At 41.1% G+C, this 44,153-nt stretch carries 41 protein-coding genes (1 of these 41 running past the window's edge); 36 read left to right on the top strand and 5 right to left on the bottom strand.

What is annotated here, in order from left to right:
• From icmB to B5D20_RS01650, 30 genes are all read left to right on the top strand, one after another.
• Positions 1–267, top strand: the 3' portion of a protein-coding gene (gene icmB / locus B5D20_RS01505; protein ID WP_078664460.1) for a coenzyme B12-dependent isobutyryl CoA mutase small subunit. Its footprint begins 138 nt before the window's first position; only the last 267 of its 405 coding nucleotides appear in the window; its start codon lies beyond the left edge, outside the window; the stop codon is at positions 265–267.
• Positions 268–306: 39 nt separating this feature from the next.
• A complete protein-coding gene (locus B5D20_RS01510) occupies positions 307–1,599 on the top strand; it encodes an acetyl-CoA hydrolase/transferase family protein (protein WP_078664461.1) in 1,293 nt (430 codons plus the stop codon).
• A gap of 32 nt (positions 1,600–1,631) precedes the next feature.
• On the top strand, positions 1,632–2,171 hold the full coding sequence (locus tag B5D20_RS01515) for a nitroreductase family protein (protein WP_078664462.1): 540 nt from the start codon (positions 1,632–1,634) through the stop codon (positions 2,169–2,171).
• A complete protein-coding gene (locus tag B5D20_RS01520) occupies positions 2,161–3,309 on the top strand; it encodes a M24 family metallopeptidase (protein ID WP_200803452.1) in 1,149 nt (382 codons plus the stop codon). The genes B5D20_RS01515 and B5D20_RS01520 overlap by 11 nt, the downstream gene beginning before the upstream one ends.
• Positions 3,310–3,326: 17 nt before the next feature.
• Entirely contained in the window at positions 3,327–3,887 is a 561-nt protein-coding gene (locus B5D20_RS01525) for a DUF1405 domain-containing protein (protein WP_078664464.1), read from the top strand.
• Positions 3,888–4,004: 117 nt separating this feature from the next.
• A complete protein-coding gene (locus B5D20_RS01530; protein ID WP_078664465.1) occupies positions 4,005–5,021 on the top strand; it encodes a sigma-54 interaction domain-containing protein in 1,017 nt (338 codons plus the stop codon).
• A 204-nt stretch (positions 5,022–5,225) separates the two neighbouring features.
• Complete coding sequence (locus tag B5D20_RS01535) at positions 5,226–6,365, top strand: acyl-CoA dehydrogenase (RefSeq protein WP_078664466.1); 1,140 nt, start codon at positions 5,226–5,228, stop codon at positions 6,363–6,365.
• A gap of 21 nt (positions 6,366–6,386) precedes the next feature.
• Positions 6,387–8,051, top strand: a complete 1,665-nt coding sequence (locus tag B5D20_RS01540) for an AMP-binding protein (protein ID WP_078664467.1) — start codon at positions 6,387–6,389, stop codon at positions 8,049–8,051.
• A 48-nt stretch (positions 8,052–8,099) separates the two neighbouring features.
• On the top strand, positions 8,100–10,058 hold the full coding sequence (locus tag B5D20_RS01545; protein WP_078664468.1) for an acetoacetate--CoA ligase: 1,959 nt from the start codon (positions 8,100–8,102) through the stop codon (positions 10,056–10,058).
• A 19-nt stretch (positions 10,059–10,077) separates the two neighbouring features.
• The gene (locus B5D20_RS01550) at positions 10,078–11,412 is read left to right on the top strand and encodes an acetyl-CoA carboxylase biotin carboxylase subunit (RefSeq protein ID WP_078664469.1); all 1,335 of its coding nucleotides are present in this window, start codon (positions 10,078–10,080) and stop codon (positions 11,410–11,412) included.
• A 15-nt stretch (positions 11,413–11,427) separates the two neighbouring features.
• Positions 11,428–11,640: a biotin/lipoyl-containing protein gene (locus tag B5D20_RS01555; RefSeq protein ID WP_078664470.1), complete on the top strand. Its 213-nt coding sequence runs from the start codon at positions 11,428–11,430 to the stop codon at positions 11,638–11,640.
• Positions 11,641–11,671: 31 nt separating this feature from the next.
• Complete coding sequence (locus tag B5D20_RS01560; protein ID WP_200803453.1) at positions 11,672–12,586, top strand: hydroxymethylglutaryl-CoA lyase; 915 nt, start codon at positions 11,672–11,674, stop codon at positions 12,584–12,586.
• A 1-nt stretch (position 12,587) separates the two neighbouring features.
• Positions 12,588–13,367, top strand: coding sequence for an enoyl-CoA hydratase-related protein (locus tag B5D20_RS01565; RefSeq protein WP_078664472.1), 780 nt, complete (start codon positions 12,588–12,590; stop codon positions 13,365–13,367).
• Between the two features lie 12 nt (positions 13,368–13,379).
• On the top strand, positions 13,380–14,906 hold the full coding sequence (locus tag B5D20_RS01570; RefSeq protein ID WP_078664473.1) for an acyl-CoA carboxylase subunit beta: 1,527 nt from the start codon (positions 13,380–13,382) through the stop codon (positions 14,904–14,906).
• 249 nt (positions 14,907–15,155) lie between these two features.
• Positions 15,156–15,476 carry a hypothetical protein gene (locus B5D20_RS01575; protein WP_078664474.1) on the top strand — a complete coding sequence of 107 codons (321 nt, stop codon included), beginning with the start codon at positions 15,156–15,158 and terminating at the stop codon, positions 15,474–15,476.
• The gene (locus tag B5D20_RS01580) at positions 15,476–17,050 is read left to right on the top strand and encodes a sodium/solute symporter (protein WP_078664475.1); all 1,575 of its coding nucleotides are present in this window, start codon (positions 15,476–15,478) and stop codon (positions 17,048–17,050) included. Before B5D20_RS01575 ends, B5D20_RS01580 begins: the two co-directional genes overlap by 1 nt.
• Before the next feature lie 91 nt (positions 17,051–17,141).
• Entirely contained in the window at positions 17,142–18,869 is a 1,728-nt protein-coding gene (gene ptsP / locus B5D20_RS01585; protein ID WP_078664476.1) for a phosphoenolpyruvate--protein phosphotransferase, read from the top strand.
• Positions 18,870–18,932: 63 nt separating this feature from the next.
• On the top strand, positions 18,933–20,264 hold the full coding sequence (gene miaB, locus B5D20_RS01590; protein WP_078664477.1) for a tRNA (N6-isopentenyl adenosine(37)-C2)-methylthiotransferase MiaB: 1,332 nt from the start codon (positions 18,933–18,935) through the stop codon (positions 20,262–20,264).
• A 26-nt stretch (positions 20,265–20,290) separates the two neighbouring features.
• Positions 20,291–20,671 carry a YlbF/YmcA family competence regulator gene (locus B5D20_RS01595; RefSeq protein WP_078664478.1) on the top strand — a complete coding sequence of 127 codons (381 nt, stop codon included), beginning with the start codon at positions 20,291–20,293 and terminating at the stop codon, positions 20,669–20,671.
• A 155-nt stretch (positions 20,672–20,826) separates the two neighbouring features.
• Positions 20,827–21,165 carry a hypothetical protein gene (locus B5D20_RS01600; RefSeq protein ID WP_078664479.1) on the top strand — a complete coding sequence of 113 codons (339 nt, stop codon included), beginning with the start codon at positions 20,827–20,829 and terminating at the stop codon, positions 21,163–21,165.
• Positions 21,166–21,229: 64 nt separating this feature from the next.
• Complete coding sequence (gene mutS, locus B5D20_RS01605) at positions 21,230–23,836, top strand: DNA mismatch repair protein MutS (RefSeq protein ID WP_078664480.1); 2,607 nt, start codon at positions 21,230–21,232, stop codon at positions 23,834–23,836.
• Between the two features lie 13 nt (positions 23,837–23,849).
• On the top strand, positions 23,850–25,589 hold the full coding sequence (mutL, locus tag B5D20_RS01610) for a DNA mismatch repair endonuclease MutL (protein ID WP_078664481.1): 1,740 nt from the start codon (positions 23,850–23,852) through the stop codon (positions 25,587–25,589).
• A 10-nt stretch (positions 25,590–25,599) separates the two neighbouring features.
• On the top strand, positions 25,600–26,367 hold the full coding sequence (locus tag B5D20_RS01615; RefSeq protein ID WP_079906915.1) for a class I SAM-dependent methyltransferase: 768 nt from the start codon (positions 25,600–25,602) through the stop codon (positions 26,365–26,367).
• A gap of 2 nt (positions 26,368–26,369) precedes the next feature.
• Positions 26,370–27,311 (top strand): tRNA (adenosine(37)-N6)-dimethylallyltransferase MiaA, encoded by a 942-nt coding sequence (miaA, locus tag B5D20_RS01620; RefSeq protein ID WP_078664483.1) that lies wholly within the window; start codon positions 26,370–26,372, stop codon positions 27,309–27,311.
• A 60-nt stretch (positions 27,312–27,371) separates the two neighbouring features.
• Positions 27,372–27,632, top strand: a complete 261-nt coding sequence (gene hfq, locus B5D20_RS01625) for an RNA chaperone Hfq (protein ID WP_078664484.1) — start codon at positions 27,372–27,374, stop codon at positions 27,630–27,632.
• A 103-nt stretch (positions 27,633–27,735) separates the two neighbouring features.
• Complete coding sequence (locus B5D20_RS01630; protein ID WP_078664485.1) at positions 27,736–28,659, top strand: AAA family ATPase; 924 nt, start codon at positions 27,736–27,738, stop codon at positions 28,657–28,659.
• 61 nt (positions 28,660–28,720) lie between these two features.
• Complete coding sequence (gene hflX, locus B5D20_RS01635; RefSeq protein WP_078664486.1) at positions 28,721–30,427, top strand: GTPase HflX; 1,707 nt, start codon at positions 28,721–28,723, stop codon at positions 30,425–30,427.
• 21 nt (positions 30,428–30,448) lie between these two features.
• Entirely contained in the window at positions 30,449–31,687 is a 1,239-nt protein-coding gene (locus B5D20_RS01640; RefSeq protein WP_078664487.1) for a methionine gamma-lyase family protein, read from the top strand.
• A gap of 68 nt (positions 31,688–31,755) precedes the next feature.
• Positions 31,756–32,709, top strand: a complete 954-nt coding sequence (locus tag B5D20_RS01645) for a GGDEF domain-containing response regulator (protein ID WP_242946671.1) — start codon at positions 31,756–31,758, stop codon at positions 32,707–32,709.
• Between the two features lie 12 nt (positions 32,710–32,721).
• The gene (locus tag B5D20_RS01650) at positions 32,722–33,192 is read left to right on the top strand and encodes a DUF456 domain-containing protein (protein WP_078664488.1); all 471 of its coding nucleotides are present in this window, start codon (positions 32,722–32,724) and stop codon (positions 33,190–33,192) included.
• Between the two features lie 31 nt (positions 33,193–33,223).
• Here the strand turns inward: B5D20_RS01650 and lexA are convergent, their stop codons facing one another.
• Positions 33,224–33,841: a transcriptional repressor LexA gene (gene lexA / locus B5D20_RS01655; protein ID WP_078664489.1), complete on the bottom strand. Its 618-nt coding sequence runs from the start codon at positions 33,839–33,841 to the stop codon at positions 33,224–33,226.
• A 143-nt stretch (positions 33,842–33,984) separates the two neighbouring features.
• On the opposite strand from lexA, the gene B5D20_RS01660 reads away from it, so the two are divergent.
• The 4 genes from B5D20_RS01660 to B5D20_RS01675 all read left to right on the top strand — a co-directional run bounded on the left by B5D20_RS01660 (position 33,985) and on the right by B5D20_RS01675 (position 38,539).
• The gene (locus B5D20_RS01660) at positions 33,985–35,703 is read left to right on the top strand and encodes a sigma 54-interacting transcriptional regulator (protein WP_078664490.1); all 1,719 of its coding nucleotides are present in this window, start codon (positions 33,985–33,987) and stop codon (positions 35,701–35,703) included.
• A gap of 165 nt (positions 35,704–35,868) precedes the next feature.
• Complete coding sequence (locus tag B5D20_RS01665; RefSeq protein WP_078664491.1) at positions 35,869–36,717, top strand: fumarate hydratase; 849 nt, start codon at positions 35,869–35,871, stop codon at positions 36,715–36,717.
• 11 nt (positions 36,718–36,728) lie between these two features.
• On the top strand, positions 36,729–37,283 hold the full coding sequence (locus B5D20_RS01670) for a Fe-S-containing hydro-lyase (protein WP_078664492.1): 555 nt from the start codon (positions 36,729–36,731) through the stop codon (positions 37,281–37,283).
• A 14-nt stretch (positions 37,284–37,297) separates the two neighbouring features.
• Positions 37,298–38,539: an NAD(P)-dependent malic enzyme gene (locus B5D20_RS01675; protein WP_078664493.1), complete on the top strand. Its 1,242-nt coding sequence runs from the start codon at positions 37,298–37,300 to the stop codon at positions 38,537–38,539.
• Positions 38,540–38,565: 26 nt separating this feature from the next.
• On the opposite strand, the gene B5D20_RS01680 is transcribed toward B5D20_RS01675, so the two are convergent.
• Entirely contained in the window at positions 38,566–39,375 is an 810-nt protein-coding gene (locus B5D20_RS01680; protein WP_078664494.1) for a LysM peptidoglycan-binding domain-containing protein, read from the bottom strand.
• A 28-nt stretch (positions 39,376–39,403) separates the two neighbouring features.
• Here B5D20_RS01680 and B5D20_RS01685 point away from each other — a divergent pair, with 28 nt between their 5' ends.
• Together B5D20_RS01685 and B5D20_RS01690 are read left to right on the top strand one after the other, a co-directional pair.
• On the top strand, positions 39,404–40,618 hold the full coding sequence (locus tag B5D20_RS01685) for a HEPN domain-containing protein (RefSeq protein ID WP_078664495.1): 1,215 nt from the start codon (positions 39,404–39,406) through the stop codon (positions 40,616–40,618).
• Positions 40,618–41,070 (top strand): hypothetical protein, encoded by a 453-nt coding sequence (locus tag B5D20_RS01690; protein ID WP_078664496.1) that lies wholly within the window; start codon positions 40,618–40,620, stop codon positions 41,068–41,070. The genes B5D20_RS01685 and B5D20_RS01690 overlap by 1 nt, the downstream gene beginning before the upstream one ends.
• Here B5D20_RS01690 and B5D20_RS01695 read toward each other — a convergent pair.
• The 3 genes from B5D20_RS01695 to B5D20_RS01705 form a co-directional block, all read right to left on the bottom strand.
• Positions 41,054–42,004 (bottom strand): tyrosine-type recombinase/integrase, encoded by a 951-nt coding sequence (locus tag B5D20_RS01695; RefSeq protein ID WP_159071875.1) that lies wholly within the window; start codon positions 42,002–42,004, stop codon positions 41,054–41,056. The two genes, B5D20_RS01690 and B5D20_RS01695, sit on opposite strands and share 17 nt — an antisense overlap.
• 70 nt (positions 42,005–42,074) lie before the next feature.
• Positions 42,075–42,875, bottom strand: a complete 801-nt coding sequence (locus tag B5D20_RS01700) for an AlbA family DNA-binding domain-containing protein (protein ID WP_078664498.1) — start codon at positions 42,873–42,875, stop codon at positions 42,075–42,077.
• Positions 42,872–43,858, bottom strand: a complete 987-nt coding sequence (locus B5D20_RS01705) for a potassium channel family protein (RefSeq protein ID WP_242952030.1) — start codon at positions 43,856–43,858, stop codon at positions 42,872–42,874. The genes B5D20_RS01700 and B5D20_RS01705 overlap by 4 nt, the downstream gene beginning before the upstream one ends.
• Positions 43,859–44,153: the final 295 nt, after the last annotated feature.

The following is a 44,153-nucleotide window of genomic DNA, read 5'->3' on the forward strand; positions in this document are numbered from 1 at the left end:
GAACAGATCGTACATGCTGCCATCCAGGAAGATGTTGATGTAATTGGCTTGAGTATACTATCCGGTGCCCATATGACCCTTTTCCCGCGGGTCAAAGAATTGTTGAAAGAACAAGGAGCAGATGATATAGTCTTAATAGGTGGAGGAACTATCCCTGAAGATGATGTTCAACAATTAAAAGAAATGAATGCAGCTGAAGAGATCTTTACACCCGGCACCCCGCTTGAGGACATAGTTGCATGGATTAACAATCGTATCGGGAATTAAAACTACAAACCTTATATTTGGCAGTAGGGGGAGTAAGAGATGTCGCAGCATCAGGAACAGTATCGAAGAAAGTTAATTAGCGCAGAGGAAGTAGTTTCTCTGGTAAAAAACGGCGACCAAATCTGGGCCCCTGTGGGCGCGGGCGAACCCCAGACTATTTTTGCAACAATTGCCAGTAATTATAAATCCCTTTTCAATGTAACAGTCAATCAAATTCTGCCCTTAAAACCCTTTTTTGCCAAAAAAGAAATGGCACCTCACATTCGCTATAACTCATGGTTTACCAGTGACATTAATCGTACAGCCGTCAATGAAGGCTGGGCCGATTTCACCGCCAACAATTTCCACGAGGTTCCTAAACTACTACGCCTTTACTGGCCAGTAGATATAGTGATGGCAAGCGTATCTCCCATGGATAAACATGGATACTTCAGTTTAAGCTTAAGTGTAGATTACACGTTTGAAGCAATTAAAAAAGCCAAAATGATTATCCTTGAAGTTAACCCCAATTATCCTCGTACCCTTGGTAATTGTTTTGTTCACATATCTCAGGTGGACTATATTGTTGAGAGCAATGCTCCAGTACCTATCCTGAATATCCCGCCAATAACAGAGGTTGAACAGAAAATTGGAGAATACATTGCAGATTTAATCGAAGATGGCTCCACTCTACAAATAGGTTTTGGTGGTATCCCCAATGCAGTTACTGCCGCCTTAAAAAATAAAAAGAATTTAGGCATTCATACTGAAATGATTACCGATGGTATGGTCAACCTTGTTGAGTGGGGTGTGGTAGATAATAGCCGTAAAACATTACATCCTGGCAAAGTCATCGGCACTTTTGCTATAGGTACTCAGCGGCTTTATGACTTCCTGGATAATAACCCGATGGTCGAAATGCATCCAGTGGACTATACCAATGACCCATATATCATCGGTCGAAACAATCAACTGGTAGCAATCAATGCCTCGATTGAAGTTGACCTTTTGGGACAATGTTGCTCTGAATCCATGGGCCATTATCAATGGAGTGCTACAGGCGGTCAGGCGGATTTCTTCAGAGGTGCCAACATTTCCCCTGGTGGCAAGGGGTTCGTTACTCTAGCTTCTACTGCCAAAAATGGTACAGTAAGTCGAATCGTCCCCGAGCTTAAACCCGGAGCTGTTGTAACCACCAGTAAAAATGATGTGGATTACGTTGTAACCGAATACGGCGTTGCCAAATTAAGAGGCAAAACAGCTCGGGAAAGAGCATTAGAGCTGATTAATATAGCTCATCCTGATTTTCGGGCTGAATTGAGAGAAGCTGCCCGGAAATATAACCTGATTTAAAAAGTATTGACAAGGTTATGGGAGGGATTAAAATGGATCTGTTTCAGGCAATTAGAGAAAGGAGAAGTATCAGAAAATATGAAGAACGTCCGGTTGAAAAAGAAAAAATAGATCTGATTTTGGAGATGGCTCGCCTTGCACCTTCCTGGAAAAATATGCAATGCTGGCGCTTCCTGGTGATTGATAAAGCTGAAAATAAGCAACTGATGTTATCCGCTTTTCCTGATGACAATCCAGGTAAGAAGGCTTTAGCTCAAGCTCCTGTAGTGATTGTTGTCTGTGCCAATCCCAGGGAATCTGGTATTGAAGAGGGAAAGGAATACTACCTGGCCGATGCAGCCATTGCTTTTGAGCATATCTGCCTCAGCGCTACAGCTCTGGGGCTGGGAACTTGCTGGATGGGCTGGTTTGATGAAAAAACTTTAAAGCAATCTTTAAATATTCCAGATGAATATAAAATTGTCGGGGTTACTCCTTTAGGTTATCCCGCCCAAGCTCCTAACCCCCGTCCCCGCAAATCTCTGCAGGAAATCGCATATTATAATGAATGGGGTTCTGGATATGATGGATAGAATCCAAATACTACAACAAAATTTACAGTCTAATGAAATTGATGGTGCCCTCATAGTCTCTGCTATCGATGTATATTATTACAGTGGTACCCGTCAGAATGCTTTACTCTGGGTACCTGCCAGCGGGGATCCTTATCTTTTGGTTAAAAAAAGCTTTAGTCGTGCTTTTCAAGAGTCCTTTTTAGCTAATGTCGAACCTCTAAAATCTCTGAAAGAGCTACAAAAGTATATAGGTCAGGCTAAAAAAATCGGTTTAACCCTGGACGTATTACCAGCCCAAACCTACTTCTATTATCAAAAACTTCTGCCTGAGTGTATTTTTCAAGATATCTCCACCCTGGTTCGGGAACAGCGTTCAATAAAGTCATCCGCTGAATTGGAAATAATGCGAAAAAGCGCCAGCATTCTTTGTCAGATTTTTAAAGAAGTGCCTGATTTCCTGCGACCGGGAGTCAGGGAAATTGATCTCGCCGCAGAGTTTGAATATCGTGCCCGCAAAGCTGGACACGAGGGTTTAATCCGTCTAAGAGCATTTAACCAGGAATTGCATTCCGGACATGTACTTGCCGGGAAGAATGCAGCCTTCCCATCGTTTTTTGATGGACCAGTAGGCGGAAAAGGCCTTTCCGCTCCCTACCCCCAGGGCCCTTCCCGTGATGTCGTTCAACTAAATGTGCCGATTGTTTTTGATTTCGTCTGTGTTTATGAAGGATATATGGTAGACATGACCAGGATTTTTTGTCTAGGTGATCTTGATAACAAGTTAAAACAAGCTTTCAATGCAGCTTTGGAAATCCAGAATACTCTGGTCCAAAATTTAAAACCAGGGGCAGTAAGCGGTCAATTGTTTGATCAGGCCTGCTCTATTGCTGAAAAATACGGACTGCAGGATAATTTCATGGGCTATAAAGAAGAACAGGCCCGTTTTGTCGGTCATGGGGTAGGATTAGAATTAGATGAACTGCCGGTAATCGCCCTGGGAGTCAAAAACGCTTTGCTGGCAAATCAAACCATCGCCTTAGAGCCCAAATTTATTTTCCCGGAACTGGGAGTAGTAGGTATTGAAAATACTTATCTCGTAACAGAACAGGGTGGCGAAAAACTGACAGCACTGGATGATGTAATATTTTATCTCTAGTCGGAGGCTCAAAAATAATGATCAGTTTCTTATGGCGCAAGGAAGTACTACTTATACTGGCGCTTGCCAATGGCCTGGGGTCAATTTATGGTTACTACTGGTATCATCATCAACTGGCAGTTTCTCCCTGGTACTTATGGCCAGTTATACCTGATAGCCCTTTGTCAGCCAGTTTGTTTACCTTATTTCTTATTTTTCTAATCTGGAAAATTAATCTGCCCTGGTTATTTTTGCTAGCTAATTTAATGATGATAAAATATGGGCTCTGGGCTGTGATAATTAATTTAGATGTCTACTGGAGCGGACATTCCTTTGCCTGGGAAAATCTGCATTTAACCCTTTCCCATGCTGTCATGGCCCTTCAGGGTATACTTTTTCTAAGAAAAATTCGATTTGCATTCAGCGATTACTTCATAGCGTCCGGGTGGCTAATTCTCAACGACTTTATCGATTATTTCTGGCAAACCCATCCTTATTTGTTTTATGCTGAGCAAATCACAATTGCCCAGACAACCGCAAGTTTACTAACAGGTATAGTGATAATATATGCCGCCAAACGCTTGATAGCCGTTCAGTAGCTTTATTAGCCGCTAAGACGGCTTTTTTTGTTACTTGGCTGAAAAAAATAGATTATTAGCAAGATAAAAGTTTACAATATATATTAGGATAGTAGGCAGAAAGGCAGGGATCTGTTAATGTATTGTTTTTTAGATCCCTCCCGGGAAAATCATAGCCAGAACCTGGGGCATTTTTCTTTATCCGACCTGGTAGGCATCAGTCCTCAAATGGTCGATATAAAAGAAACTATTATCAAAATTGCCCCACGGAAAGCTAATGTATTAATCCTTGGAGAATCCGGCACAGGAAAAGAGCTGGTAGCCCAGGCTATTCATTATCTAAGCAATCGGCGATTTGGGCCATTAATTAAAGTAAACTGTGCTGCCATTCCAGAAAGCCTCTTTGAGGCAGAACTTTTTGGCTATGAAGAAGGAGCCTTTACTGGTGCTAAAAAGAATGGCTATCCAGGCAAGTTCCTATTATCCCATCAGGGAACATTTTTTTTAGACGAAATCGGTGAGCTGCCTTTGCCCTTGCAGGCCAAATTACTACGAGTATTGCAGGAAAAAACCATTGAACCTTTAGGAAGTACTAAATCAATCTCCATAGATACCCGAATTATTGCTGCTACTAATGCTAACCTTTCCGATCTGGTCAAATATGGCAAATTTCGTGCTGATCTATATTACCGTTTAAATGTTGTTGCTATTCATCTTCCTGCTTTACGAGAACGTAAAGAGGATTTACCTCTCTTAATAAATTATTTTATTAAAAAATTTAACCGAGAATATGGCATGCAAATAAAGGGTATTACCAAAGAAGTCTTAGATATTTTTATGCATTATACCTGGCCAGGTAATATTAGAGAGCTAGCCAACGTAATTGAAACAGCCTTTAATTTTGCCGATGGAGAGCTAATTACTGTAAATGACCTACCTCAGTCCCTCCAGTGGCCTTCCTCTCAAAATCCTGGCAGCCTTCGTACTCTGTTCGGTACCGCATCACTCAATGATATCCTGGATAATATTGAAAAAAACTATATAGTGTACGCTTTACAGATTTGTCAGGGAAATAAAGTAAAAACTGCGGAACTACTGGGTATTTCCCGACCCTGTCTCTATAAAAAACTGATTAAATACGGTTTGGAAAAGTAACCCGCTTTTACACAGTGGGTTATTTCTTTAAATAGCAGATGTAAAGAAAAGTAACAGTAGAGAAGATTAAGTCCAAAGCCTGATTACCATTCGAGGAGAAAATCATGCCATTAACCACCTTTACCTAACCTTTAGCTACAAATCCCTGTTTCCGGTATGTTATTTGCATCAGAATATAATGAACAACTGCCGGGAGGGATTGGGATGAATTTTGATTTGTCTTCTGAACAGGCCTTGTTACAAAAAACTGTCCGCGAATTTGCCCAGGAAGTTATTAAACCCCAAGCTAAGAACATTGATGAAAATGGAAAAATTCCTGAAGCCATTTTAAAACAACTGGCTGAGCTGGAACTAATGGGATTGCCATTTCCTGAAAAATATGGTGGTGCTGGCGGAGACTATATTATGTATGCTATTGCAGTCGAGGAGATCTCTCGCGCTTGTGCCAGCACTGGAATAACTTATGCTGCTCATATTTCCCTGGGTTCAGCCCCTTTTTATCTTTTTGGTACAGAAGAGCAAAAAGTAAAGTTTTTAACTCCTCTGGCCCAGGGCCACTATCTGGGAGCGTTTGGATTAACTGAGCCCAATGCTGGTTCCGATGCTGGCGGTACAGAAACCAATGCCTTGAAAAAAGATGGACGCTGGGTTATTAATGGCAGTAAAATTTTTATCACTAATGCTGGTTATGCCGGGACTGTTGTTATTACTGCAGTTACCGATCGCAGTAAAGGTAAAAAAGGCATTTCTTCCTTTATCATCCCCAGAGGAACAAAAGGTTTTTCCATTGGGAAGGAATTTGACAAACTCGGGTTACGGGGGTCCAACACTGTCCCTCTTTATTTCGATAATGTAGAGGTTCCGGAAGACTATCTGCTAGGTAAAGAAGGCGAAGGTTTTAAACAGTTTCTGCAAGTACTAGATGGAGGACGGATCAGCATTGCTGCTATGGCTGTTGGAATCGCCCAGGCCTGTCTCGATGCCTCTCTGGAATATGCTAAAACTCGAAAACAATTCGGGCAAACCATAAGTAAATTCCAGGCAATTCAGTTTAAGCTTGCTGATATGGCGGCCCAGATCGAACTGGCACGTACCATGGTTTATCGAGCTGCCTGGCTTAAGGACCAGGGTAAACCTTTTTCCTATGAAGCCGCTATCGCCAAACTTTTTGCTTCTGAAATGGCTACACAGGCAGCCTCTCAAGCCATCCAGATTCATGGTGGTTATGGCTATATGAAAGAATACCCGGTTGAGAGATATTATCGAGATGTAAAACTTTTGGAAATCGGGGAGGGAACTTCAGAAATCCAGAGGTTAGTAATAGCCCGTCATCTGGGCTGTTAAAAACAAGGGGGGTTTTATTGAATGAGCGAACTGCTAAATGTAACCATTGGCGATTTGTTTGACCAGACGGTGGAAAAATTCCCGGACAAAGATGCACTCGTATATGTAGACCGTGACTTGCGCTTAAGCTATCGTCAATTACAGGAAAAGGTAAACGAAGTAGCAAAAGCCCTTATGGGTCTTGGAATCCAGAAAGGTGAACACATTGCCATCTGGGCCACCAATTATCCGGAATGGATTTATACTCAGTTCGCTACCGGCAAAATGGGAGCTGTTCTGGTAACAGTTAATACCAACTATCGTGCTTTTGAATTGGAGTATCTCCTCAAGCAATCTGATGTTACTACTTTAATCATGATTGAAAATTACCGGAACAATAATTACATTGAAATGATAAACACTGTACTTCCCGAACTGGCAAACAGTCAACCAGGTCAAATCAACTCATCCAACTTGCCTTTATTAAAAAACATTATTGTAATCTCTGACCGCAAATACCCTGGAACCTATTCCTGGTCAGAATTTCTCCAGTTCGCCAGTCGGGTTAGTGATGCCGACTTAGCTGCTCGCCAGGCTTCCCTTAAGCCCGATGAAGTCATAAATATGCAGTATACCTCAGGTACAACCGGTTTCCCAAAAGGTGTAATGCTGACCCATTATAGCATCTTAAATAATGCTAAGTTTGTAGGTGAATGCCAAAAATTCTCTTCTGAAGATAAACTCTGCTTCCCAGTACCGCTCTTCCATTGTTTTGGCTGTGTGATGAGCACCTTAACCTGCATAGTCTATGGTGCTACCATGGTTCCCATTGAATATTTTGATCCTGTTAAAGTCCTGGAAGCTGTAGAAAAGGAAAGATGCACAGCCCTTTATGGTGTGCCAACAATGTTTATAGCTGAACTGGAAGTTCTGAATCAGCGTTCCTTTGATCTCTCTTCCCTGCGTACAGGAATTATGGCCGGAGCGCCCTGTCCTATTGAAGTGATGAAACAGGTTGTGGAAAAGATGAATATGCGGGAAGTAACCATCGCTTATGGTCAAACCGAGTTCTCGCCCGTGATCACTCAAACCAGGACAGATGATCCCATTGAATTGCGGGTCACAACTGTGGGGCGTGCTATTCCTCATGTTGAAGTCAAGATCGTCAATCCCGAAACTGGTGAGACCCTGGGCCCAGGCCAGCAAGGAGAATTGTGTGCCAGAGGCTTTGGTATCATGAAAGGCTACTATAAAATGCCCGAAGCAACCCAGGCTGCTATCGATAATGAAGGGTGGCTACATACCGGGGATTTAGCAACTATGGATGAAAACGGATATTGTAAAATCACTGGCCGCCTCAAAGATATGATTATTCGCGGTGGTGAAAATATCTATCCCAGGGAAATTGAAGAATTCCTCTATACCCATCCTAAAATCCTGGATGTTCAGGTGGTCGGTGTCCCGGACATAAAATATGGTGAAGAAGTAGCTGCTTTTATTCGCTTGAAAGAAGGTGAAGTATTAACAGAGGAAGAGGTACGGGAATTCTGCACTGGCAAAATCGCCCGTCATAAGATACCCCGTTATATCAAGTTTGTTGACCTTTATCCCTGCACTGCCTCCGGAAAAGTGCAAAAATTCAAGTTAAGGGAAATGGCGATCAAGGAATATGGCCTTGAAGCAGCCGCTAATATAGAAACGGCATAAAGGCAGGGCCCTCAGGTTGGCCCTGCCTGAAAAGAGAGGGGGATAGGTATGGCGGAAAAGCTGTGGGAACCTGGCCCGGAAAGAATACAAAAAACTAACATGTATAATTTCATTAACTATGTTAATGAAAGGTACAATCAAAAGCTTGAAGATTATGACGGATTGTATCAGTGGTCTATTAACGATATAGAGCAGTTCTGGGTATCAGTTTGGAATTTCAGTAAAATAATCTTTTCCCAGCCCTATCATACTGTACTGAAAAACAGCTCGGACATGTTTAACAGCAAGTGGTTCGAAGGAGCGAGTTTAAATTTTGCCGAAAATCTGCTACGACATTATAACCTGAACAAACCGGCAATTATCAGTATAAATGAACAAGCGGAGATTAAATCTCTATCTTATCCTGAGTTATATGCAGCAGTGGCCCGTACTGCTGCATATTTGCAACAGCTCGGAGTAAAACCTGGGGACAGGGTAGCAGGATATATGGCCAACATACCGGAAACGGTTATCGCAATGCTAGCTGCTACCAGCATTGGTGCCATCTGGTCTTCTTGTTCACCTGATTTCGGCGTCAATGGGGTAATAGACCGCTTTGGGCAAATAGAGCCGAAAGTTCTTTTCACTACCAATGGCTATTTCTATAATGGCAAACTTTTTGATTGTACGGAAAAAATTATACAAATTACTGGCGCCATTACCAGCATTGAATCAGTTGTGCTGGTCCAATATGTTCAGGAAATTCCGTTACCTCAGCTCAGTTTGTCAGCTATAGCTTTCTCGGATATTCAAAAACAATTTTCTGCCCAGCCCATTATTTATACCCAGTTACCTTTTGACCATCCAGTTTATATACTATATTCTTCTGGAACCACAGGAAAACCAAAATGTATTGTTCATGGTGCCGGCGGAACTCTGTTACAACACATGAAGGAACTGATTTTGCACACGGATTTAAAACAGGATGACATTATTTTTTACTATACCACCTGTGGCTGGATGATGTGGAACTGGCTAGTTTCCTCACTGGCTACGGGAGCAACCATAGTTTTATTTGACGGTTCTCCCTTTCACCCTCATCCGGGTATTTTATGGGAACTGGCTGAAAAGACTGGTATTACCATTTTTGGTACCAGCGCAAAATATATCTCTTCATTAGAGAAAACCGGAATAGAACCTGGTAAAGAATATGATTTATCCAGAATCAAAACGATTTTATCCACAGGCTCCCCATTAACTAAAGAAAATTTTTATTATGTATACCAAAAGATTAAATCCAACGTTCAGCTCAGCTCTATTTCCGGTGGAACAGATATTATATCCTGCTTTGCTCTAGGCAATCCCCTGGGTCCTGTTTATGCCGGTGAATTACAATGCCGCGGTCTGGGAATGAAAGTAGAAAGTTATGATCCTGAAGGTAAGCCCCTGATTAACCAGAAAGGAGAATTGGTCTGTACCGCTCCTTTTCCGTCAATGCCGCTGGGATTCTGGAATGATCCCGAACGCCAGAAATATTATCAGGCTTATTTCAATGTTTATTCCAATGTCTGGTGCCATGGTGATTTTATCGAAATAACTGACCGGGGCGGAGTGATCATCTACGGTCGTTCTGATGCTACCCTCAATCCCGGTGGGGTCAGGATAGGTACAGCCGAGATCTACAGGCAGGTGGAAACTATCCCTGAAATCCTGGATAGCCTGGTAGTTGGACAGAACTGGCACGACGATGTGAGAGTAATACTATTTGTTAAATTAAAACCTGGTTTTACTTTAAATGAACAGCTGGTAAACCAGATCAAAACAGTTATAAGAAAAAACGCTACTCCCCGCCATGTGCCAGCTAAGATCATTGCTGTACCTGATATTCCATATACCATCAATGGCAAAAAAGTTGAGCTGGCTGTGCGCAATGTCATTCATAATGAACCAGTTACCAATAGAGAAGCACTGGCTAACCCGGAAGCCCTGAATTATTTCAAAGATATACCTGAATTACAACAGGAGTAAAGGAGGGGAGAGAGAGAAGATGTTTAAAAAAGTTTTGATCGCCAATCGAGGGGAAATCGCCTGCCGTATCATTAAAGCCGCCAAAACATTAGACATAAAAACAGTAGTTGTTTATTCAACTGCTGATGAAAACACTTTACCCACCCGGCTGGCCGATGAAGCCATTTGTATTGGCCCACCACCCGTGGCCCAGAGTTACCTGCAAATGGATAAAATCCTCGAAGTCGCTCTGCAAACTGGTTGTGATTGTATTCATCCTGGCTATGGCTTATTATCGGAAAATGCCAAATTCGCTGAAAAGGTGAGGGAAAATAACCTGGTTTTTATTGGCCCCAGTCCTGAGATCATAGCTGCCATGGGAGATAAGGTAGCTGCGCGTAAAACGATGGCTGAGATTGGGATTCCTTTACTCCCGGGCAGTGATGAGATTGAACATCTTGAAGAAGCCAAAAAAATGGCCGAGAACATCGGTTTCCCGGTAATACTAAAAGCAGCCAGTGGCGGTGGCGGAATTGGTATGGCCATTATTAATTCCCAGGCTGAGTTAGAGCAAATGTGGTCATCGGTGCGCCAACGGGCCCAGGCTTATTTCGGCAATCCCGTTATCTATGTAGAGAAATATCTGCCTAATCCCCGGCATATTGAAGTACAGATATTAGGGGATGAACATGGGCATTGCCTGGCTATCGGGGAAAGAGATTGTTCCATTCAGAGGAGACATCAAAAAGTGATTGAAGAAGCACCGGCTCCCAACTTGCCGCAAGAAGTGCGTGAGCAACTTTTCGACCTTGCAGAAAGAGCAGGTACCAGTCTGGGCTATGTAGGGGCAGGAACATTTGAATTTCTTGTAGATGAAAATTATAACCTGTACTTTCTTGAAATGAATACAAGAATACAGGTAGAACATCCTGTCACGGAAGAAGTAACCGGCTGGAATCTGGTGGCCTGGCAATTTCAACTGGCAGCAGGTGCAGCTTTGCCTACAACACGTCCCATTAGTAAGGGATGGGCTATAGAAGCACGACTTTATGCTGAAGATGATAAAACCTGTTTGCCTGCCCCAGGAAAAATAGAAACTGTCATCTGGCCTGAAATACCTGGTATAAGAATTGAGACCTGGATAGAATCCGGTCTCAAAGTAACCCCATATTATGACCCCTTGTTAGCCAAAATTATTGCTCATGGGGAAACCAGAGATGAAGCACGTTTAAAGTTAATACAAACTTTAACCAATCTAGAAATTACAGGTATAAAAACCAATCGCAATTTACTGGTTGCTATTCTAACAAGTCAGTCTTTTCAATCAGGTAAATATAATACGCAATTTTTAACAGAATTTCTTAAATCATACTAGAAGGAGAGGATAAACATGAAAGAAATTACAGCTCAAATGGCTGGAATTATACTGGCACTCAGGGTGAATGTGGGAGATGTGGTTGCACCAGGCCAGGAGATCGCAGTGCTTGAATCCATGAAAATGGAAATCCCATTGACCAGCGAATATGGCGGCACTGTGGTAGAAATCTCCGCTCAGGTTGGCGATTTTATTAACGAAGGAGATTGTATTTTAAAACTGGAATAAACAGATTTTACAATGAAAGGGGATGGGGCCCATGTTAGCCAATTTGCCAAAACAGGTTACAATTTGGGAGGTGGGCCTCAGAGATGGCCTGCAAAATGAAACAAGGTATATTTCTGTTGAGGAAAAACTGGAATTGATAAATGGTTTAATTCAAAGTGGGGTTAAAAACCTGGAGGTAACAGCTTTTGTAAACCCAAAGTGGGTTCCGCAAATGAAAGATGCCAGTGAATTACTGGCAAAAATGGAGAGACCCTCAGAATGTAACATTAGTGCCCTTGTTCCCAATGAAAAAGGCCTGGAAAAAGCCCTGGCAGCTAGATTAAATGAAATCGCCGTAGTTGTATCCGCCAGTGAAGGCCATAACCTAAAAAATTTAAATAAAACAGCAGATGAAGCCATTCGGGAGGCATTGCATCTAATCTACAAAGCCAATGTGGCGGGGCTCAGAGTGAGGGCCTACCTTTCCACCGCCTTTGGTTGCCCTTATGATGGTCCAGTAAAAATAGAAAGAGTAATGGAGATCAGTGAAAAATTACTAGGGGCAGGAGCTTACCAGGTCTCCCTTGGCGATACTATCGGGATAGCCCATCCCAAACAGTTACAGGAAAGTCTTAGCCTGATTACTCGACGAATTCCTCCCGGTAAATTGGCCTTACATTTACATGATACCCGGGGCATGGCCCTGGCCAATACCATCATTGGTCTGGAATACGGAATTACCACATTTGATTCTTCTTTTGGTGGTCTCGGTGGCTGTCCTTATGCTCCTGGAGCCAGTGGTAATGTAGCAACTGAAGATCTGGTTAATATGCTGCATGCTATGGGCTGTCAAACCGGGATAGATTTGGACCGTCTGGTGTTAGTATCAACCCGGGCCCAGGCTATTCTGGGTAAGCGGCTACCCAGTAAAATTCTGCAAATCTATCGCCGTACCAGGGGGGAATAGAATGAGCTTTTTAATTCAACAGGAGATTATAGAGGGCAATGGTCTTCTCCTCACTATAAATCGCCCCGAAGTATATAATGCCCTCTGTTATCCCCTTTTAACTGAATTAAAAGAACTGGTTTTCCAATTATACCATTCAAATTTGCGGATAATGATTATCACCGGAGCTGGTACAAAAGCCTTCTGTTCCGGTGCAGACCTGAAGGAAAGAGATTCAATGAATGATGATCAGGTCTTGCAATTCATTGATACTATCCGAGACACTTTTCAGTTGATTGCCAATTTGCCCTTTCCTGTAATTGCAGCAATAAATGGAGTGGCTTTTGGAGGTGGTCTTGAACTGGCCCTTGCCTGTGACCTGCGCTTGGCTTCAGAACAGGCCATGCTGGGATTAACTGAAGTTGCTCTTGGCATCATACCAGGAGCAGGAGGTACGCAAAGGCTGGCGCGTATTATCGGTCCCGCCAGGGCCAAAGAATTAATTTTTACCGCTGCCAGATTCACAGCCAGGGAAGGGGAAAAGATTGGCTTAATCAATCATGTTTATAAACCTGAAGATTTGTTACCAAATGCCTTGGGTCTAGCCGAAAGGATTGCCCAACATGGACCATTAGCTGTTAGACAGGCAAAAACAGCAATAAACCGAGGTCTTAATATGAGTTTGGATGATGCACTATACTGGGAAACCAGCTGTTACCGCCAGCTTATCAATACCGCTGACCGTCGCGAGGGGCTGACTGCTTTTAAAGAAAAGAGACTACCACAATTCCAAGGCAAATAGGGGGTAGGGAGCATGTTAGGATTGGATAAATTTCATGAGATAGCCAACCAGATCAAAAAGGGCGGCGCCGAAAAATATCATCAGCAGGCACAAGCCCAGGGAAAGATGTTCGTACGCCATCGTCTGGAAATGCTTTTAGATCCAGGTAGCATGCAGGAAGACGGCTTGTTTGCTAACTGCCAGCAGCCCGACCTACCTGCCGATGGGGTAGTGACGGGATATGGAAAAATTAATGGGCAACCGGTATGTTTTATGGCTAATGACTCCACCGTAAAAGCTGGATCGTGGGGCTGGCGCACAGTAGAAAAGATTATCCGCATTCAGGAAATGGCTTATAAACTGCGTTTGCCAATGATTTACCTGGTTGATTCAGCCGGAGCCAGAATCACCGACCAGGTGGAAATGTTCCCCGGCAGACGCGGTGCAGGTAAAATCTTTTATAACCAGGTTAAAATGTCCGGGGTAATACCACAAATCTGTTTGCTTTTCGGACCTTCTGCTGCCGGAGGAGCTTATATACCTGCCTTTTGTGATGTAGTAATCATGGTAGAGGGTAATGCCAGTATGTATTTGGGTTCCCCCAGGATGGCTGAAATGGTTATCGGGGAAAAGGTGACCCTGGAAGAAATGGGAGGAGCCATGATGCACTGCAGTGTCAGTGGCTGTGGTGATGTACTGGTAAAAAGCGAGGCAGAGGCCATTGCCTGGGCCAAACGCTATTTGTCTTACATGCCAGCCAATAATCAATGCTCTCCTCCGAGCCTGGAAGGGAAAAAGCCTGCAGCTGGCAAGCCACTGGCAAATATTATCCCGGCCCATCAGAATATACCCTTTGATATGTACGAATTCATCAAGGGGATAGTTGATGAAGACAGTTTTCTTGAGATTAAAAGCCTTTTTGCTCAGGAAGTGATTACTGGACTTGCCCGCATTGAAGGCCATGTCTTTGGCATTATCGCCAACCAGCCTAAAGTGAAAGGTGGTGTTCTCTTCGTTGATTCAGCTGACAAAGTAGCAAAATTTGTTTGGTTGTGCGATGCCTTTAACATACCACTACTGTTTTTAATGGACGTTCCAGGCTTTATGATCGGTACCAAAGTGGAAAGGGCTGGAATAATTCGGCATGGAGCCAAACTAATTTATGCTATTTCTGAAGCGACTGTGCCCAAATTTTCCGTGGTAGTACGTAAAGCCTATGGCGCTGGGCTATATGCCATGTGCGGACCTGCTTTCGAACCTGATGCCTGTCTGGCACTGCCCTCAGCTCAAATTGCAGTCATGGGCCCGGAAGCAGCAGTAAATGCAGTATATGGCAATAAAATTGCCCAGCTAGAAGGTGAAGAAAAGCGCAAATTTATCGAGAGCAAGCGCCAGGAATATCAAGAGGATATAGATATATATCGTTTGGCATCTGAGTTAGTGGTAGACGGTATTATTGCCCCCGAAAATTTACGTTCTGAAATTGTTAACCGCTTGGATTTTGCCCGTAATAAACAAAGGCATTTCAGTGATCGCCGTCATGGTGTTATACCGGTCTAATTAACTGAAAATTTGAGCCAACGGTCAATTTTTGAGAGTTTTTGGCCGTTGGCTCTTTTTTGTTTATTATAATGAATTTTCACCTCTCAATTCTTCCATTCCAGTTATGGTTAACCTTTAGAAATGACAATTAACGATTTTTTGTTGTGAAAAACCAGGATAATTTCTAATATTTTAATAAACAACGATGGGCTGGAAAGGAGGGTAGCTGTTTAGCCCGTTAAAGATCAAAAGATGGAGGTGTTAAACGTGAGTAATAAAGTAAATGTAAACAACTTGCCTCCTTTAGACGTTGAAGTTAAGAATGTAATGAAATCAGAATTCAATTTGGCTTTTTGGCTATCAGTAATTTATTTTATCTTTCTCTTCGCCGTTCCTGTACTAAACTGGACCGCACCGGCACTAATGAAAACCAGAATCTGGGGAGGCATGTCATTAACCTGGTTTTTAACATCAATTTTTGCTATGATTCTGGCTTTCCTGATCGCAGCAGTTCATGTTTATTTCTACCAGAATAAGTTCGGTGCCGATATTGAGGAAACCCAGACAAGAAGGGAGGTATTTCATTAATGAATTGGTTAACTGATCCCAAATATTTATTTACAATTATTCTATTGGGTACCATTGTCTGGATTACTAACGCAACCCGTAAATATGCTACCACCACCGTTGACTACTGGGTCGCTGGTCGGAGTTTTGGCTGGCTGGTTAATGGTTCAGCTATTGCTGGGGATTATCTCAGTGCTGCTACTTTTTTAGGATTGGCAGGTCTGACTTTTTCACTAGGTTATGACGGACTTTTTTATACTTTTTGTTTCTCAATCGGTTTAACATTATTGGCTATGTTTATCGCAGGCCCCTTGCGTAGATTCGGCGCCTTTACCGTTCCCGATTTCCTTGGCCAGCGTTTTCATAGTAAAACAGCCCGTCTGGTTGCAGTTATAGTAGTGTTAGCCATTTCCGGTTTTTATGCTGCCCCACAACTACTGGGTGCTGCCCAGATTTTAAAACTGTTTTTCGGGACCAGTTATGCCTTCGGGATTGTCTTTACCACAACAGTAATGGTGTTCTATGTTGGGGTCGGAGGTATGAAAGGCACTACTATTAACCAGGCCCTGGAAATCTGGATCCGTTTCGGTGCTTTCCTGGTATTATTCGCTATGGCTATTTACATGGGAATGAATTACGGCAAAATCCTGGATTTTATCACTCAATTCAACGGAACATTACCGGGAACTGGTCAGTATGCTCCCGATGGTAAGGATCTGGTCTTTAATGGAGCCAAGTGGGAATATACTGGTACCATGTTCAAGGATTTAACAGGTACTATCTCCATGCTAATCGGTTTAGCTTTTGGAACCATGGGATTACCCCATATCCTTTTGCGTTTCTACACCAATCCCTCTGCCAAAGATGCTCGCTATTCCGCACTTTTCGCTATCGCAATCGCTTCTGCCTTCTTCGGTCTTGCCTTATATCTCGGCACCGTTGGCCGCTATGTTTTCCTCGATGGTGTAACTAAAGGAACCTTAAATCCAGAAACCATGAAAGCCATGATTCAAGGTGGAAACAATATGATTATCCCTGCACTTTCTGAATCCCTGGGCGGTCAATGGCTATTAGGATTTGTTATTGCCGGCGCCTTTGCTGCTATTTTCTCCAACCTTTCCGGTATCTTTATTGCCAGTTCCGGTGCCCTTGGCCATGATCTCTATACCAATTTCATTAACCCCAATGCTACTGAGAGACAGAAAGTTCTAGCCGGAAAATGGGCAGCAGTAATATGCGGTATCTTCTACGGCATCCTTGGGTTAATGGTGGAAAAAGCCTCTATCGGTCATCTGGTGGGATTGGCCTTTAATGTGGCAGCCAGTACTTTTGCTCCTATTTTCGTTCTTGGTATCTGGTGGCGTGGAATGACAGAAAAAGGTGCCATTGCTGGTCTGCTGGTAGGTTTAATATCCTCCCTGTGGATGATTTTCCTGCCCGAAACCTTACCGACCTGGCTACAGTTCAAGATTCCTGGTCTTGTTACTGTTCCTCTGGGATTCCTCTCCGTCTGGCTGGTTAGCCTCTGGGATGGTCAGGTGCCGGCTGATGTTAACGAATTTATGAAAAAGGTACACGCAAAAGAAGTATATTAGAAGAAAAATCACGGTGGGGCTTAGAGCCCCCTTTTTTCTTCCCCGGGAGAAGAGTATAATTGAAGTAAACGTGGGTAAGGGGATGGACATTATGTGGAAAGGTATTGGCGCTTCACCAGGTATTGCTATAGGTCAGGTCCAGTGGCTAATTGCCTGGGAAGTAGGAGTAAATAAAGAGAAAATCAGCAGCCAGCAAGTAAATGAGCATTTAGAGCGTTTTGAGCACGCCCTGCTGCAGGCTGAATCGGAACTCAACCAGTTGCGGGAAAAGACAGCCCGGGAATTGGGGTACCAGGAGGCCAGAATATTTGATGCCCATTTGTTTTTATTAAAGGATCCACTCCTCATTGATGCCATAAAAGAAAACATTACCGTTAAACTATTGCCTGTTTCTGCGGCTATCATCGATGCCGTAGAAGTTTTTGCCTCTTTTTTTGCTACCAATCCCGATCCTTACTTACAGGAACGGGCTTCGGATATTCGTGATGTGGGTAAAAGGTTAGTCCGGATTGTCACCGGCCAGCCTGAAACCCGTCTGGAATTAGTTGAACCCAAAATCGTTTTTGCCCATGATTTAACCCCCTCTGATACAGCCCAGTTGAACAAAGCAAATGTACTGGCTTTTGTCACTGAAGTAGGGGGTAAAACTTCTCATTCCGCCATTATGGCCCGGGCCCTGGAGATACCTGCTGTCGTCGGCGTTGGTAACGACCTTAGAAAAATAGCTAATGGTACCACTGTAATCGTGGATGGTTTCAAAGGATTGATTATTTGTAACCCTTCAGCCCGTATTCAGGAATACTATAAAAAACGGCAACGACTATATGAACAGCAATTAAGGGAGCTGGACAGATTACGGGATTTACCGGCAGAAACTCTGGATGGACATGCTATCCATTTAGTCGCCAATATTGGTACACCCAGAGATACTGAAAGTGCCAAACGTTACGGTGCCAGTGGTATTGGTCTATTTCGTACTGAATTCCTTTATATGGACAGGGATGATATGCCTGGAGAGGAAGAGCAATTTCGGGCCTATGTGGAAGTAGTTAAAGCCTTTAATAATCAACCGGTCACCATCCGTACCCTGGATATCGGTGGGGACAAGTATTTGCCCTACTTGAAACTGCCGGCAGAAGCCAATCCATTTCTGGGCTGGCGGGCCCTTCGCTTGTGTCTGGATACCCCGGAACTGTTTTTACCCCAGCTCAGGGCCATATGGCGCGCCAGCGCTTTTGGTAAAGTCCGGGTGATGTTCCCGATGGTGAGCAGTATTGATGAGCTTAGAGCTGCCAAGCAGTTTTTAGTCCAGGCCCGCGAACAAACCATTGCCGCCGGCCACCCTATTGGTGAGATTGAAGTAGGAATCATGGTAGAGACTCCTGCTGCCGCTATCCTTACGGATATCCTGGCCCCGGAAGTGGATTTTTTCAGTATAGGTACCAATGACTTAACCCAGTACACTATTGCCGTTGACCGCACCAATGCCCAGGTATCCCATTTGTATGAAAGCTTAAACCCAGCAGTGCTGCGCTTGATTAAAACTGTCGTAGACTTGGCTCACCATCACCACAAATGGGTAGCAGTTTGCGGCGAATTAGGTGGTGACCTGTTAGCTGCCCCGATATTGCTTGGGCTTGGTGTGGATGAACTCTCCATGAACCCGGCTAGTCTATTGAAAATAAAAGGCCTATTAAGACAGCTAACCTTTACTCATTGCCAGCGCCTGGCCAACAAGGCATTAGCCTGTTCTACTGCTGATGAAATTACCAATCTGGCCAAAAAAGAACTGCGTGCCATCAAAACCATGTTTCGTTAATTTGTAATCTACACCATAATAGTCTATAATGATTTAGATAGTATTAGTGGAGGAGTGACAGTAATGGATTTGCCCCTGCGCACATATCTTATAGAAACCTATGGCTGTCAAATGAATGAACGCGACACCGAAACCATGGCTGGCATTTTGGAAAGCCTTGGATATGTGCCGGTTGAAAAAGAAGAAGACGCAAGCATTATTTTACTCAATACTTGTTCAGTACGCGAATCAGCGGAAAACAAGATCTGGGCCAAAATGGGGGAGCTAAAAAAAATTAAACAGAAAAATCCCGATGTAATCCTGGGAATTTGCGGCTGCATGCCACAACAGGAAGTTACTATCCAGAAAATTAAACAAAGTTATCCCCACATGGACCTGGTCTTCGGCACCCACAATCTCCATCAATTACCGGAATTGCTGGCCAAAGCGCAAGCAGCCCGGAAAATGGTGGTGGAAGTATTGCATAATAACCCTGGTGTAATCATCGAAAACCTGCCATCCAGACGTGCTGACAATCTTAAAGCTTTTGTTACTATCATGTATGGTTGTAATAATTTTTGCACTTACTGCATCGTACCATATACCAGGGGTCGGGAAAGAAGCCGTATGCCCGAAGATATTATACGCGAAGTGGAAGATCTGGCTGCCAAAGGCTATAAGGAAATCACCTTACTGGGTCAGAACGTCAATAGCTATGGTAAAGACCTGGAGGTTGAAATTGATTTTGCCGGTTTGCTTCAGCAATTAAACAGAGTAAATGGGATTGAGCGCATTCGTTTCACCACCTCTCATCCCAAAGATTTAAGCGATCGACTAATTGAAGCCATTGCATCTCTGGAAAAAGTATGTGAACATATCCATTTACCCGTCCAATCCGGTTCAACTGCCATATTGAAGAAAATGAACCGCCGTTATAGCAAGGAAGACTATTTGCGTTTAGTCGAAAAACTGAAAAATGCTGTACCTGATATAGCAATTACTACCGATATCATAGTTGGCTTTCCCGGTGAAACAGAAGCCGATTTCGCTGAAACCATGGATTTAGTGGAAAAGGTGAGATTCAGTGCAGCCTATACTTTTATCTACAACAAGCGCTCTGGAACTCCGGCAGCAGAATATAATGATCAGGTACCTGAAGATGTAAAAAGTCAGCGTATCCAGCACTTAATTGACCGTCAGAACCAGATTACTCTGGAAGAAAATCTTAAGGATATCGGCAAAACCTTAGAAGTTCTGGTAGAAGGCCCCAGTAAAACCAATCCAGAATTCTTCTCAGGTAGAACCAGAACCAATAAAATCGTGGTATTTCGCGGAAATAGTGATCTCATTGGCAGATTGATTCCCGTTCGCATTGCCAATGCTAAAACCTGGCATCTTGAAGGGGAAATCATCTAAAATAAAGTATTTGGAGGTGGACACTAATGTCCAAAGTAATTGAAAAGGCAAGAGAGCTGGCTTTTGCTCTTAGTGAATGTCCAGAGTTAAAAGAAGTAAGAGAAGCCGAAATCGCCATGAATAAAGACCCTGAGGCTCTGGAAATAATCGCCGAATTCCAGGAAAAACAACAGGAATTTCAGGAAGCCTTTTTTGCCGGCAGAGAGCTCACACCTGAACAAGAACTGGTCAGAGCAGCCATCGAAAGCAAAATGGAAAACAATCCTTCCATTCGCAGGTATTTAGAAGCCCAGCACCAGCTGGAAAAACTCCTGCAAACCGTTAATACAGTCATAGGTCAGGCCCTCAGTGGTGACAGCGCTTGCGGCAGCGGTGGCTGTGCCTCCTGTGGCAGCACCTGTGGTTAATAACCAAATCCCCTTCAAGTTCAACACTTGAAGGGGATTATTCTGCTTTTGGAGCTTAATGACTTTCATTGCCATTGTTTGTGAAATATATTTTTAATGGAGACATCCGGCCTGTCAGGCGTTTTTCGGGGTTAGCCTGATTGGGGGGAAATTTTATGCAACAAAACAACCACTCTTATGATTTAAATGATTTGACTTTTTGTTTTACTTTTATCTTGATTGCTTTTTCAGCTTTTTTTCCTATTCTTTTGTTCTATTTTGTGGTGAACAAATTTCAAGCCATTACCATTACTAATATTTCAACTGAAACTATTTTTTTAATCTCGTATTTAATATTTGTTTTCACTTTATCTATCTTACACTTAGAGGGTATTAAACTAAACCGTAAAGTTTTTAACTGGAAAAATGCCTTATATTTTTCCAGCCTCTATTTCTACACATTTTTATTGATTAAAGCCGTTATAGTCTGTACTACAAAAATAATCATGTTATAATTTATTTAGTATACCGAGATTAAACCAGGGAGCGTGTAATGGCTTGAATAACAACTTAACCCCGATGATGAAACAATACCTGGAGATGAAAGATAAACACAAAGACTGTTTGTTGTTTTTTAGATTAGGAGATTTTTACGAACTCTTTTTTGAAGATGCTGAAATTGCTGCCAGGGAATTAGAAATTACCTTAACCGGTCGGGATGGCGGATTGGAAGAGCGGGTGCCAATGTGCGGTGTGCCCTATCATTCCGCTGATTCCTATATAGCCCGGCTGATTAACAAAGGTTACAAAGTTGCCATCTGTGAGCAAGTAGAAGATCCTAAACAGGCCAAGGGGATAGTAAGAAGAGAAGTAATTAGAATAATCACTCCGGGGACAATTATTGATACAACTGTATTAGATGAGAAAAGCAATAACTTTATCATGGCTTTACATTACGAAGATAATTTAATCGGCCTGGCTGCCAGTGATGTCTCCACCGGCCTCTTCCAGGTAACCCAGTTTAAGTGTGATCCTCACAAACAAAAATTGATAGATGAACTAGCCAGATTGAATCCAGCCGAAATTTTAATCTCAGAGTCTCTGGCTAATTTTATCGGTAACCCCCACCCAAACTGGTTCGATAATCAGGGTAAGAGGATTGTGACCGAATATCACTCCTGGGCTTTTGCCTGGGACTTTACCAATAGGACTTTAACCAAGCACTTTCATGTCAATGATTTGAAAAGTTTGGGACTTGACCACTGGAATTCAGCCGCCAAAGCTGCTGCTGCATTGCTGGATTACCTTCTGGCAACGCAAAAAAATTGCTTGTCCCATATTAACAAACTTGAATTATATAATATTGACAAAATAATGTATTTAGATGCAATAACCCGGAGGCATCTAGAACTAACACAAAATTTAAGGGATGGTAGCAGGGAACATACCTTGCTTTCAGTTCTGGATAATACCGTTACAGCCCTTGGCGGCAGAACCTTAAAGCAGTGGATTGAAAACCCACTTCTTAATTTGCAGGAAATAAATAATCGACTTACTGCCATTGAACAAATGGTATTTGATAGTCGCTGGAGACTTAAAATTAAACAGCTTTTAGCGAATGTCTATGATCTGGAAAGATTGGCGGGAAAGATAGTATATAAAACTGTAAACCCCAGAGACCTGGTAGCCTTAGGTTCAACCTTAAAAGTGCTGCCAGAAATAAAGAAACTTCTGGAGGAGAAAAAAGCTGGTCAGCTTCGATACATTTTTGATAATTTGTGCTTGCATGAAAGCATTGCCGCTTTAATCGAGGCAGCTATCATGCCTGAGCCACCCATTTCCAGTAAGGATGGCAATATAATTAAACCTGGCTTTAATGCGGAACTGGACAAGTTACGGACTGCAGCTACTGAAGGCAAGACCTGGCTGGCTCGTTTGGAAGCGGAGGAAAAAGAAAAAACAGGAATAAAGAGTTTAAAGATTGGTTATAACAAGGTTTTCGGTTATTATCTTGAAGTTACCAAAGCCAACTTGCATCTGGTCCCATCCCATTTCATTCGCAAACAAACTCTTTCAACAGGAGAAAGATATGTTACAGAAAGATTGAAAGAGTTAGAGGAAATTATACTGGGAGCGGAAGAGCAGGGGATTGAACTGGAATACCAGATCTTCTGCCAAATCCGCGAGACCATTGCTCAGGAAATCCCCCAGCTGCAAAAAACAGCAAAGCTCCTGGGGGAACTGGATGCTCTACTCAGTTTGGCAGTAGCAGCAGTACAAAATAATTATGTGAAGCCAGTACTCAATTTAAGTAATATAATCGACATCAAGAAAGGCCGACATCCTGTAGTAGAAAAAAGTCTCAACGGCCAATGGTTTATCCCCAATGATACTTATTTAGACAATCAGCAAAATCGCTTGTTAATCATTACCGGGCCCAATATGGGCGGCAAATCCACCTATATGCGCCAGGTAGCACTGATTGTACTCATGGCCCAGATAGGCTCCTTTGTCCCGGCAGAACAGGCTGAAATCGGACTGGTAGATCGGATTTTTACCAGAGTAGGGGCATCTGACGATTTGGCCCGGGGTCAGTCTACATTTATGGTAGAAATGCAAGAAGTGGCTAATATCCTGCATAATGCCACTGCAAAAAGCCTTATTATCATGGACGAAATTGGTCGGGGCACCAGCACTTTTGATGGTTTGTCCATTGCCTGGGCTGTTGCCGAGTACTTGAATGATCCTCAAAAAATTGGCGCCAAAACCCTTTTTGCAACCCACTATCATGAGCTGACCAAACTGGCTGAAAGGCATCCGGAAATAAAGAATTATTGTGTTGCCGTTAAGGAAGAGGGGGAAGACATAGTATTTTTGCGCCAGATTGTCCCAGGCAGCAGTGACCGCAGTTATGGTATTCATGTAGCCAAACTGGCTGGTCTACCGGCCGAAACAATCCTGCGTGCCAAAGAGATTCTGGAGCAGCTGGAAAATGAGCGGAAAGATATTAGCATCAGGCAGGAAATACCCTATTCAACCCCCGTACAGCAGCTGACCTTATTTAATGATTCCAATCCTATTCTGGATGAATTGTTAAATTTAAATCTTATTACTACAACCCCCCTGGATGCATTGAATATCCTGTTTAACTTGCAGAAAAAGGCCCAGGAATATCTCAAACGATGAGGAGGAGGTCTGATTGTCTAACAGGATAAAAATCTTAGACCCGATAACCGCCAACCAAATCGCCGCCGGAGAGGTGGTAGAAAGACCTGCCTCAGTAATCAAAGAACTGGTAGAGAACTCCATTGATGCCAGGGCCAGCAAAATAGAAATTGAAGTAGGCGAATCGGTATTATCCTATCTTCGTGTCTTTGATAATGGAATGGGGATTAGCAAAGAAGACCTTCCTCTGGCTTTTCAAAGACATGCTACAAGTAAAATAACGTCCATCAATGATCTAAATCAGCTTTTAACCCTGGGTTTTCGGGGTGAAGCCTTGCCCAGTATTGCTTCCGTATCAGAACTGGAAATCTCCAGCCGGACTGCTGATTCCATCAATGGCTGGAAATTCAGATTTTCCGGGGGCCATCTGGTAGCTGAAGAGGCGGTAGGCATGCCTGTTGGCACTGATATCATTGTACGCAACCTGTTTTTTAACACCCCCGCACGCAAAAAACATGTCAAATCAGAGTCAACCGAACTGGGTCATATTAAAGATATTCTCTTAAGATTCGCCCTGGCCTATCCGGAAATCGCTTTCAAATTTACTGCTGCCAGTAGCCGTCAGTGGCAAACCGATGGAAAGGGAGATTATTTTTATCCCCTGGTTTTGAATTTTGGTGAGGAAATCGCCAGCAAAATGCTTGAAGTCAAAGGCGAAAGTGCTGATGCCAGTATAAAAATCCATGGTTTTCTGGCTCCGCCAGCTTTTAGCCGGACAACCCGGCTGCAACAAATTATTTTTGTAAATCGCCGCCTGGTTCGCTCTCGCTTAATTTCCAGTATTGTGGAAAAAACTTTAAATACCCTGTTAGCCATAAACCGCTATCCAATATTTTGCCTGTTCATTGAAATTAAGCCTGAAATAATTGATGTAAATGTTCATCCAACTAAAATGGAAATCCGTTTTAGTGAAGAAGATCTAATAACTAAAGTAATCGAAAGTGCTGTCAAAGAGCAGTTTTTCCCACAGCAATCAGCCAAAACTATCATAAATAGTATGACTTTGGCAGATAAGAAAATCAGCAAGGAGCTTCCACAAGCACGTCCCTTGTTTGTAGAGCTATTTAGTCAACCTGCCAAACCAGATATTACACCACAAATTCAGGAAATAAAAGAATCCGCTCCTGATTATCCGCTTTCGCTCCCAGGCTGGCGGGTAATCGGGCAGATTTTTGACTCCTTTATTCTGTTGGAGGATAATCAGTGTTTCTCCCTGGTTGATCAGCATGCTGCCCATGAGCGAATACTCTATGAAAAATTGCTTAATGAAAAGGATTTCCGCACAGCAGTGCAACCCCTGTTATATCCTGAAACCATTACTTTGAACCCATTGCTTTTTCAAACCCTAATCGATAAAATCTTTCTCTTTCAGGACTTTGGTTATTTAGTTGAACATTTTGGGCAAAATACTATATTATTGAGAGCAGTTCCCCTGGGATTGGATAATGCTACTGCTACTGAACTATTCCATGATTTACTTGAACTGATGGTTGACAAACAGTATGAAAACATTCAGCGTTTACAGGAAAAATGGTTAATCTTAAGGGCCTGCAAAACAGCAATCAAAGCAAACCAGAAACTATCTCTACCAGAAATGGAAGCTCTAATAGAACAATTACATCAATGCACTTTACCAGTAACCTGCCCCCACGGGCGACCAACAAAAATTGAATGGCAACTAAAGGAGCTAGAACAGCTTTTTAAACGCACATGAGGTGAATAAATTGCAGTTTGTTGTTACCACTTCAAATAAAGCCTCGGAAGAGAGTATAAAAAAAGCCATATCCTTGGCACAGCGCTTACAGTTACCCTTTGTTCATCGTTCTAAAGTAAGGAATAATCCGGAGCAAGTATTAATTATTGTTAGTTTGGAAGATATCTTCATTAGGTATCAGAACAAAAATTTATCCTGGCATCCCAATATGGCAAAACTGAGAATATTAAATTTGATGAGAAACGGTCAGGACCCCCTGATCACGGCAGTAGACCCTCAACCAGGGGATCACATCCTGGATTGTACCATGGGCCTGGGAGCAGATAGTTTGGTTCTGGCCTATAGTGTAGGACCAACAGGAAAAATCACTGCCCTGGAATCGGAAAAGCTTGTTGCTGTTTTGGCCGAAAATGGTTTTGCGAAATTGAATGACACTATTTTAAAACCATTAACACAGCGAATTGAGATTATCAACAGTTCCTTTCACCATTTTTTAAATAGAACTCCCGGACAATCTTTTGATGTCATTTATTTTGATCCCATGTTTCAAATAACCAAAAGCAAGTCAACGGGTATTAATATACTACGATTAATTGGTAACCCGACTCCCCTTATGGCCGCCGATGTCCAGTTAGCGTTAAGCAAGTGCCGTCGGCAGGTTGTAGTTAAAGAGAACCTGAATAGTGACTTCTTTAAGAACTTCAGGCCAGACCAATTAATTAAAACCAGTTCTAATCTTGGCTTCGGTATCTATTATTCTAGTAAGCAAGAGGGATAGTGATGGATTATCAACCAGTTTTAATTATTGTAGGACCCACCGCCGTAGGTAAATCAGCAGTAGGCATTGAATTAGCCAAACTCATTGACGGGGAAATAATATCCGGAGATTCTATGCAAGTGTATAAAGACATGGATATAGGAACAGCTAAAGTACCTGTTGAACAGCGCCAGGGAATTCCCCATCATCTTCTGGATATTATCAGTCCGGAAGAGGAATTTAGTGTAGCCTTGTTTGAAACCCTGGCAGAAGCAAAGATTAAAGATATCTATGCCAGAAATAAAAAACCTATCATTGTTGGCGGTACAGGTTTATACATAAAAGCTTTAACTCATACCTATGATTTTACACCTTTCGCTGTGGACTGGCAGTGGCGCAAGAGCAAAGAAAAAGAAGCTACCTTGCGAGGGACCGAAGCACTTTGGCAGGAACTGGCAGCTATCGACCCAGTAACAGCTAACAAATTACATCCCAATGATCTCAAAAGAATAATCAGAGCTTTAGAGGTATATCATTTTACAGGAAAGCCTATCAGTTACTATCAGGAAAAATCCCGGCAAAAGGGCTTAAAAAGAAAGTATTTGATGTATGCATTAACTGCCAGCAGGGAAAAATTATATGAGCGGATAAATTTAAGAGTGGAACAAATGCTGGCAAGTGGCTGGATTGAAGAAGCCCAACATTTACTGGACAAATACAATTTAAGCAATACAGCCAGCCAGGCAATAGGCTACAAACAGATTTTCTCATATTTACGCGGAGAAATTACTTATCTGCAAATGGTGGAGGATATCAAGACAGCTACCCGCCGTTATGCCAAAAGGCAATTAACCTGGTTACGCCAGGAAGAAAATATCAACTGGCTGGATGTAACTGAACAATCAATCCATGATATCAGTAAAAAAATTGCTCAAGAGGCAGCAGGACTATGGGCAAAAATGTAGAAATATCTTTCCAGCAAAGCGTTTGCCCTTATTTATAAATTTAGATGGAGGTATAGAGAGATGACAACAACTAAATCCACTATTAATTTACAGGATGCTTTTTTAAATCAGGTCCGGAAGGAAAATATCCCGGTAACTGTTTATCTTGTTAATGGTTTTCAACTTAAGGGACTGGTAAGAGGCTTTGATAATTTTACTGTTATCTTAGAACAAGAAGGTAAACAACAAATGGTTTATAAACACGCAATTTCAACAGTAGCTCCCATTAAGCCTGTTCATTTTTCTTTTTCTGATAACCGCAATGTTAACCAAAACCAGTAAGTTAGCAAGGGGCTGGCCTGAAGGCCAAGCCTCTTTTTTCATAAGACTGGACAATCGGGCATAATTAATAAACAGTAGATGATTGAGATTGGGGGAGTAATCAATGTTAATTCAATTTAAACGTCAACAAAACCGTTTAGAGCCTCTGAATCTTACTCCTCATAAACCTCAATCAATTAATAACATCACTGAACAAACTAATAGTAGCTTCGTTGAAGAAATATTAAAAGAACTTAATGAATTGATCGGATTAGAAAAAGTTAAATATATCTTCCATGAAATCTATGCTTTTGCCAGGATTCAAAAAAAACGCCAAAAAGAAAAGCTATATAATGAACCAATGGTTTTACATATGGTATTTAAAGGTAACCCAGGCACTGGAAAAACAACGGTGGCTCGCATTGCAGGTAAACTTTTTCGCGAGCTTGGCCTTTTACAAAAAGGCCATTTGATTGAAATTGAAAGGGCTGACCTGGTCGGCGAGTATATCGGTCATACGGCTATAAAGACCAGAGAGCAAATCAAGCGCGCTCTCGGAGGTATACTGTTTATCGATGAAGCATATAGTTTGGCCCGGGGAGGAGAAAAGGATTTTGGTAAAGAAGCCATTGACACTATGGTAAAAGCCATGGAAGATCATAAAGATAATCTGGTTATAATTCTTGCTGGCTATCCAAGTGAGATGGAGTGGTTTCTGCGCACCAATCCTGGTTTGAGAAGTCGGTTTCCCATACATATATCTTTTCCGGATTACAGTATAGATGAATTAATGTTAATCGCAGAACAAATGTTAAAACAGCGCCAGTATGATTTTACTCCTCAGGCAAAAGAGCGTTTCAAGGAGCAATTAAAAAACCTCCCCCCTACAACCATTGTTAACGGTAATGCCCGGTTAGTAAGAAACTACATCGAGAAATTGATTCGCTGTCAGGCAGTTCGCCTGGTGAAGAAAGAAATTGTTACCCGGGACGATTTGATCCTGATCACTGAAGATGACATTTATTCCGCCACCGGCAACTACTTGTAAATATTTTTTTTTGCCTTTATACTGACAATGAGAATTTCATTTAGAATAAGGTGATTATTGCATGAAATTTATTTATGGTAATACAGATGGTATTCGCAAACATCTTTTAGACAAACTCTCTCAGATAAGAGGATATCAATTTGATAAACTATTACCATATGAAATGTATCAGCAACTATTATCAATATCTGAACAGCTAAACAGGGAAATTGCTATAGGTATTAATAAAAAAGGCAAAGTGGAGTTTATCAGTATAGGTAATAGCCAGCAAGTACCAGTACCTCGAAACTCTTATTTAATCATCCATACCCATCCACAAGCAACCAGTGAATTAAGTGAGCTGGATCTTTCTTTAATCCATTCCGGTCAAACCCAGGCAATCATGGCTATTGGGTCTTTTTCAGATACAATTCAAATCGCAAAAATCGATGACAGCCATGGGCTTACTGTTGAAAAATATACTTTGCAGGACTTAGCCCAGAAGAGCCTGGATATCATCGGGGTAGAAGGTTCAAGGAAAAACAAAATAGAGGATATTGACTTAACAGAAAAAGCATTATTGATAGCTTTTGATGAAGAGGGTGCCCTTGAACTGGAGGAATTATGCAAAACAGCCGGTATTCAGGTTCTGGATTGTGAAATTATAAAGCTAAGAAAGATTCATACCGGGCTCTTTGTTGGCAAAGGTAAAATCGTTGAAATAAAGAATAAGTCCCAGGTATTACAAGCAAATCTTCTGGTCTTTGATCACGAGCTCTCACCAGTTCAATTACGAAATATCGAGGAAATTACCGGGCAGAAAGTAGTAGACCGTACTACTTTGATTCTTGACATTTTTGCACAAAGGGCCCAGTCACGAGAGGGCAAACTTCAGGTTGAACTGGCACAACTTAAACATCTGTTACCTCGTCTAACCGGTCAGGGTAATAACCTTTCCCGCTTAGGCGGAGGCGTAGGTACCCGGGGCCCTGGTGAAACTAAACTGGAACAAGATAGGCGAAAAATTAAAAAGAAAATAGTATTATTAACACAGGAGCTGGCCGAAATACAAAAACACCGTCAAAATCAACACAAACAGAGGGCAACTAATAATATTCCGCACATATGCTTAACCGGTTATACCAATGCCGGAAAATCGACTTTACTTAATCTGCTAGCCAATGCCAATGTCCTGGCTGAGGACAAATTGTTTGCCACCCTTGATACAACGACGCGCCGTCTCCAACTCCCTTCGGGTAGATGGGCTGTACTAACCGACACAGTAGGTTTTATTCGCAATTTACCTCCAGGCCTGATTGCAGCTTTTCGTGCTACATTGGAAGAGCATTTGCGTTCCGATTTGATTTTACATGTAGTAGATGCCAGTAATCCATTTGCCAGACAACATATCAAGGTCGTTGAAGCTATTATTAAAGATTTAAATTTAGAAACAATTAAACAATTAATAGTTTTTAATAAAATAGACTTACTTAACGACCTGGATAGATTAAACATATTACTTCACGATCTTCCGTCAGATTATGTTTGCATTTCAGCCTTGAAAAAAACCGGTATTGATGAGTTATTAATCAAAATAGATACAATTTTAAACACAGAAAATGTTTACAAAGACACCCTTTGGTTTTTCCCTTATAACCAGGCCTCCCTTATTAGTTTAATTAGAAAGCATGGTCATATCGTTGAGGAGAAATACACAGATTCAGGTATATTAATTAAGGGCAGAGTGGAAAATAGATATAGTGCTCAACTGGAAATTTATGAGAAATAGAAAGGGAATGAGGAATTAACCATGAAGGACATCAACCGTTTACACACTCAAGCACTGGAAATGATCAAACCAATAGTGGCTGAAATAGAAAACAAAACTTTTTACCAAACGGCAAAGGTTTTGGAAGCTTTTCGACACGCTCAGGTTTACCAGCATCACTTAAACGGTACTAATGGGTATGGATATGGGGACATCGGAAGAGAAGCCCTGGAACACGTTTTTGCAACCCTCTTTGGGGCAGAAGCAGCTTTAGTACGACCACAATTTGTTTCCGGTACCCACGCTATCGCTACTGCATTATTTGCCATTTTAAGACCGGGGGATACCATCCTATTTGCTACAGGAAAACCCTACGATACCCTGGAAAAAGTAATAGGTTTTAAAAACGAGCCCGGAAGCCTTAGGGACTGGGGTATTAACTACCGCCAAATCGACCTTACCTCTGATGATAAAATTGACATATTTACCTTACAAAAACTTTTAGAAGAAGATAAGTCCATAAGAGTTGTAGCTTTTCAGCGATCCAGGGGGTATGCCTGGCGCAAATCCTTACTTCAACCAGATTTAACTGAAGCCTTTGCTCTGACAAAAAAAATTAGACCCGATGTGATTATATTTGTAGATAATTGTTACGGGGAACTGGTAGAAGGATTTGAACCAACCCAGTACGGCGCTGACCTGGTAGCTGGTTCTTTAATTAAAAATCTAGGTGGAGGTTTAGCCCCCACCGGTGGTTATATCGTAGGAAACAAGGATTTAGTAAATCTGGCAGCCGAACGTTTAACAGTTCCCGGTACCGAAGGCGAACTGGGTGCCACGGGTGATTTTTTGCGTTCCACCTTTCATGGTCTGTACCTTGCCCCCAGGATGGTTGCTGAGGCCCTGATTGGTGCAATCTATGCCGCTGCTTTATTCTCCCTGGCCGGGTTTGAAGTATCTCCTACAATAGAAGAGCCTCGCAGTGACATTATTCAGGCAATAAAACTTAACTCCGCCGAGAATATGAAAGCATTTTGCCGTGGTATACAACGTTTTTCCCCCATTGATAGTCACCTGACCCCTGAACCATGGGTAATGCCTGGCTATGATGTCCCAGTCATAATGGCGGGCGGGACCTTTATAGCCGGTTCAACTGCTGAACTCAGCGCCGATGGCCCCTTAGTTCCCCCTTACATAATCTATTTCCAGGGTGGTTTAAATCGCCATCATATTTTCCTGGCTGTTCAAAATGCTCTTGCCGAAATTATTGCCAGGAATTGATTGTATTCATATATTGAACTATGCTAAAATATTTATTGACCTTTGTATAATATAGGGGGTCTAAATTAGTGGATAAGTATGTAACCTCTAAGAGTAAAATATTAATAATTGATGATGATAAATTAATAGTAGCCATGGTGCAGGATCGCCTAACAAAAGAAGGCTTTCAGGTGACTGCTGCAATGGATAGTGTTTCTGGTCTGGCAGCGGTATATCAAGAAGCACCGGATCTGATTTTGTTAGATGTAATTCTTCCAGGCGGTAAAACAGGTGTGGAAATGTGCCGTATCCTCAGAAATGATACGCGGACAAGCCACGTTCCTATCATTATGATGACTTCCCGCAAGCAAACACAGGACGTGGTAGCTGGGTTGGAAGCTGGTGCTGATGATTATGTAACCAAACCCTTCGATCTGGATGAACTCGTAGCCAGAATAAAAACCCATTTGCGCCGGGCCAAGCAGGAAAAATCTTTTAATCCCCTAACAGGCCTGCCCGGAAATATTATGATAGAAGAAGAAATTAAACGGCGAATAAATGACAAGAGCCGGAAATTCGCGGTAATGTATTTAGATCTGGATAACTTCAAAGCTTATAATGATGTCTATGGTTTCCTTAAAGGTGATGAAGTAATCAAACTTCTAGCTCATATCTTAACCCAGTGTGTAAGAAACCTGGGTAATGTCGATGATTTTATCGGTCACATCGGGGGCGATGATTTTATCGCCATCACAACCCCTGACAAGGTAGATGAAATATGTCAGCAAATTATCACCCGTTTTGATGCTACCGTGCCTTTATTATACAATGCCGATGACCGAAAAAGAGGTTACATTGTTACAAAAGATAGACAGGGTAAAGAGTGCAAGTTTAGTCTGGTTTCCGTTTCTATTGCCGTAGTAAGCAATGAACATCGCAATATTGAAAACCACTGGCAGGTCTCCGAAATTGCTTCTGAGCTAAAAAAATACGCTAAGTCACAAGAAGGCTCTGTCTATGTAAAAGATCGCCGTACCAGATAGAGGAGGCAAATTATGGTTGATTATTACTGGGCCTATGTTTTGGTTATGATACTTGGTTTACTAGGAACATTTTTACCAGTTATTCCGGGCATACCATTGATCTTCATTGCTATTTTCATTTATGCCTGGAATACTAATTTTACTGTCATTAATATTGCCTGGCTCTTATTGTTTGCAGCTTTAACTGTCCTTAGCTGGCTAATCGAATATTTTGCCGGCATAATTGGCTCGAAACAGGCCGGCGTTTCCCGCTATGGTATGTGGGGATTGCTCATAGGAGGAATCCTGGGTTTTTTCTGGGCTCCAGTTGGTTTTTTAATAGGGCCTGTTCTGGGGTTACTAATAGGTGAGATACTAAGTGGAAAAGAACTTAAACAAATTCTCATTACTCTAAAAGGAGCCGCCCGGGGTTTTATTATTGGATTTCTGCTAAAACTGATAATTGCCTTAAGCATGATTGGAACGTTCCTCTGGCTAACATAAAAAATGTGAGTCTCAACTGGATAGTTGAGACTCACATTTTTCTATATAAACCAATGACTTTACCCAGGATAGAGACTTCATCCAAAATAATAGGCTTATACTTTTCATTCTCAGGTCTTAAAACAATTTTTTCTCCTTCAATAAAGAATCTTTTTATAGTCGCTTCTTCATCGATTAATGCCACTACGATTTCCCCGTTGTGTGCAAAAGGCTGTTGCTTTACAAAGACATAATCGTTAGGATAAATACCTGCATTGATCATGGAATCACCAATTACCCGCAACATAAATATATTTCCGCCTACCGGCAATAATCCCCGGGGAAAACGAAACCTCTCTTCAATGTTCTCTACAGCCAGAATCGGCAAACCCGCAGTAACCTTACCTAGCAAAGGAACCTCAACCATATCCTTCTCAAAATAATAATCGTTATCCGGTTCGTTAACAACAATCGCTCTAGGCAAGGCTGGATCGCGGCGAATATAACCCAGTTTTTCCAGTTGATTCAAATAATTATGAACCGTGGAGCTGGAACTGAACCCAACTGCTTTACCAATTTCCCGAACAGATGGCGGATAACCTTTTCTTTTTATCTCCTGTTTAATAAAATCCAGGACAGCTTGCTGTTTAGCATTAAGCTTATTATCCATAATGCACCTCCATCTCTCTTTTAAACTATTATACAGCAATTTGAATAGATTGCAAACAATAGTTCGCAAAAAAGAAAAACTTTTTTAAATCTTAGAAAGGATTATGGCAACTATTGTAGAATTAAAAAGGTGGGGTGAGGAGTATGTCAGGAGTAAGAGTGGCAATAGTAGGAATGGGGCAGGGTGGAAGCGCTATTTATCAAGTGTTAAAAACCATTGAAGATTGTGTCATTGTAGGTGTCTGTGACATAAATGAAGATGCTCCGGGTCTGAAATTGGCTCGAGCAGATGGGGTTCCTATTACCAACAATTTCTATGATTTTTTGGATACCATTAATATTGATGTTTTAATCGAAGCTACTGGCAAACCATTGGTCCAGGAAACCATTCGTAAACTTAAACCACCTAGTATGGCGGTTATGGATGCTCAAGCAGCTGATCTAATGATGCTTGTAGTTAAAGCAAAACAAAAACTGCTGGAAGAAAAGAAACAATTGCTGGAAATAAAAAGAATTAAAGGGGAAATGGATGCTATTCTGGCCAGTGTTCAGGAAGCTATTGAGGTAGCAGATATCAATGGATATATCAAATATGTCAACCCTGCTTTTACTAAAATCACAGGTATTACCGCAGAAGAAAGAATCGGCCAGAACATTTTTTCCGCCTCACCCGATGGTGCCCTGGCTGAATGTTTGCGAACTAGGAAAAATATTTATGGCTGGCGTACCAAAGTAGGAGGTACCAATGTCGAGGTTGTATCCAATGCTTCGCCCATTATAATAGATGGACAAATGGTTGGTGCAGTTGTGGTATTTAACCACTTAACAGACTTCATGAAAGTGATGGAAGAATTAAAAAGAAGCACATCAATAATTGAAAACCTGTATGATCGCTTAGGTCAAATTACAGGCTCTAAATATACTTTTGATACAATTATAGGCAATAATGAGGAATTGAGAAAAGTAATAAATATAGCAAAAAAAGCTGCCCTGAGTAATTCTACAATTTTATTGTTAGGAGAAAGCGGAACTGGTAAAGAGTTATTCGCTCACGCTATCCATCAATATAGTCTTCGGAGAGACAAACCCTTTATTAAAGTCAACTGTGCTGCTATACCAGATAGCTTGCTGGAAAGTGAGTTTTTTGGCCACGAAAAAGGAGCTTTTACCGGTGCAGTTAAGACAAAACTGGGTAAATTTGAACTGGCTAATGGAGGAACAATTTTTCTAGATGAAATTGGTGATATGAATTTATATTTGCAAGCGAAACTCTTAAGAGTTATACAGGAAATGGAATTCGAAAGAGTTGGTGGCACTCAAACTATCCAGGTTGATGTTAGAATAATTGCAGCAACCAATCGAGATTTAAAGGAACTGGTTCGCAAAGGTACCTTTCGGGAAGATCTTTATTATCGCCTGAATGTAGTGGAAATAACTATTCCGCCATTACGCCAAAGAAAAGATGATATCATCCTGATTGCAAATTCATTAATAGTCAAGTTTAACCGTAAGCTGGGCAAAAAAATAAAAGGCCTTTCTAAACAGGCAGAGATAATCCTGGAATCCTATGATTGGCCTGGAAATGTACGGGAACTTGAAAACGTGATTGAACGGGCCATGGTAATAGCTGATGAAGATTTAATTACTCCCAAACATCTCGTCCAGTACTTAGAACCTGTTTCTACCACTGCAACTCTGCCAATTGTTGAAGATCTTATACCTTTTGATGAAATGGAGAAAATACTGTTAAAGAAAGCCTTAGAGCGATTTGGTAATTCAGTTGAGGGCAAAAAAATGGCGGCAAAAGCCTTAAATATTTCTTTAGCTACCTTATATAACAAATTGAAAAAATACCAGTTATAACCCGTATATGCGGGTTTTCTTCTTTTTAAAATTTAAAAAAGATCAAACCCGTAATTTTCTTTATTTTAGAACAAAATGTGTGTTGTATACGTCAACAAATTTATTTTGCAATTGGCATCATTTTTGCAATAAACAAAAAGAAAACAAAAGGAGGTAAAATCCTAAATGACAATCAGAGAAATCCATGTGGATGAAATTAGGCTTGCAGTAGCAAACCTGGTAAAAGAGGCAAATTATTTTTTGCCTGAGGATGTAGAGAATGCCATAAAAAAAGCTACAGAAACAGAACAATCTCCAAACGGAAAAGAAATCTTGAATTTATTATTACAAAATGCACAGATTGCACGAGAAGAACAAATGCCTATCTGTCAGGATACCGGATTTGCTGTTATCTTTGTAGAGTTAGGTCAGGATGTTCATATCACAGGTGGTGACCTGATTACTGCCATCAATGAAGGAGTAAGATCGGGATATGTTGAAGGTTATCTACGGAAATCTATAGTCGGTCATCCTCTTGAACGGGTTAATACTAAAGATAACACTCCGGCAGTCATCCATCTTGAGATTGTACCAGGAAGCCAGCTTAAAATAGTGGTCGCTCCTAAGGGTGGCGGTAGTGAAAACATGAGTGCCTTAAAGATGTTAAAACCAGCAGATGGTATAACTGGAGTAAAGAAATTTGTCCTGGAAACTGTAAAAAATGCAGGTCCAAATCCTTGCCCTCCGATTATTGTCGGAGTTGGAATTGGTGGCACCTTTGAAAAATGCGCCTTATTGGCCAAAAAAGCTTTATTGAGACCTGTTGGTAGCAAAAACCCCGATAAAATTGCCGCAGAATTAGAAGAACAATTATTACAGGAAATTAACTCAAGTGGCATTGGTCCACAGGGACTGGGGGGCAAAATTACTGCTCTAGCAGTTCATATCGAACTATATGCTGCCCATATTGCTAGTTTACCGGTAGCAGTTAATATTAACTGTCATGCTGCCCGCCATAAAGAAATTGTTCTATGAGGAGGTAAATTATGGCTGAGATTATAATTACACCACCACTTACCGACGAAATGGTTGAAAGCCTGAAAGCAGGTCAACAAGTATTAATTACAGGTTATATCTATACCGCGCGGGACGCAGCTCACAAAAAGTTGGTTGAATTAATCGATAAAAACGAACCCCTGCCCATCGAGCTGAAAGGTCAGATTATTTATTATGTCGGTCCTACACCTGCAAAACCCGGACAGGTAATCGGATCTGCTGGGCCTACTACCAGTGGAAGAATGGACGCTTATACACCAAAACTCCTTGAAAAGGGTCTGAAAGGCATGATCGGCAAAGGACTCAGGTCCTCTGCCGTGAAAGAGTCAATTATCAAAAATAAAGCGGTATATTTTGCTGCCATTGGGGGCGCAGGAGCCTTGCTGGCAAAATGCATTAAAAAAGCGGAAGTAATAGCTTATCCTGAACTGGGGGCTGAGGCAATTTATTCTCTTTATGTAGAAAACTTTCCTGTAATCGTCGTTAATGACTGCTATGGTAGTGACCTTTATGAATTAGGAAAAGAAAAATATGCAACAAGCTAAAGGAGGCATAATTCATGAACATCTATGAAAAAGCATTAGAGTTGCACCGTAAACACATAGGAAAGATTGAAGTTATTTCTAAAGTGCCAGTCAATAATGCTGAAGAGCTGAGCCTGGCTTATTCACCCGGTGTAGCAGAACCATGTCGCGAAATCAGTAAAGAACCGGAGAAGATCTATGAATATACTGCTAAAGGCAATCTAGTTGCAGTAGTTTCCGACGGGACCGCAGTGTTAGGTTTGGGAGATATTGGGCCTCTTGGAGCAATGCCTGTAATGGAAGGAAAAGCTGTATTGTTTAAAGAATTTGCCGGCGTAGATGCTTTCCCAATTTGTTTAAATACCAAGGACCCTGATAAAATCGTGGAAACAGTAAAATTACTGGAACCTACTTTCGGTGGAGTAAATCTGGAGGATATCGCAGCTCCAAATTGCTTTATCATAGAAGAACGGCTAAAAAAGGAAACAAACATTCCTATTTTCCACGATGACCAGCATGGTACAGCCATTGTAGCAGCTGCCGCGATTATCAATGCATTAAAAGTTGTAAATAAAAAGATTGAAGAAATAAAACTAGTAGTCAATGGTGCCGGTGCCTCTGCCATCGCTTGTACTAAACTGTTAATGAGTTTAGGTGTGAAGAATATTATTATGTGCGACAGTAAAGGTCCCATTTACAAAGGTAGAAAAGAGGGGATGAATCCCTATAAAGAGGCCATAGCTGAAAAGACCAATCAGGAAATGGTGACAACGTCCCTCCGTGATGCTTTAAAAGGCGCAGATGTCTTTATGGGCCTTTCCAAAGCAAAACAGGTTGATGTAGAGATGGTAAAATCCATGGCCCCCAATCCGATTATCCTGGCAATGGCTAACCCCGAGCCTGAAATCATGCCGGAACTGGCCAAAGCCGCAGGAGCAGCAGTGATAGGAACTGGCCGTTCTGACTATCCTAACCAGGTGAACAATGTTCTGGCATTTCCTGGCATCTTCCGCGGAGCATTAGATGTGCGGGCAACAGATATTAATGAAGAAATGAAGCTAGCTGCTGCTTATGCTATAGCTAATCTGATTGCTGAAGCTGAGCTTTCACCTGAATATATTATACCTAAACCTTTTGATCCCAGAGTTGCACCTGCAGTAGCTGCTGCTGTTGCCCAAGCCGCTATGCAGTCAGGTGTTGCAAGAATAACTGTAGATCCTCAACAAGTAGCAGAAAACTGCAAAATGCTAGTTGAAAAAATTAAGAATCGAAAATAAGTAAAACAGGGGAAATACCCCTGTTCTTATTTTTTCCTGATTTTAAGTTGAGTACCAATACTAACTTTAGCAGGATTTATGATTTGATTGTCCTGCATTATCTGAACAAATTCAAATCCAGAGCCATAAAACTTCTTGCTAATTTCCCATAAGGAATCACCACTTTTTACTGTGTATAAAAAATATTCTGGTTGAATTTCAGATTGAATAGTTTTAGATTCCTGTTCCTGTTTTATTTCTGAACTGTTAGCCTTTTTTTCTATAGGAAAAGGATCCCCAATTTCTTCTTTATTAATTTCTTCTCCTGGCAATGAAACAGGCCTTTCTGTGACCGGTTGTTCTATTTTTCGCATAACTGGGTATAAAAAGGCAAAAATTATAGTAAAGAAAAGAGCAACCATTAATAAATACTTGTAATAAAAGGCAAAATTACTATCTTCAGGTGAATGGCTCAATGGAACAGGGCCTTGCCTGTGCGGTTTACTGTTAACTTGATTGATTTGTTGTGTTAGGGTATAATTTCCATCTTCTTTTAAAGAAAGTACAATCACAGTTGGAACATTTATGTATTTAGTAATATCAACAGCCTCATATTCTGAGCCAGATAATTTTACCCAGCCCAAGACTTCCACCTTATTTTCATGACTGAAGGCTAAAATTTTTTTCCATTCTTCAGCCGGAATCATGGCTTGTCCATGAATTGTCGACTTTAGCTCTGCCCACAAATAATTAGTAACACGTTTAGCATGTAAATCACCAAAAAGAATCGCAATACCTTTATTTTCCCGGTATAAATTTTTTAAATCAATATCAATAGTCCATTCAATTAAAGCCATAAAAATACCTCCAAAGGAAGGGGTTTTGATGACTCGGCAATTCTGGCCAATCAGTAATTGTATAATATCAGTGGAAGATAAACAGTTAAATTATCCCGTTGATGTGTTTCAAGCCTATTACTATAAGGCTGCCCCCAAATACATAGTAGGGATTATCGATAAATGGATTAAAGGCAAGGATCTAACAGAAAAAGACTATTATCTGTTAATAAAAAAACTCTTTAGTTTCAAGCCCAGAAAAAATACATTGTCTGCTAACAGTATAGAGAACCTATGTGGCGTTTATTGGGCTAATGGTTGGATGATAATTGAGGAAAAAAAATACGAAATTGAAAAACTCTTTATCAGATACTGTCTGGGAAAAATACTGGATGAACATACCTGTCCCTTAATAAATAAATATTTTCCCCAGCTAAACTTTAACTGGGAGCTATACCCATTACCAGAAGGCGAAGAGCGAAAACTATTATTACAGATAAAGATCGCTTTCATGTTCTCTCTTTACAATTATATCAACTATTATGAATCTAAACCAGACAGAATAGGGGGATTCCTTAACTATTTTTTACATGAGATGGAAAAAAGGCTGGTTTTTATCAACCAAATTTGGCTTAAACATGGAGAAAGTATCGAATATATACCGATTTTTGAAGATGATTTCAGGCATTTCTCATTAGAACAAGAACAATTTATATCTAATGTTATTTCTAATATCTTCATTAATGAATCAACTTCGAGCCAATTAAATAAGATCATCGAAGAAGCCCTAATACAGCAAGCCAAAATGGCGATTGAAAAGCAAGAGCCTCTAAACCTTCAACCATTAATTATAAAAGTTGTTAGCTTGCAGAAAAGTAAAGAATTTTTGCAAACAGCCTTGCTCTGCTATGAACATGGATATTATAATTCAACTGTGAACAGGTGTTATTACGCTATGTTGCGCTGCGCTAGAGCTTTATTATCAACTATAGGTCACGTCAAGCCCTGGAAAGGGAAAAGCCTGCGTTCCATGGAGTCCCATGAAGAAATAATTGAAATGATCGAGCTTAAATTAATTAAAGAAAGAAATTTACTTCCTGAAAGCAGCTTACAGGATTTTAAAAAAGTTCTTTTTTGGCGTATGCTAGCTGATTATGCTGAAGAAGAAGTGAAAAGTACCCAGGCTTTTAATATGTATAAAAAAGCCAGCAAGTTTTATAAAGATTGCCTAAATGCTATTGCAAAAATCGGAGGTATTAATTAATGTTATTATATTTTCTCATTAATAGACCCTGTGAGTTGAAGCTTGTTTTAGGGGATCATTTTTTCGAAGTCGCCCGAACTAAACCTGAATTTATAGATGAATGGGAAAGCTATTGTCAAGAATGCGGAGCTAATTTTTCCTATTGTACTGCTGGATGCTGTGGATGGATTAAAAATAGTATCGATTGTCGAAGATTAATAAAACTAGTTACGGATATGCGTAAACCTCAGCTGCTATGGGAGATTTTTAACTTTTACGAACAAGAGATTAATCCAGAACTTTTTTGGGATATAGTTTTACCCTATACAACCAGTGATAATGTTTTATCAGTTTTGGCTGATTTCTGGCAGCTAGCCAAGGAAAAAAATTTATTGCCGTTAGAATGGCATGCACTTGCCCAAGCCTTTCAAACGGCAACAGTATTAAACGAAGAGATTATTGTTTTTCGCTAAATTCACTTTCCGGGTTTGTTAATAATGGGTTTAAAGCAGCTGATTGTTTTAGTTTTTCTTTAACAACATGGGTATAAATTTGTGTTGTAGATAGATCAGCATGACCAAGAAGCTCTTGAATATCCCGTAAGGGTACCCCCATGGAATGGAGTAACGTTGCACAGGTGTGGCGCAAGGTATGAGGAGTCACTTCAGAACCAAGTCCTGCTTTTCGTGCCAGAGTTTTAATTAAATTATACATTCCTATACGTGTAAAAGGTTTGTTGTATTTCGTTAAAAAGAGGTAATTGGTGCTCTGGGGACCTCTTTCGCTAATATACTCCTGCACTAACTGCAATGCTGGCCCTATTAATGGTACAATCCGATATTTCCCGCCCTTACCATAAACCGTTATTTCTCCGGCTTCAAGGTTGACATTTTCCAGCTTTAGGTTAATTAATTCCGAAATTCGCAATCCACACGTGAGAAATACATATAAGATAGCTTTATTTCTTTTTATGTATTTAGTTTCTTCAGCACTGGCCAGTATTTTCTGGCTTTTGACTGTGGATAAAAACTTAGGCAATTCCCGGCGTCTGCGTTCCGTGTAGCCCTTGATACGCAAGGTAGGATCCAGGGGAATAAACCCTTTAAATTCTAGGTATCTAAAAAATGCTTTGAGGGAAGCGATCTTACGAGCCAAGGTACTTTCCTTAACGCAAAGATTATCAGTTAAGTAGAGGATATATTCTAGAATAAGTTCAGAATTGATTTCCTCAATTTTAGAGATTTGCTTGGTTTCAAAAACCCAGCGAAAGAACATTTGAATATCACTCATATAAGCATTTACTGTTGCTGGCGATTTTTTGCGGCTAACACCGGTTTGACCTAAACGTAAATGAACAGAAAAAGATTCCAGCAAATTATCTAGATCGGATATTGTAGCCGTTAACAAAGTAAACCCTCCATTTTCTTTATGCACCTATACATAAGACACATTATGTATAGGTGTATCTATCTGTTTTTTATTTCCCCTCGATTTGACAATAATATGTATCCAGCAATGTTTCAAGCTCCTGGTTAATTTGTTCTAATTGCTGTATAGCTTGATCTAGCCGAAGTAAAAACTCCAATAAGTTCCCCAGCTCAACCATATCCAGGTTTGTCAAATGATTTTCTGCCTGTTTTATTAACTTATAGACATTAATGCCATCATTATAATCAGAAAGGTCAATTTGTGCCTGACAAAAATCATTAGCCTCAATCTCAGTGATTAATGTTTTGGCTCGAAATAATTCGCTACTCAATTTGCTAACTTTGATAATTAATAAAGATAGATTTTCTTTTTCCTGTAACAAGGAACGCAACTTCTGGTGGTTTCTTTCCAGTACAATTTCGGTAATTTCTTCACTGGATGCAACCCGTACTTCATTGTGAACTCTGATGTAGACCTTATCCCTGACTAAATGCAAGTAACCTTGACCCCGTTCGACTCTTATTACTAGAACCTCTTTATCTTTTACCTTTGCTTTATAGATATCAGGCTTTAATGGAGGTGAAATAATATCTCTACACAAATTAATAATTCTTTGCTCCAATAGATCATTGCTCTTAAAACCTACTACTTGTCCATCATCATCGACTCCAACCAGTAAGTAACCACCATCTGAATTGGCAAAGGCTGCCAGGTCTTTCGCCAGCTCAAAATGCTGGGTAATTCTGGGCTTGTCTGCCTCTGGCAAAAATAACCCCCGTTTAAAATCCACGTGATTATTTTCACCGGCACTTATCATTGCCATTATTTGTTTAGCAGTCAAAGGTTTCATATTTTACACCTACCACAAGCCAGTTCCTCAAGCTTTTGTAACTGTTGTCTGGTTCCAATGGCAATCAAAATATCTCCTGATTGCAGTAATTCTTCGGGGCCAGGGTTCGGTTTTAGTTTGCCTTCCCGCTGGATTGCAACAACCATGGTCCCCGTTTTTTCTCTGATTCCACTATTTTTTAAATCCTTATTCACCAGAACTGAGCCATCTGCAATTAATAACTCCTCTATTTCCAATTCAACATCTTCTACACAGACCAGAGTATCTACGAAATCCACAGAAGCCGGTTTTATAATGGAAATGGCCATCCGTTGTCCGCCAATTATCGCCGGTGAAACTACCTTATCTGCACCTGCTCTATATAATTTTGCTTCCGACTCCTTTCTCTCTGCTCTGGCAACAATCGTAATGCCAGGATTGATTTCTTTTGCAGTGAGAGTAACAAAAACATTGTTTGCGTCCCCGGGTATGGCACTAACTAGTCCTTTAGCCCGCTCAATCCCTGCTTTTCGCAAAACCTCTTCCATACTGGCATCCCCAAGAATCGCCAGAACCCCTTCCTCCAGCAAACTATTGAACAGATGTTCTTCCTGTTCAATAACGACAAAAGGTGTCCTTTCTTTTTTGAGCCTTTCGATTACTTGTTTCCCTACTCTACCTGCACCGCATACGATGATATGGTCACGTAATTTGGCTATTTCTTGTTTCATTTTTCTTCTCCCCAATAAATCAAATAAATCCCCTTCAACAATAAGCGCCCCGATAAGCCCCAGGGCATAAAGGATTAGTGCCAGCCCAGCATATGAAAGAAAAATGGTAAAGTATGTACCCGGCACTGATAATGGTTTAACCAAACCATATCCCACTGTAGTTAATGTAATTGTAGTCATCCAAAGGGCATCTCGCAGGGAATAATCCTCAATTAACATATATCCGATGGTTCCTAAAAAAATACTGACAAATACAGTAGTGTTGCATAAAATTTTTTAAAATTTGTCAAGCTGGGAATTAATTCGATTTAACACAAAATAGGACGAATTATGCGTTTTTTAGCTGAGAAATATAAAAATCTCCTTTATAATAGAGATTAAGGGTAGTCCTTGCCCAAATCTCTAATATAAAGGAGAAGCTATAATGCAAGGCAAGGATATCACAAAATCCACATTTTTTCAATTGTTTCAGCCAATTTTTAACGAAAAAATTTTTCAGCTTATTAATAACGCAGGTGTTGACAAATACGTTAAAAAACTGACAGCACTTAAGCTATTCTATCTTCTG

This window comes from Carboxydocella sporoproducens DSM 16521 (genome assembly GCF_900167165.1).
Taxonomy (GTDB): Bacteria; Bacillota.

Excerpts from the sequence above, each read along its gene's own strand:
- B5D20_RS01545 (WP_078664468.1), top strand. The coding sequence starts at position 8,100 with ATGGCGGAAAAGCTGTGGGAACCTGGCCCGGAAAGAATACAAAAAACT.
- B5D20_RS01515 (WP_078664462.1), top strand. The coding sequence starts at position 1,632 with ATGGATCTGTTTCAGGCAATTAGAGAAAGGAGAAGTATCAGAAAATAT.
- B5D20_RS01600 (WP_078664479.1), top strand. The coding sequence starts at position 20,827 with ATGCAACAAAACAACCACTCTTATGATTTAAATGATTTGACTTTTTGT.
- B5D20_RS01660 (WP_078664490.1), top strand. The coding sequence starts at position 33,985 with ATGTCAGGAGTAAGAGTGGCAATAGTAGGAATGGGGCAGGGTGGAAGC.
- lexA (WP_078664489.1), bottom strand. The coding sequence starts at position 33,841 with ATGGATAATAAGCTTAATGCTAAACAGCAAGCTGTCCTGGATTTTATT.
- B5D20_RS01540 (WP_078664467.1), top strand. The coding sequence starts at position 6,387 with ATGAGCGAACTGCTAAATGTAACCATTGGCGATTTGTTTGACCAGACG.
- B5D20_RS01565 (WP_078664472.1), top strand. The coding sequence starts at position 12,588 with ATGAGCTTTTTAATTCAACAGGAGATTATAGAGGGCAATGGTCTTCTC.
- B5D20_RS01580 (WP_078664475.1), top strand. The coding sequence starts at position 15,476 with ATGAATTGGTTAACTGATCCCAAATATTTATTTACAATTATTCTATTG.
- B5D20_RS01670 (WP_078664492.1), top strand. The coding sequence starts at position 36,729 with ATGGCTGAGATTATAATTACACCACCACTTACCGACGAAATGGTTGAA.
- B5D20_RS01675 (WP_078664493.1), top strand. The coding sequence starts at position 37,298 with ATGAACATCTATGAAAAAGCATTAGAGTTGCACCGTAAACACATAGGA.
- B5D20_RS01630 (WP_078664485.1), top strand. The coding sequence starts at position 27,736 with ATGTTAATTCAATTTAAACGTCAACAAAACCGTTTAGAGCCTCTGAAT.
- B5D20_RS01520 (WP_200803452.1), top strand. The coding sequence starts at position 2,161 with ATGATGGATAGAATCCAAATACTACAACAAAATTTACAGTCTAATGAA.
- B5D20_RS01530 (WP_078664465.1), top strand. The coding sequence starts at position 4,005 with ATGTATTGTTTTTTAGATCCCTCCCGGGAAAATCATAGCCAGAACCTG.
- miaA (WP_078664483.1), top strand. The coding sequence starts at position 26,370 with ATGGATTATCAACCAGTTTTAATTATTGTAGGACCCACCGCCGTAGGT.
- B5D20_RS01665 (WP_078664491.1), top strand. The coding sequence starts at position 35,869 with ATGACAATCAGAGAAATCCATGTGGATGAAATTAGGCTTGCAGTAGCA.
- B5D20_RS01570 (WP_078664473.1), top strand. The coding sequence starts at position 13,380 with ATGTTAGGATTGGATAAATTTCATGAGATAGCCAACCAGATCAAAAAG.
- B5D20_RS01640 (WP_078664487.1), top strand. The coding sequence starts at position 30,449 with ATGAAGGACATCAACCGTTTACACACTCAAGCACTGGAAATGATCAAA.
- B5D20_RS01690 (WP_078664496.1), top strand. The coding sequence starts at position 40,618 with ATGTTATTATATTTTCTCATTAATAGACCCTGTGAGTTGAAGCTTGTT.
- ptsP (WP_078664476.1), top strand. The coding sequence starts at position 17,142 with ATGTGGAAAGGTATTGGCGCTTCACCAGGTATTGCTATAGGTCAGGTC.
- B5D20_RS01560 (WP_200803453.1), top strand. The coding sequence starts at position 11,672 with ATGTTAGCCAATTTGCCAAAACAGGTTACAATTTGGGAGGTGGGCCTC.
- B5D20_RS01685 (WP_078664495.1), top strand. The coding sequence starts at position 39,404 with ATGACTCGGCAATTCTGGCCAATCAGTAATTGTATAATATCAGTGGAA.
- hflX (WP_078664486.1), top strand. The coding sequence starts at position 28,721 with ATGAAATTTATTTATGGTAATACAGATGGTATTCGCAAACATCTTTTA.
- hfq (WP_078664484.1), top strand. The coding sequence starts at position 27,372 with ATGACAACAACTAAATCCACTATTAATTTACAGGATGCTTTTTTAAAT.
- B5D20_RS01595 (WP_078664478.1), top strand. The coding sequence starts at position 20,291 with ATGTCCAAAGTAATTGAAAAGGCAAGAGAGCTGGCTTTTGCTCTTAGT.
- miaB (WP_078664477.1), top strand. The coding sequence starts at position 18,933 with ATGGATTTGCCCCTGCGCACATATCTTATAGAAACCTATGGCTGTCAA.
- B5D20_RS01700 (WP_078664498.1), bottom strand. The coding sequence starts at position 42,875 with ATGAAACCTTTGACTGCTAAACAAATAATGGCAATGATAAGTGCCGGT.
- B5D20_RS01550 (WP_078664469.1), top strand. The coding sequence starts at position 10,078 with ATGTTTAAAAAAGTTTTGATCGCCAATCGAGGGGAAATCGCCTGCCGT.
- mutS (WP_078664480.1), top strand. The coding sequence starts at position 21,230 with ATGATGAAACAATACCTGGAGATGAAAGATAAACACAAAGACTGTTTG.
- B5D20_RS01680 (WP_078664494.1), bottom strand. The coding sequence starts at position 39,375 with ATGGCTTTAATTGAATGGACTATTGATATTGATTTAAAAAATTTATAC.
- B5D20_RS01525 (WP_078664464.1), top strand. The coding sequence starts at position 3,327 with ATGATCAGTTTCTTATGGCGCAAGGAAGTACTACTTATACTGGCGCTT.
- B5D20_RS01650 (WP_078664488.1), top strand. The coding sequence starts at position 32,722 with ATGGTTGATTATTACTGGGCCTATGTTTTGGTTATGATACTTGGTTTA.
- B5D20_RS01510 (WP_078664461.1), top strand. The coding sequence starts at position 307 with ATGTCGCAGCATCAGGAACAGTATCGAAGAAAGTTAATTAGCGCAGAG.
- B5D20_RS01535 (WP_078664466.1), top strand. The coding sequence starts at position 5,226 with ATGAATTTTGATTTGTCTTCTGAACAGGCCTTGTTACAAAAAACTGTC.
- B5D20_RS01555 (WP_078664470.1), top strand. The coding sequence starts at position 11,428 with ATGAAAGAAATTACAGCTCAAATGGCTGGAATTATACTGGCACTCAGG.